Here is a 49,096-nt window from a genome sequence, read left to right on the forward strand (position 1 = left end):
AGAAGATCAAGTGGCTGACCAACAAGGCCGTCGAGGAAGTCCAGGGCGAGGGCAAGGTCGCCGGGCTGAAGCTGCGCGACACCGTCACCGGTGAGACCTCCGAGCTGGCCGTGAGCGGCATGTTCGTAGCCATCGGCCACGACCCGCGCAGCCAGCTGGTGCGCGGCCAGGTCGGTCTCGACGACGAGGGCTACGTGCAGGTGCAGCAGCCCAGCACGCACACCGGCGTGCCCGGCGTGTTCGCCTGCGGCGACCTGGTGGACCACACCTACCGGCAGGCCATCACCGCCGCCGGGTCCGGTTGCTCCGCCGCGACCGACGCCGAGCGCTGGCTCGCCGAGAACGAGATCCCGCAGGCCGAGATCGCCTCCGAGCTGGTCGGCGGCGGCTACGGGGCCTGAGCCGACACCCACGTTCGCTGAAACATCCCTGTGCCCTGACCCGCACGCACCGTCTCGTGCGGGTCAGGGCACAGGGATGTTTCAGCGAACGTGGCTGGAGAGCGAAAAACCGTGGCAAACGGTCGAAAGAACGATCACCACGGTCCATGGGGTAAAAGAGTCTCCGAGCGAGTTGCGCAGTAACCACACGGCTCCAGCTTCCCGAAACAGGCTGAAGCAGGGGGCTATTGCTGTCCCAGCGCGCACCGTCCCAAGACACCTTGGTGGGGCAGATAACCTTCGGCCGTGACCTGGTATGTCGTCCTGGTCGGGCGTTGGATGTCCCGCTCGAGTCACGGACGGCCGTGTGCGGGTTTCATCAGGAGCTGCTGGTTGGGACACGTGTGCCTGTCCTGTGGGCGCGCTTCTCGGGCGGCGGCTGTCGGCGTTTGGATGTGCGGTGGTTGCGAGGATGTCGCGGCGCCGTGCTGTTACGCCGGAGGCGGCGCGTCGTGCCGGTGGTACGGGGCGCCGCACGAACGCGCAGAGTGGGCGGAGTCGAACGCGCCCGCACATGCCGCGTTGATGGACGAGGCGACATTTCGGACAGTGCAGCGGCCTGTGCCAGCGAACGTTCTCTCTCCGCGCCTTGCGGAACATATTGTTGCCAGTAGTGCGCGAAATTATTCGCCTCGAAAGTCTTCCTCAAATAGTTCGGGCTGGGTTCCGTATAAGTCGTTGAGGATTGCGACATATGATACCTAGCATTGGCGGAATTGCCCAATTCTTTCGAGATCTCCGCGAGACTTTTCCCTATCTCCATCTTCTCAAATTTGTAATCCTGGCCATGGCTCAAGCCAGTGCATAAGCCGAAAGCCAGGCTAAAAAGATATCCAGCTTCGTGGAGCAGGCCCATCTTCCGAAAGAATCGTGCCGCACCATCCGCATGCAATGGGATAGCCGTCAGCTGGACCGCCGGGTCGGTCTCCTCGTCTCGGTATGCCACTCGAAGCAGCTCCATGCATGAATGTGCATAGGCACTGACGTCAGGGCTGTTGCTAACGGCTAGGCGGCTTATGTCACGGACGACTGGGTGCAACGCGAATCCGCGAATTGGCTTGGACAAAAAAGACCGTTCCATTGGTTCAATGAGTCCAACCTTTCGCAGGGATTCTAGTGTTGCAAGAAATTGTTTGGCGGTTAGTCCATCGATGAGCCGCCCTGCAATAATCCTAACGCGCAGCAACTCATAGGGTATTACTGCGTACTCAAGGCATGAGAAAAGCTGCAGCAACGTTCTAGCCTCGGGGAAGCCTTGCCGTTCCAATAAATCTAACGAAAGCCCCCATGTCTTACTCAGTAATTGCCTGTCCGGCAAACCATGATTTGGAATCCCCTCGTCTGTGAGGTCAACTAGTCGTCCATTCAATTCGGGAGTATAGCTCGCAAAATCTCTTGGCATGTCTAGTTCCGCAACCGGCGGTGCAGTTGCGGAAAATGCTAGATAGGATCCTGCTAAGTGTAACGCCAGGGGAAGTCCGCCGAGTCGTTCGGCGAGTTCTCCAGCTTCCTGTTCCGAGCCTGCCATTGGTGCGCGATCAAGTAACATGCGCGCACCGTCCTGTGGACTTAATGCACTTACCGGGTGCATAGCTGCGTGCGGTCCCCAGAGCTGTGGGCTGGAATCGCGACTCGTTGCCAGTACACTTCCATAGTCGGATTTTGGTGTGCGGAGCCATCCTGTTGAGTCGCCGACCTGAGCTTGAGGTGCTTCCAGTGCCCTCGGGTCATCGGCGTTGTCGAACACCAGCAACCAGGGGTGTTTAAGCTTGTTGAGCTGGTTCCAGAGCACTTCTGGTGCGGTCCGACCTCCCTTCCAAGCAAGCTGCACATCATGTCTCTTTGCGCCTGCTTGTAGAGCAACTTCACGCAATGCATCTGATAACGTCGTTTCGGACGACGCATCGACCCACCATACTAGTGTGTCGGCCTCAACCGCCTGTGCTACTCGAAGTGCTGCCGTCGTTTTTCCGAAGCCTCCGGCGCCGTGGAGAACGAGCAATCGAACTTGAGGGCTACGTATCGCCTCAATGACGTTCCGTACGAGTTGGGGCCTTCCATGAACGCCGTGTTTCAGTCGCGAGAACGGGGGAGCTACAGGCGTCAAGCCAGGACCTCGATCTCTACCTCCGTTTATATTTACGTCACCAGTAATCGATCCGGCTTGTACGACCGGACCAGGGTTCGGTCCGTGATTCTCGTTGTGGGTCATTGAATTTTCCAAGAAAAAGATTTTCGGTGTGTGTTCGGAAGCGCCCGAATCGTACATGCGCAGGCATCGTCGACGGCTTGACTCCAGTTGGCGCCTCCATCGCTCAGATTGCATATCATAGCGGAATCCTTCTGGCGTGGTGCCGGGATTAGTCAACTCGAGCGCTCCGGTTCGGATATTGGCGCCGGAAGCTGGCGTAGCGGCGACTCGAAGTACAGGTTGCGGTCTTGACGCGGTGATTGTCGGGGAGTACAAGCGAGCCCGCCGCGGGAACCAATTCCGTGAGATCATGGCGGCTCGGCTCTGGCCAGCGGGCCATACAGCTGCGGTTACTGGAAGTGGGCTGCCCAGGGTCTTGCTTGAGACCGTGATCACCGCCTGTCGCCATGAGCCGACGGACATCCGTGATCGCAGCATCGACCTCTTCGAGCGCCTGCGCGTGTAACCGGGTTCGGCGTGCTCTGTGCCGGCATGTCGGCCCGTGGTACTGGGCAGGGCGGCCCCGGGGTGAGGAAGGCGGAAGTGGTTCGCCGCAGCCCAGACAGGTGGACGCCCGCATTCTCGTCATCTCCGTAGGTAATTCCCGCAGCTAGAGCCGCTTGAGGTCTTTCAACACGGCTCGTAGGACGCCGAGCGGAGGTCTCGTCGTTTCCGAGGTTTCGTCGCGAAGTGGTGCGTCGATGCGGAGCAAGCGTTGAGTCGGCAGGTCCGGATTGAGGTCGCCGGCCCAGGCGGTTCGGTAACCGTGCTCGGCGCACCACTTCTCGACGATCACAGCGAAGGGTGGCTTCGGGGCTGCTCGACTGCGGCTTCGGCGCTGAGGCCTGCTCGCGGATCAACCCGGCGAGATGGTCGAGCGTGGAGGCGAGCGCGTCGCGTTCCCGCTGGTTGCAAGTCCTCTGTGGCACGTAATGGGCGGCGTCGTCGAGCAACCACTGGGCTTTCCGGAGCATGATATGGAAGAGGAGCTTTTCGGCCGGGCCGACGTCGACAACACCGTGGAGGGCGTTTGCGCAGCGGCCCCGCTGCATCCAGGACGCATGTCTGAGCCGATGCGCTGGCTCTTGGCGGACCCGTCTCGGGTACGCATGGAGTGCACGGGATTCGCCTGATCTCGTAAGTGGAAACTACGAGTTCGTGTCCCCTGGTCATCGAGGACGACGAGTTCTGGACCCTCTATGGAGGAGAGATTGAGACGAACTGGGAAGCGTCAGAGTTGCGTTTGTACTCGAGCCTTGATCAGCAACTTGTCAACGATCTGGTACCTGATGAATCATGGAGTAAATGAAAGCATCTTCGGGTTCTCGCAGGGCGTTCGTCGACTTAGCGAAAGCAATGACGTGTGGACGAGGCTGAACGTCCTTCAGGTCGACACTACAGGATGATTCGAGGCTAAGTGACGCTCTGCGTGGCCATCGGCCAGGCGCTGGAAATGCGCGTGAGCACGTCAGCGAGGATCGCCACGATGGCGATTTCGGTGTGCAGCCCGTCGAGTATTCGGAGCATTGCGGCGACACGTGGTGGGCTTACCTGGCTGTGGCTTGAGTTAGGGGCCGGAAGATCAACCACTGGGCCAAGCGAGTGAACATCGTGCAAGTCGGGCACCAAAGATCGACACCCTGTTAACTTCTGGATATGCGCTCAATACCAACGAGATTAGCTCGGATGCTGTCGGTTGCGGTCTTCGCGTTCGCCCTTCTTCTGCCCGGGTGGACAGCTGCTGCGGCGGACCCTGGCGAGTCCAATGACGTGCATGTAATGGTCCCGCCGGGAGATGCCTACAATATGCTTGAGTACCTGAAGGGGCACAACTGGACACCGCCTCCTGGGATCAAGGGGGGAGCTGTTTACCAGAATTCGGACGGCAGGCTTCCCGACTGTGCTGGAGCTGGCGGCCTTTGGCGAGAATACGACATCTACCCTCCAGGGCCTGCCGGGCGAGGTCCGGAGCGTATTCTTAGTTGCCACGGTGGAACCTTGGTCGTTAGGGACTGGTATACTCCTGACCACTACGTGACATTCGATCCATTTATCTGGGGATATAACCGACCTTAAAGGAAAATCGCTTGGCATTTTCATGGGATAAGATGCGTTCCCCCGAGCATTCCGTCCAGGGGAACGCCTCTCCTGATTCCTGGGCGCGGGTCATGCGTTGCTCCAAGGTCGCCCTCAGCGCTGCAGCCGATTCGCTCCGGTCCGACTACGTTGAGGGTGGCGGCCACGTTGTGGTGGTCAACGGGGCGACTTGTCGGACTGCGGAGCAACTTTTTTCTGTCTTTGCGGCGACACTTTCGTTTCCAGATTACTTTGGTCACAATTGGGACGCGTTTGATGAGTGCCTTTCAGATCTGCTGATAACCGATGATGGTGGACTCGGGGCGGAATTCGGGGATCGTGACGGTGTGCCAGCGCGGCATCTTGTAATCATCATTGCTGATGCCGACCGATTGCTTGATATGGATCAACATAGCGGTGTGCAACGATGCCAGTTTGTGAAAAGTTTGAGATTTGCTGCATCAGGCAGAGGTGGCGATGACCTTCAAAGGGGGGTATCGCTTGCGAGTATGACGGTGGTTTTTCACAGCCTCCCCGAGGCTGCTGGTGTACTGGCTGACTGGTTGAATGATGCAAGTGTGTCTCATTTGTCGCTTCTTGAGTTCGGCGACTAGTGCAAGGATAGGTTATTTCCTAGCTAAACTGAGGGCTCGATAGTCTCTAATGTCTGACAATTATTTCGGGATAGATGGCCAGCGCACGGTGATGACCACCGCGTCTGTGATGGCTTCCCAGGAGTGGTCGATGCCGGGGCCCCAGACCGCGTAGTCGCTTGCTTGGCGAGGTCGACTGTGCCCTCCGTAAGGTACAAGCGGAAATGGCCCTCGACCAGTAGCAGCATCGTGGTGCGTTGGTCGTCGGTGGTCCATTCGGCGTTTATCGCCGGCGGGGTGTACGCCCCATTTGACTTCGAGGTCCTTGGTGGAGAGGATGACGCCTTCGGTGGGGTCGATGAAGTGGCCGAGTACCCAGGCGGGTTTCGCTGCCGTCTTCTGCAGCGTTTCCATGGTGCCAGTTGCGGCAGCTGTTCGCCCCGGAGAACGTCGACAGAACGGTCAAAGCTCTGGTCGGGTCGGGTCGCAGACTGATTCTTCTCGGACCACGAATTCACGCGAAGGCGCGAAGCAGCGATTGGCCGATGCGCGGACTCAGGTGAGGCGGCTCCAGGAAGCCATCGAGGCCGGTGCCGATCCTGCGGCGCTGGTCGAGGCGATCAACGAGGCGCAAGCGACTCGCGCCGCTGCGCAGGCTGAACTGGACAGCAGTCCGGACCCAGCAGCCATCGGCGAGGCCGAGGTCTACGCGATGGTGGATTCGTTCGGGGACGTCGGCTCAGTGCTCAAGGAGGCCAAGCCGGAGAGCCTCGGTCGGCTCTACGAGAACTTGAGCATCGGCCTCAAATACGAACCACACGCAAGGACCGTAGAAGCTACGATCGCGCCGCGTGTGGTTAGCGTGCGTGTCCGAGGGGCGACTTGCGCACTAACCACACGGCTTCAGCTTCCCGAAACAGCCTGAAGCAGAGGGCTTTTTGCTGTCCCGGGTGTCCCAGCTCTAGTCCATCTGGGACACCCGGACGGGACAGGTCGTCGGGTCTTCTGAACTGCAGGAACAGGGGTTGGGTGCGTGGTGGGACGGGTGTTGCTGGGTGTCCCGATGTGTCCCTGAACCGGCTGCACGATCTCAATCGGTGCACTGGTGCCGGCGGCCATGCCGTGGCCGCGCGTCTACAGCCGAAGAAGATCCCAGCCGGTTGCTCCGTACGGGTCGTGGACGACGACAATGCGGCCGCCGATAGCGACGGTGGGGCGGGTGGCCAACCATCCGTCGCTGTAACGTTCGTAGCGGGTTTGCATTTCGGGCATGATGTCTGCGGTCTCCGAGGGCCTGAGCTGCTCGTTGAGCACTCCCAGGAATAGCCTTCCCGGTCCGCGGCGAAACAGGTCAGTGGGCACCCAGCCTCCCCGTAGGTCCCGCCCCGCAAACCCGACCGAGTCTTCCTCTTCGGCTGAGTGGAAGAGCTCGGATTCAAGCCGGTGTAGCTCCTGAGCCGCCATGGTGAAGGTGCCCTCCGGTCCGCTGTTACGATGACGGACTTCGTTCGACTCCTCCGGCCACCACGGTGTGAGGAACGATGACAGGCTGTTCACGTTGGGATTCGTTGTTCCCGACCACGTCTCGGATGTGAACGGCGTGAAGGCGCGCCCTCCCGGATCACGTGGCACGAAGAGATCGACAACGGTTTCATTGTCGGTGAAATATGCCCAGGTCATCAACAGCGGGGTGCCGGTGCTTGCGCTCCAGGGCAGCAAGCTTTCGAGTCGTTGGTACTGCTTCGAGGTGACCAAGCGATGCGGGTTGTTCGATCGGCCCCGTGCTTCGCCCGCGAGCATGCGTTTCAAGCCGAAGTCGAACAGCAGGTCTGGCCGCGATCCGTTCCCGCTCCTGTACTGCTTTGCCAGCGCTCCATTGATCACGTCGACGTTGTGGACGGGGCCGTGTCCCGTACTCCAATTCCAGCATGCTTGGACTACTGCGGTGAGCACGCCAAGCCCGCCGGACTCGCTGACGAAACGTTGGATGTGGTGTGCGCTCGAACTGAACTCGGTCCTGCGGAGTCTGATCGCGTTGGCCTCGTCCGCAAGGAACGAGGTCAACAGTTGAAGCTCGCTTCGCCTTGTCCGGTAGTCGAGTTTGGCGCTCTTCAGCGGGGTGGCCAGGGCGTTTGTCTTGATCACTGAGGCGAGGTTCACCGGGATCAGGAAATCTTTGCCGACCTGTGTAGGAGTCCCCTTCAACTTCGGGGACCGACTGCCGGTCGCCTCGTACTCGAACACACGTAACCTGGCTGATCCCATGCTCGCCTTGATCTCCCTCGTGCTGGTGTCAGATGTTTCGATCAGGCGGCCGCGGCGACGCCACCTGTGCGCGAGCGCCTCACCGCCACTCGTGAGCGGGGAGCGATGCCGCGAGCCGATCGAAGAAGCGGAGATCCTCCCAGAGCTGTCGATTGCCGACGACGTAAAACCGTCGTTTGGCCCTGGAGACCGCTACGTTGAGCAGGTTCGGGCGTTCGGCCGCCCACTGCCGCGCGCCGGAACTCTTCGGGGCGCTCCCCAGCACGAGGACGATGACGTCGGATTCCTTGCCCTGCACGGTGTGCACGGTCCCCACGTTGCGCTTCGCGAACTCAGAGCCGACGTGCGCGCTGAGCCGGCTCTTGGCTCCTCTGACGACGTCGCGGAACGGGCTGATCACCCGGACGTCATCCAGGTTGACTTCCTGCGCCACCAGTTGCTCGAAGAGAGCGGTAAGCGCGTTTCCCTCATCGCCAACCCAATGGCCGGTGGAGATCTGACTTCGGACATCGATCCAGCGGTTCTCGTCCGGGAACTGGCCAGTGTGCTGGGTTCCGTAGACCATGAGCGTTCCACCGTAGGCGATGTCGTTTGACACTTCGAACATCGGCCGGTCGCAACGTCGGTGGACGCGCAGCGGAGCGCCTACCCAGACCTGCTCGTCGCTGTCCTGGAGCTGCAGCGCGGTCCCGTGACGGGTGAGCCTGTCGGCCACGCCCTGAGCCGAGGTCGTCTCCGGAGTCCATTGCTCGTCGACCTGGTGATGACGGCGCAGCGCGTGTTGTGCTGAGGTCGGCAGTGTCACGATCGGCTCCAGCTGCTGCGGATCTCCCACCACGACCGCCCGTTGGCAGCGCCACAGACCGCCGACCACCTGCTGGGGGTGGCCTGGCCTGCTTCGTCGACGAGGAGCCAGCCAGGCTCTCGCGGCCGAGGCCGGTGAACAAGCGAGGCAGTGAGGCGAACGTCGTCGAGATCATCGGCACGACCAGGAACAAGGACTGCCAGGCGGCCAACCTCGCGGCTGAGGAGGGCTTGGCGTTGCCCTGCAGGATCTCGGTCATGACGCTCAGGTTGCTGCGGATCCGGTTGCTGGAGTGCAAGATGAAGGCGCGGTGCAATCGCAACGCCTTCAGGAACAGCCGGTTTCGGGCCGTGACGTACTCCTCGTCGGACCACGGCGCGCACTTCTGGAACTCGTCGTCGTCAGAGAAATTATCGGGGATCGGCACACGACCCGGCCATCGGTCACGCGCCTGAGTCACCTGGCCCTGAGCCAGGTCGAGCTCGTACGAGACCGCGGCGCGTGCGTCCTCCGCCTTCTGCAGCTCGGTCAGTTTCGCGCTCAGCCGCTGCTGGAGTTCTTCCTGCGTCCCTTCGGTGTCGCGGAGCTTCTTCTTGGCTGCATCCCGCGCCTCCTCGAGACGCTCGTGCTTGGCCTGCCACTCACGCGGTGCCCGGAACCACGTGGCCAACGCGACCCACAATCCCGGCCGGTGGCGGAGGTGGCTCTCGTAGTCGTCGTCGGCGTCGCGGAACACCCGGTCGGCACGCCTCACCTCGGCGTCGCTGGTGGCCAAGTCCTTTCTCACGAGGGCGCACAACGCGTCGGCGTCGGCGAACGCCCTCTTGGCCTCATCCCAGCGCCGACGGCACTTGCTTTCCGCGGTGATCGCGTCAGCGGCGTGCTGCCGCGTCTCGGCGAGGCGCTCCACTTCCTCGCGGGCACGGCGAAACTCGGCGACTGCGGTGTCCCAGTCATCGACCGCGTCGGGATCGTGGGCGGCTTCCTTGAGCAGCTGATACATGCCCACGGCGCCCGATGGGTCGGCGTCCTGGGAATCCTCGTTCTGCGAGGTCCTGTAGTTGCCCCACCAGAAGCGCTTGGCGAAGGTGTTGCGGTACTTGAGATTGCCGAGCGTTGCCGCGACCAACCCCCACGCCTCGGCGTCGAGGACGTGCGAGGCCAGGTCGGTGAAGTAGTCGGCGTCGAGAGCTTCGTCGGTGTATCCGCGCACGGCGTCGATCCCGGGCACCTCAGCGGTCACGTTCCTCGCCGCGTCGTTGGTGGCAGTGGCGAGGACGATCTCGAAGCCGCTCAACGCGCAGGACACGCCGTGGACCGGCGTGGGGATCTTCTTCGGCCCGACCGGAACGAGTTCGAGCCGCTCGGTGAAACCCTCCGACGGGGACGCGAGTTCGGCGAGCCGGTCCGCCCGCTCGAGGACGATCGCGGAGAGCACGTCGCGCAGCAACGTGGTCTTGCCCGTGCCCGGCGGACCGTTCACCGAGAACAGCCCTGCGTCGTCCTTGAGCTCGCGGACGACGCGGTTGACGGCGAACTGCTGACTGAGCACGAGCGGCTTGCCTGGGTCGCCGGGCCACCGCGCGGCCGGGACGTGCTGAGGTTCGACACCGGCGATCACCGCGTCCGGGTGCGCCCGGACGTCGACCCGGCGCGCGGTGTCGAGCGCGCTCTCGTCGGTCAGGTAGTTCCGCAAAGCGGCGCCCACGTCGTCCCTGGCCACCGCGTCCGCGACGTGGCTGAGGTCGTTGGCGATGTGGCTGTTGAGGAAGTTCTGATCGGCGGAGTCGTCGCGGATCGGTATTGCACGGCACCGGACGCGCACCCCGGTGGCGTTGAGAGAGTCGCGCACGCCTAGCGCCGCGGCCATCTCGGCGACGAAATCGTGCAGTGCCGAGGCGGTGACGACAAGGCGAGGTGCGCTCGGTTGCGCGGTGGTGGTCTCGGAAGCAGTATCGTCGTTTTCAGCGTCGCTCGGGCCGAGCACGCTCTCGGTGAAGGCCCCCGCAGCGGCACCGGCGACACCGCCGAGAACCGGGCCCACCGCGGTCTCCGTCGCTGTTTTGACAGCCGTGCCGGCAGCTTCGGCTCCGGCGCTCCACGCATCGATGCCCGCGGACTTCAAGCGGTCGCCGAAGGCGCGCACGACTCGATCGAACGGGCCGGAAGTCCTCGTGCCGTTCTGTTCCTCGTCGGTGGAGGAGCGACGTTCCGGCGGCACCAGCTTGTCCATCGCCTCGGCGAATGCCCGCTCCTCCTCGTCGAACCCGTCGAGGGTGTTGGGATCCAGCCTGGAGGAGGTCAGCTTCCCCAGTGTCCAAGCGCAGGCCGACAGGGTCGCGCCGTTCTCGATCAGGCACCCATCGGCGTCGATCGTGAGCGCGAACAGGGCGGTGCGCCCGTCGCTCGGTCGTTCCTCCCTCGTGTCCTGCCCGAACGCCTCCACCAGCGCCTCGGCAACGGCCGATCGGGAGTACAGGCCGCCGTAGACGGTGAACTGCCACGTGTACCGAGGCGGGATCGGTTCGTCGAGGAGCGGGTGCCCCGACTCCCAAGGGGCGAGTTCCCCCGCGTCCAGGTCGAAGATCTGCTCGTGGGCACCGCGGCGGTAGGGTTTCTTCTTCGGCACGTCTTGCGGACTGAGCATCTCGACGCTTCGCCAGAACCGGACGATGTTCGCAGACCGGTTGTCACTCACAGAATTCCCCCAGTGCCGTCGCGCAGTGTGTTCATGTGATTACCGCTCGGAGCAAGGGGCACTGTAGAACATGATCGGCTTCCCGTGGGCTGCAAGCGCGAGATCTCGTCGTCCGCCGTCACCACACGGGGCGTGGGAGGTCCTCCGGTAGAAAACCTGCCCGGAGAATTGCGCTTCGCTGATGGTGCTGGCCGGCGAGTCCGGGCCTGATGGGCAACGAGCGGGAACGCTACGGGTGCTGTGCTCTCAGCGCCGAAGGCCGCGCTGCTGTCGCTGGCCCGCACCCTCGCTGCCGATCTCGGCCCCGATGGGGTCTGACTCGCGAGGGCGCGAGCCAACCGGGATTCGTGGCGACGGAAACTGGAGGGTGTCGTGCGGCGTGATCGGGACACCGACGCCGAGCTGACTTCTGCCGGTTGGCTGGTGGTCAGAGTGTGGGGGCACGAGGAACCGGTGGCTGCGGCGGGACCGGATCACCGAGCTTGCTCGCGACCGACGCTGAAGATGATGGTCGGCGAATCCTGATCGGGTTGGTTTCCATCCGCGTCGCTCTGCTGGTGTGCGTTGAGGGAGACTCGTTCCTACTAGGCGCCGTCGTGGGGTTTGATGAAGGTGTGCCGGCGGTGCCAGTCGAAGTAGGGCTCGCGCTGCGGGGTCCACCAGGTGGTGGTGCGGCCGTCGAGCCGGTCCTTGACGAACTGCTCGACGGCCGGGGTGGCGTTGACGGTGTCGCTGATGATGATCGTGCCGTCGTTGTCGACTGCGATGAAGCCGTGTTCGAAGAGGCTGTCGCAGCCGAGGACGCAGGCGAGCATGCCGACGTTGTCGAAGTCCTTGCGCTCGTCCTCGCTGCACATGGCGCGTTTCTTGATGTGGGCTCCGACGAGGAACGCGGGCGGTAGGTGGTTGCCGCAGAGCGCGCAGCTGCCGTCGGACAGTTCGACGAGACGTTGCTTGAACGCGGTGTGTTCGCGGCGCCAGCTGCTCGTTCGGGTTCCGTCGGTCGGGCCGTCGGGGGCGGTGTTCGACCGCGTGGTCTCGTCGCTCTGGGCGGCGGGGGTGGTCAGCGCGTCGAGGTTGACCAGTTCGGCGAGCCTGTCGGCTTTGTCGCCGTCGTAGACGGTGAAGCCTTGGACGAAGGCGTTGTCGTTCCAGTCCAGCGCGCTGCGGACCTCTTCGATGGGGACGGAGATGTGGCGGAGGTTGGTGAGGGCGAACATGAGTTCCCAGGTCAGTTCATCCTGGTTCCGGCCCCATAGGCGGTCGGCCAGGGCGGCGTTGCGGAAGGTGAGGACGATGTGGCCCGCGAGGTAGAGGTGCTTCTTGCCGTAGAAGAAGACGGCGTCGCCCGGCTCGAGACGTTGCCACTTGGAGACGTTCGCGTCGCCGCGGCCTGGTGTCGCTCCCCAGAACTGGGCAGTGTGCAGGGGGAACTGGGATTCCAGGGTGGTGAGAACGCGCGGTGAGACGACGTCGACGTGTTGGGAGAAGTGAACCCTGTTGTCGATGGTGTCGCGGTAGTGCTGGGCGACGTCGCGATCGTTTTGCGCTGCCGGCTGGAGCGCGATTCTCACGGGTCCTCCTGTCCGAGCTGGTCGTACTTGCGCGCGGTGCCCTTGGCCAGCTCCACCGGGTACTTGGCTGCGTTCAAGGTCATCTTCTCATCGAGTGCGGCCATGAGGTCGATTTCGAGCACATCGGCCAACCGGAGCAGGTAGGCCAGCACGTCGGCCAGCTCGTGGCGCACGTTCTCGCCGGTGGACGGATCGTGCGTTACCTGGGCTGACTGCTCGGGGGTGAGCCATTGGAAGAGCTCGAGAAGCTCACCTGCCTCGCTAGACAGGGCCATGGCGAGGTTCTTGGGCGTGTGGAACTGATGCCAGTCGCGTTCGTCAGCGAAGTCCCGCAGGCGTCGCTGGAAGTCCTCGAGTGTCATGCCGATCAACCTTACGAGGATCTTCATGGTCCTGGGTGTAGCAGCGTCCGCGCGGCGGTGGTGAAGCACCCCGTGACAAGGCGGTGGTCGTTGTCCGCGTGATCTCGACCGTGCGTTGCACGGCCGCGGCTCAGGAGGTCGGTGAGTCCAGGCGCTTTGCGAGATGCGCCAGGTGGTGCGATGTGGCGATCGAAATCCACTTCGTCGACTTCCCCAGTCGCATCGCTGGCTTTGACTTGCAGGAATGCAGAATTCGGTCGCCCCAGGAGAACTTGGGGCCGACGAACTCAGGACGGCGGACGAGCTCGTCGGCTACCTCGAGGAAGTAGCGTTCGGACGATCCGGGTGGTGGTGGTCCTTTGCGCCCCGGGATCTGACGAGCGATCGAGAGCGTTGAACCCGGAACCGTGTAGTGGATGTAGGGGTTCGTCCGAAGATCGGGCCCTTGGGTGTTGGCGGGATCGGGTGGACGACGCCGTAGTCGCCGTAGCCAAGTTCGTGGTCGCAGGTCTGTCGGAGCGCTTTCCACAGCTGCACTTCAGCTCGCGGGCGGATGTGGGTCTCGTAATTCGTTCGCTTCGGCGGTGTTGATCCTGATAGCAGGCTGACCGCGGTGAATCCGGCGGTGAGGACTTTGTTGATGTTCAGGGCGAGTGCGTTGACGCGGTGTTGCTCGACTGCTTCGACGTAGCCCTCGTCGAAGACAATGCGAAAGGCCTCGGGCTCCCGGTGGAGAGCAGTGGCGATGCGCTCGATCTCCTGCGGAAGAGCCGGGGCTATCGAGGAGGGGCCTTGAGCGCGGATGACCACAGGTCGGTCTTGGTGTTCGAGCAGCATGTGAATGGCGTGGAGGTGCTGCTGGTCAGCCCGAGATGAGATAACAGGGATCAGGCATGGCTTGTTAAAGTCGCCGAGCGTGTCCGTGATCGTGTGCTCGATGTCTTGGTCGAAGTGCTCGAGCGCTGCCTGTGGTGAGGTGCCGAAGGCGCTGTCGGCTGTGAGTCAGGTCGTGTCCACCCAGAGGGGGTTGCCCGTTAGGGCCGCTTCCACGCCGGCTCCGACGAGCTTCTGGGAGATTGATCCGCCAGGTGCCGTGCTGTTGAGCAGTTCAACCATGACTGAAACAGGGCTGTCCGTTCCTCGTGTGTGTTTGAGGGCGTCGAGTTCGCCTTCCTTGCTCTTGATCGCGAGAAGGGGCATGCCTCCAGCCACCGACATGCGCGGCACCTCCCAACGATTCCGGGGCTTTTCGGCCCGGCCGACATGATATCGACTTCGTGGCGCGTCGCTGGAACGTGAAACGGCGTCCATGATCGTCGCAGGTGACGGCCTCGTGGGCCAACGGCCGAACGAGTGGACGGCGGCGGGCCGGAATCCTGGACCGAGCGCGAGCCACGTACGCGCCACGGAAGGCGAGCGCGAAGGTTGATCCCGCGGGTAGTACGGCCATCTGGGTGTATGTGGGCGGATCCGCGTCAGGTGGTCGGGCCATGCGCGTTCCGCTATCGACCGGAGGCGATGTGGAGGCGCGTGACGTGGCGGGTGCGGCTGAGATCGGACTGGGCGCGGAGTCTGGTTCTTCTGGAGTTGAGGTGCGGTTTGCGTTGTACGGGCGGATGTCGACCAAGGAAATTCAGGATCGAGAGACGTCCTTGCAGTGGCAGAGGGAGGTGGCCGAGGAGACGATCGCGGGGCGTGGGGCGATCACGGGGGAGTTCTTCGATGAGGGGTGTTCGCGTCGGTTGTCGTGGTGGCAGCGGCCGGCTGCTGCGGCGTTGCTGGCTTCGATCACCAGCGGTGCACGGGAGTTCGACGCGGTGGTGGTCGGGGAGTACGAGCGGGCGTTTTGCGGTGAGCAGTTCCGGTCGGTGATGGCCTTTCTCCGGGACCGGGGAGTGGAGTTGTGGTTACCCGAGGTGGGTGGGCCGGTTGAGGCGGAGGATCCGACCCACCAGGCGTTGATGATGTTGCTGGGGGCGCAGTCGCGGCGTGAGGTGGTGCGTGCTCGGCATCGGGTGTTGGCGGCGATGCGGGTCCAGGCGGGGGAGCAGGGCCGGTTCCTGGGTGGGCGTCCGCCGTACGGGTTTCGGCTGGTCGAGGCCGGGCCGCATCCGAACCGTGCGCATGCGCGGTGGGGTCGTCGTCGGCGTCGTCTGGATCCGGATCCGGACACGGCGCCGTGGGTGAGGTGGATTTTCGAGCAGCGGGCGAGCGGGCGGAGCGTGGCGGGATTGGCGCGGGAGCTCAACGAACGTGGGGTGCGGTGTCCGTCGGGTGCTGATCGGGTTCGGAATCCGCACCGGCCCGGCCGGGAGTGGATGGTGCGGACGGTGACCGGGATTCTGGAGAACCCGCGGTACACGGGGCGGGAGGTGTGGAACCGCCACAGCACCGAGGGCCGTGGTGGCGACCATGCTCGCCGGGCCGGGGGAGCGGCCCGGCGGACGTAGGCGAAGGACTGGGTGTTGTCGGACCGCCAGGTTCATCCTGCCTTGGTCTCGGACGAGCTGTTCTTGGCGGTGCAGGGCATGCGAACGGCACGGAGAACGCAGGGCGGGGATACCCGACGCTATGCGTTGGCGGGTTTGCTGGTGTGTGACGTGTGCGGGCGTCGGTTGGATTCGCATTGGGTCAACGGTCGCGCTGGATACCGCTGCAGGCACGGTTACACCAGCGCCCGTGGCCGACCGCAGCATGCGGCCAAGAATGTCTACGTCCGGGAGGACAAGCTGCTCGTCGAACTCCGCGAGCGGCTGCTCGCGAGACCTGGATGCGAGCCGACGGAGATGGCAGATCTCCTCCGGCGACGGGGGCAGGTGATCGTGTGCACGGGAAGCAGCTGGACGCTCGAAGACGCCGCGGGTTTGCCTGGCAGGATCACACCCGGCTTCGGCGGCATGCAGCTGCTACTGCCCGTGGAATGATCCTGGTGCGGAGAAGCAAGAAACCGTGGCAAGCGCTCGACCGAACGTTCACCACGGTCCATGGGGTAAATGCGTGTCCGAGCACTATTCACCCGCATTCGGCTTCCCGAGACCGATTGAAGCAGGGTGCTTTCTGCTGTCCCATGTGTCCCGGTGCGAGCCCAATTGGGACACCTGCTGGGACAGGTCGGGGCGCATTGTGAGCTGTGAAAACGTGGAGTGGCGGTAGGTGGGGACGCGTTGTGTGGGGTGTCCCGGCGTGTCCCGAGTCGGCCCCTGCACGGGGATTCGACGGTTGTTGGCCTGACGGGTAGGTGTCCCCGACGTGTCGGTTCCCTATGGCCGTTGAGATCGTTGATGGCTTCAGTTGTGGATGAATTCAAGAGGGCACAGGCGCCTCAGGGGTCAGCTCTTGCGTATGGTGATCTCGTCGGTGAGCTGCGGCGAGACCGTCTTACCGGTCTGGCGGACCTGGAACTGGTGCGGGTACCCGAGTCCACCGCGGCACGCGAGGCACCCACACGGCGCCGAGCGTGTCGGGCCAGCTTCTCGACGACCTCGAACTGCTCAGCCGAACCGTCATTGCGACCACCGGAGACGACGATGCTGGCCTCGGCGGACTCGGCCGCGTAGACCTTCGCCGCACCGTAGGAACCCAGCGCCTCGGACAGCTTGCCCGCCGTGCCCGGCTCGCCGACGACGACCGCCGACGGCTCACCGATGCGACGAGCCGCGGTCAGCAGCTCGTACGTGACCTTCTTGACCTCCCCGTCCACGTGATCGACGAGGACCAGAACCTTAGCCATGAAATAATGCCTCCTCGAAAACCGTGAACGACTACGGCGATCGACCGGATGGCCAAAGGCGGGCTAGTAGCTGATCGCCGAGCACGACATCGATTAGGTACTCATCCGGCTCGAGTCGATTTACCGCCACGCATCGCGCGCGACGACCCCGCCGACTGCCCGAGTGAGCATCACTCACCGGCTGGGTCCGGGTGGAGGTCTGTCCGGTCGTAGGAGTTGGCGACGTCTCCGGGGAGCTGGACGGGTTTGGGCAGCGGGCCCGGGCGCCACCAGCCCCAGCGAACCTGGCCACGCACGTGCATCGCGGCGGCCGCTGGTAGGGCGTGTGGCTCGTAGGGGTGTACGGCGTACAGCGATCCCCAGTCGCGGTTGATGTCGTTGATTAGGTAGGTCGGCAGTTCGACCATGCTCGTGGCCACGTTGAGGTAGCCGAAGGGCCCTCCGCTGTCCGGTGAGGACCAGCCTTGGCCGATGTCTCGGACCTCGCCGCCGCCTGAAACGCGGAAGCGCGGTAGTTCGGCGATGCCGTGATGGATGCTGGTGATTTGCAGGCAGGGGTGGGCCAGTGCGGCGGTCCATTCCACGAACGTTGGTGCTTCGCCGACGAAATCGGTCATGCTGGTCAGGTGCGGAGCGCGTGGTGCGCTGACTGCCAGCCAGCCGTCCTTGCCGAGCGTGCGGTCGTGTGCCGTGATTCGCGCCTTGGTCGCGCCGCGCGCTGCGCCGTCGACGCCGATCCGGTGATCGCGCCAGCTCGGGTCGGGTCCCTGCGCCACGCGGGCCCGGTGTACGACCTCGAATCCCTGCGGGGTGTCCCGGCCGAACTCAACCACCAACGAGTTGGGTGCGGTGGTGGTGCCGGCCGCGCTGACCACGAGAGGAGTCTCGCCCGCAGCGGCCGATCGCGGGAGGTCGTACCAGGAAGTTCGGAGCTCGGCGACGCCGGCCGGCGCGCCATGGCTGCCCCACACCGGTGCGCGGTCGGAACCGAACCGGTGTGGCGGTGTCCAGTTCGCCGTACCGGAGGCGTTGGTGGTCGAGGGCAATCCGTCCCGGCGGAATCCCGAGTTCAGCTCCCCGGTGACATCGGTCGGCTGGTGTGCGGAGATCGTGAGAACTGAGGCGAGTGGATCGCGTTCGACGTCGATGTAGTCGGAGAGTCCGCAGCTGAGGCCGAAGAGCTGCCGCACGTTGTCGGTGGCCATGTTGTAGGTGTGCCACCGTTCGGGGATGACCTTTGCCAGCGAGGCGAGCTCGGCGAGCATCAGCAGTGCGCACACCAGCGACAGCGGCGCGGTCCCGAGGCGCAGCGCCCGCGACCGGTCGGACTCGGCGGGCTTGGGTGTGCGGTCGGGGTCGAAACGCAGGTGTTCGATCAGTGCGACCACGGCCGCCCCTGCCGCGATCAGTAGTGCGACGCTGCTGGCGGCGTAGCCGTTGATCGAGGGGGGTTTGTCGAACCACGGCACGCCCCACCCGGAGACGTACCACCAGGAGTTGTTGCCGGTGAAGCAGAAGGCGAGCACGACCATCAGGCCCGCGAAGAACCCGGCGCGGTTGCGCCGCGATCGAAGGACCGTCCCACCGGTGGCCAGCGCGGCCAGGGCCGCGACGGCGCCACCGACGGCGGCGAGCACGCCGAAGTGGTGGGTGTGCTTGGTCGGGGTGAGCGCGAGCGCCACGAAGTACAGTCCCGTGACGGCGAGCAGCCGCCGGCTCGGCCCGAGCGCTGCGCCGCGAATCCGTCCCCTCCGCAGGAGCACGACCGCACACGTGGCCGCGCACAGCATGAGTAGCAGCACCGCGAATCGGCGCGTGAGGGAGCCGTCGGCGGTCTGGCCGAACAGCAACGTGTAGCGGCTCAGCTCCTGGTACCAGCTCTGCGACGGGCCGATGTCAGTGCGCACCGCGGTGGCATCAGCGACCGAACCCAAAGTCTGGTCGCCGAAGGCCGCCGCAAGTACCACCAGTCCGGGCGCCGCGATGGTGGCCAGCACCGCTGGCCACCCGAACTGCTCGGCCCGTGGGCCCACCAGTTGCAGCAGCGGTTTCGCACCGGCCAGGAACGGAAGAGCCGCCACCGTCCCGTGCGGGTTGACCGCCACCGAGAACGCAGCCACGATCAACCCGAAGGCCAGCGGGGTGAGGCGGCGGGTTGCAATGGCGCTCTCGGCCGCACATAGGGCCAGCAACGCCAGTACCACCACGATGGACTCCGGGCGCAGCCCGTTGTCGTAGGGCAACCAACAGGCGAGGAACACCGCCGCGGCAGCCCACCCGGCTGCGCCGCTGCGCCGCACCTGGCCTCCGAGGCGTGGGAGCACGCCCCGGCTGATGAGCGCCCAACTGGCCACGCCCATCGCCAGAGCCGGCACCCGCACCCACGGCGTGGCTGTCGAGATCGATACCCACCACGCCTGAAGCTCCACGAACCAGCCCAACGGGGCGACGGTGCCGGAGAACCACCGGTAGAAGTCATTGACGTAGCCGAGGTCGTCCCGGGTGCGGGCCATGGTCAGGAAGTAGCCGTCGTCGGCGGTCATCGCACCGATCAGCCACCACGCCACCAGGGCCGCGGTGACGACCACGTCCCGAGCGGTAGGTCGCCACCGCGCGCGGGTCAGTGCCCGGGGACGGTGGGCCGAGGTAACGTCGATGCGGCGGAGGGCGATCAGGGACCCGGCGCAGCCCAGCAACGCCAGTGCGATGACACCGACCTTGAGCCCGGTAGGGCTGGTGTCGTAGCGGTTGTCGACCTCGGCGGTGAACGCGACTCCCCGCACATCGTCGACTGCGGAGTCCAGCTGTGAGTAGATGCCGGTCATCTGCGGGCGGGAGTCGCCCGTGACATCAGCGATCCGCTCGTTGCCGACGACGGCGCTGGTCCCGTTGCCGTCTGAGCGCACGGCGATCGTGCAGTCCCCCGGGGGCAGGTTGCCCGCACCGAGCTGCTGACCGCGCACGATCAGGCGCAGCTGCCCATCGTGCACGTCCAGTCGGAGGCCGGTCAGATCGCCGTAGGGCGATTCCGGAGGGTTGGTGCTCAGCAGCGCGTCCGGGCCTGCGCTGCGGGCGTCGAGTCCGCGCGCGGTCGCGCACGGAACACGGAGGTCGAGGCTCAGCGGAGAATAGGCGACCAGAGGAGCCGATACCGCACGAGTCCCCTGCGCGGTCGGCCATTCCAGCGTCGTGCTCTGGTGCTCGACCGGCATGAAGGGGACGGCCAGCGCGGCCACCGAGCCCAGGAGCCCGAACAGGATCGCCCACCCGCGGGCGCTTCTGAACAACCGCACGGTCAGTTGCCCGGACGAGGCCGCACGGCCGAGGCGGTGGCGGCAGCGCAGCAGGCGAGCGCAACCACGACAATCATCGCCCGCTGCAGGCCGAAGTGCTCCCCGAGAAAGCCCAGCAACGGCGGCCCCACCAAGAAAGCGATGTAACCCGCGGTCGCCACAGCGCTGACGCGCATGGCGGCGTCACCGCCACCGTCACCGGCCGCGGAGATCGCCAGCGGGAAGCCGAGGGAACCGCCCAGTCCCCACAGCACCACGCCGGCTACCGCGATGGCGGGTTGGGAAGTCGAGATCACCAGCACGATGCCCAGCGCGGTGCACAGCGCGCTGGTGCGCACCACGGGGGTGCGCCCGAATCGGGAAACGAACTTGCCGCCCAGGAAGCGTCCTGCGGTCATGGACGCGGCGAAGACGGTGAAGATCAGCGACCCGGCGGTGGGCGAGTAACCGTGTGCGTCGACGACCAGCAGCGCGAGCCAATCGTTGGCCGCGCCTTCGGCGAGCGCCATACCCAGCACGACACACCCGATGAGAACGACCCGACGCTCCGACCACACCACGAACTGCTGACGCGTCGCGTCCCCGAAACCACGCCTCGGCCCCCTGTGTTCGACACCGAAACCACCGGGGATCGACGGCAAGACCAGCACCGTCGCGATAACCGCGGCCACGGTGACCCCCAGCAGGTGCCACATGACTCCAACCCCGATGTGGGTTAACCCCAGCCCGAGAAGCGATCCGACGACCGTTCCGGCGCTGAAGGTCCCGTGCAGCAACGGCAGTAGCGGTCGGTTTTCGGCGCGCTCGACGTCGGCCCCATCCACGTTGATCGCGATCTCCGAACACCCCATGCCGAGGCCGAACAGCATGAGACCGGCGAACGCCGACCACGTCGAACCGATCGTGGTCGCCACTCCGAGGACGGAGATCCCGGCGATGACGAGCGCGGTGCTCATGGCTATCACGCTCTTGGTGCCAAACCGGCGCACGAGCAGCCCCGACGCGAGGATCCCGGTCATCGAGCCGATGGAGAGCCCGAACAACACCAACCCCATGCGTCCGGTGGATGCGGACAGCGCGTCGCGAATTGCGGGTGTGCGCACGACCCAGGACGCCATCGAGGCTCCGAGAAGGAAGAAGATCACTTGCAGGGCTCGTCGACGCCCATTGGTGGCGCGTCGGTCGAGGAACGGAGAGGTGGTGTGCGTGGTTCCGGAGTGTGCAGGCATGGCTTCCGTCGTAGCTAAGCAGTCGATTGGAGCGATGTGTACGACCGTACATTAGATGCGTACGATCGTACGCATTAGGAAGCTCTGGGAGATCAGGCCGGGTTGGCACTGCTGTGCCCGGCAGGGCAAGAGGTGCTGCCAGGTAGGGTGTGTGGGCTTAATCAGGGCTCGTCAGCCAGGTTGCGTTTCGCGCTGGCCTAACGCGGCGTGACGGGACGCCGCGATGGAGGTGTGGGGACATGTCGGGGAGCCGTCGCTTCGACCCCGAGCGGCGGACGCGAATCATCGATGCGGCGCTGGCGTTGATCGCCGAGGAAGGCGTGTCCGGAACCTCGCACCGCAAGGTCGCCATGCGCGCTGACGTCCCGCTGGGATCGATGACCTACCACTTCGCCAGCATGGACGAGTTGCTGCGAGAGGCGTTCAGTCGCTTCACGTACGCGGTCATCGCCAAGTTCGAACGACGACTCGCTGCGGCGCGTGACCTGGAGGAAGCTCGCGAGGCGGTGGCCGACATCGTTCACGAAGACTTGTTCGCCACCCATCACGACCTGGTACTCACCCACGAGCTGTACGCCCTCGCGGCTCGCGAACCGGCCTACCGAGAACTGATCACCGAGTGGATGCAGCGCAGCCAAGGGGCCCTGGCGCGCCACTTCGCCCCAGAAACGGCCCGTGAGCTCGATGCGCTCATCGAAGGGCTGACGATCCACCGTGCCCTCGGAACCGGTGCGCATGACCGCCAACTGACCCTCGACGCCATCCAGCGCCTCACTTCCTTCCCCGAGAGGACGTAGCGTCCTGGCATTCTCCTGCTCCCATCGTGCGCGACAGCAACTCGTTTCGTTCGTCCACAAGCGAGAGGTCGGTATCCTGGATCGGTGAGGCTGGGAATTTCCGGATAGTTGTCCTCTCTGGACAAAGAGGTGCCGGGTAGGTGAGTGCCCTCGCGGTGTTCTCGCGAAGCAGGAGCTCATCCCCCCGGATCGCGTCCGCGATGGGTGGCCTCGAGGTAGCTGAACCCCGACTCCCGCAGCCGGATTGCGGTTGATCCAGCACGTGATCTTGGCACCGTCGCGAGCGCCGAGATGTCCGAGCGCTCGGACCGCAGGTTGTCGCCGTCAAATTTGCATCCCGCGGGTGGCGCTGAGTGGACGTCGCAGCATGGACACCGACAGTGTTGACCACAATGTTTCCCCTCGTCGGCCGCCATGCGTAACAGGCTGACACGACCTGCGCAAACCTTCCGTATAGGTCGAACCATCGCGCGGGTGAGGTCACTGAGCGTGATAAGTACGCAGTAATAAGTTGTTTACGGAAGATTGTTTACAATCAGCGAACTGCCGGTGTAACGTACGCCACTCGTTAGCGCAGTAGCGCAGCCAGGTGGAGGCGGCGGGAAGTGCCCAGCGCTTCGCACTCACCCCTCTGGCTCGTTCTGCGAGGCCCGGGAGGGCTGTGAGAGCAGAAATTGGCCGATGGGTGGCACGACGGCAGTCGGCAGTGCCGGTCCGATTCCGGTCGGAGAGCGAGCTGGAAGCGCGATCAGCCTCAGGGCGAGCTCCCTCGTCTCCGCCGGTCGCGATGAGCCCGTGCTATCCGGACAAGAGGAGACTGCACATGTCGGATGTAGAGACGCGTGAGAACATGGAGCCATCTGGCCGCCCATCGCGTTCGGTTGATGAGCCTGGTGCCGTGAGTGGGCTCAGGGGACGCATGGGCACTGCGGAACTCGTTCTCGCCGTCCTGGCGTTCGCCGCGCCGCTGGCAACGGTATCCGGAGTATTTCCCATCGTGATCATGTACGGAGGTGCTGGAGCTCCGGTCAGCTACGCGGTCGCGACCACCATGCTGTTGCTCTTTGCGATTGCGCTGGGTGCCATGGCTCGAAAGGTGCCCAATGCCGGTGGATTCTACGCCTACATCACCGCCGGCCTCGGACGTCGACTCGGTCTCGGCGGCGGAATGCTGGCGATCTTCTCCTACTGGCTGATCGCGGTCGCTTGTTACGTGTTTCTCGGTTCAGCGATCTCGCGCATGGTCGTCGAGCTCGGCGGTCCCGAGGTCCCCTGGTACGTGTGCCAGTGGGTGGCTCTGGTGATCATTGGCGTGTTCGGTTACCTCAACATCGAGCTGTCGGCGAAGGTGCTGTCGACCGTGATGGTGCTCGAGGTGCTCATCGTGGTGGTTTTCGACCTGGTGGTCGGTGCCAGCGGAGGTGCAGAGGGGTTCTCCCTGGCACCCCTCGGGGTGAACGCCTTCCTTAGCGGAAATGTCGGGGTCGGAGTCCTGTTCGCCGCATTCTGCTTCCTCGGATTCGAATCGACCGCGATCTACCGCGAGGAGGCCCGGAACCCGGAGAAGACCATCCCGCGCGCGATGTGGGTATCCGTCCTGTCGATCGGGATCTTCTACGTCGTGAGTGCGCTGATGCTGGTCTTGGCCTTCGGGCAGGAGAAGGCGGTGTCGATCGCGAACGAGGATCCGTCCGCAATGTTCACCGCGGCGGTGGCCTCGAACCTCGGGCCGGTAGCCGTTGACATCGTGGGAATCCTGCTGGCCACCTCCGTCTTCGCTTCGATGCTCGCCGTGCAGAACATGCTGTCGCGCTACCTCTACTCTTTCGGCCAGGACGGTGTGCTGCCTAAGCGGCTCGGATCGACGCATCCCCGGCACCGTTCACCTGCCGTGGCCTCGGTGATCGTGACGGTGGCGATCCTGATCGGCTCTGTGCCCTTCGCTTTCGCAGAAGGGGACGAGATGATGGTCTACGCCCACATCTCAGGGGTCGGCATCTACGCGATCACGGTGCTGATGCTGATGGCCAGCATCGCGGTCGTCGCCTACTTCCGTCGCCAGGGCGCGCAGGGAATGTCGGTATGGCAAACGGCTGTCATTCCGGTTATCGCGACACTCGGCCTGGGTGCTGTTGTTGTTCTGGCGACGTTGAACTTTGAGCACATGACCGAGCTCACGGGTGTGTTGAGCATCCTGCTCGTCCTGCTGACCTTTGCCGTCGTGGTAGCGGGAGTCCTGCTGGCGACCGTCCTTCGCAGCCAGCGGCCGCAGGCGTATCAGCGGATCGGACGTCAGCAAGGCTGAGGTGAAGGCCGAGCACGTCACACCGTCTGGAGAGGAAGTAGAGCCATGTCCGTTCCAGACAAGTGCGTGTCCGTCATCGGTTGCGGGAACATGGGCTCGAAGATCGCGCGAGTCCTGGCCGGCTCCCGCTTCACCTGGGCTTGGAATCGGAATGCAGCACGGGTCGACCGATTGGCTCCGTTCGGCGTCCACCGCGCCGGCAGTGCCGGGTCGGCCGTAGCTGTCAGCCGGACGGTCCTCCTCGTGCTTGCCGACTACGAAGCCGCCGAGGCCGTTCTGGCCGAGGTGCCGGCTTCGGCCTTCGAGGGAACGACCTTCGTCAATCTGATCACCGGCACGGTGACCGAGGCGACCAGATTCGCGCAGTTTATCAACCAGAGGGGAGGGGACTACCTCGAGGGAAGTATCTGGGCCACGCCTTCGATGATCGGCGATCCCGGAACCGTGATCGCGTGCAGCGGCCGCGAGTCGGTCTACCTCGAGTCGCGATCGGTTCTGCGGACTCTCGGTGGGGCTAGTTGTTTCCTCGGCGCCGAAGTCGGGCTCGCCAATGTGATGGAAGCCGGCTTTCCCGGCGCCTTCTGCATGGCTGCGCACGCTGCTTTCGCGCAACTGGCGCGCACTGCTGCCGACTCCGGAGCGAGCTGGGACGCCATCGCGGCAGCCGTCGAACCCGCGGTCGACCTCCTCGCGAAGAGCCTGCACGAGTCGGTTGCCCGTCTATCGAAAGGAGCGCATGAGACGGATCAAGCGTCCATCGATGTCTATCTCGCAGCGGCGCTGAAGTACGACCAGACGCTCCGGGACGGAAGGGGAAATGCCTCCTCTCCGTTCATCGGGGCCCTGATCAGCGTGCTCCGGAAGGCATCCGGTGACGGGTTCGGAGAACTAGGTCCATCGGCGCTCGGCGTTGATCGAGCGTTCCGATCTCAGCCGAACACGTGAACCCGCACTTGGGTGAGCGTTGTTCTAATCGCCGATCAAGGAGGTGTTGACGACCGGTGCGGGCGGTCCGCGACGTGGGAAGACCACGCCGCGGGTCGCCCGCACCGACGTGGTTGGCGACCGCGTGGTGGACGGTTCGTGCGTGCCGGGAGTGCTTCGGCGAACGATCTAGTTGGAGGGTGGGACATCGTGGAACGACGCGGCGTCGTGGTCACAGGAGCAGGTTCGGGAATCGGCCACGCAATCGCGCGGCGGTTCGCGCGGGCAACCGACGTGGTCTTCCTGGCGGACATCTCAGGGAAGCGGTTGACCGAGGTTGGTGACGAACTTGCCGGGTTCGCTTGCTCGGTCTTCCTCAGGGAGATCGATACGGCTGATGCCGAGTCTGTCGACGGACTGGCTCAGGAAGTGGTCGACACCGTTGGCCACCTGGACGTTTTCGTGAGCAATGCAGGCATCTTCGACGGCTATGCGGGAATCGAGGAGACGACCTCGCAACTCTGGCGAAAGGTGATCGACGTCAACCTCACCGGGTGCTTCAACGGTGCTCGCTCAGCGGCCAAGCGCATGATCCCTCAAGGTTCGGGACGGATCATCAACATCGGTTCCATCGCCGGACAACGAGGTGCCGCCGACGGGTTGGCCTATGCGGCTTCCAAAGCGGGGATCGAAGGGATGACACGGAGATTGGCGATCGACGTCGGCTCGCACGGCGTGACCGCCAATGTGGTCGCACCGGGCTTGACGCAGACCAATCTCCGGGAGAACTCCCGTGAAGTGCTCGGTCCCGAAGTTGACCAGAACCGCGGCATGGGTGTGGCCCGGCAGGAGATCAAAGACTTCCTCGTTCCGGCGAGACGTACCGCCGATCCTGATGAGATCGCGTCCGTGGTGGAGTTCCTGGCCGGCGAGGGCGCGTCGTACGTCAACGGGCAGGTCCTTGCCGTGGACGGTGGATGGACGGCTACCTGATTTCGCTTCGTTGCCAATGGTGTCGGCCCCGCCCAGTCGCTCTGGGCGGGGCCGAACATCGTCTGCCGCTCGTGGTCAGCCACGTGGCCGCAGACGCGGCAGCATCGGTGCCGCCGGCTCTGGCGAATCGTCTGAGCCGCAAACGAAATAGACGTAGATCGTCGACGGATTATTGTTGACAATCTACTCTCGCATGCCTAGGTTGCTTTGATATGAGAGTTGATTCACTTCCTTCAGCGTCTCCGCTCGTGGACGGCACGCTGCACGTCCTCGGCGGGACGGTCTCGCACAACGGGCGAATCAGCTGGGTGCCACGAGGCTCGGCGGGGTTTGCTGCGCTGAACGCCTTCGTGATCGTCGATGGCAATCACGGGTTGGTCATCGACACGACTCTGCCGGTGTTCGGCGAAGCGCTGGTCCAGCAGCTGAAATCGCTCGGCGTCGAGCAGGTGACGATCCTGCTGACGCGCCCGGTGGAGTTCGACAGCATGGGCAACGCCGAGTTGCTCGTTCGGAACTTCACGGTCAAGCGCGTCTACTCGGAGCTGATGTTCCCGCCGCAGGACTGGGTGGCCTTCCGCGACGAGACCCCGCTTCCGGAGTTCGAGGCGCTCGTCTACCGGAAGGGCAGTGAACTGGAGGTCATCCCCGGTCACACGCTGTCGCTGATCGATGCTCGGCTCAAGCTGCTCGCCTGCGTGTGGGTTTTCGACTCGGCCACGAAGACGTTGTTCACCTCGGACTCGTTCTCGCACGTTCTCGCGCCGAAGCCGGGTATGCAGATCGTGACCGAGGAGAGCGACCGCACGACGCCCGACGAGGTCATGAACCACTTCATGGAGAAGTTCGATTGGTTGCAGGGGGCCAACACCGCCCCGCTGCGGAGCTTCCTCCGCGACGTGTTCACGACCTACGACGTGGAGGCGATCGCTCCGACCGTCGGCTGCGTCATCAAGGGTCGGAATCTGGTCAAGCGCCACTACGACATGGTCGATGACGCGCTGCGCCAGCTCGGAGAGAAGGAGAACGTCGCATGACGGCCAGTTACGCCATTGATGTCCAGGACCCGGAGAACACGGCTGGGCGCGTCCTGCCGCGTGAGATCGCATCGGGCGTGTACTGGCTCGGTGATTGCATGCTCTGGCCGGCGCCGCAGAAGCTGGAACACTCCTACACCGCGACGTTCCTGGTCGCGGGGACGCAGGGCAGCGTCCTCATCGACACCGGGCACCCGAAGGACTGGGACGTCGAGCGGGCGCAACTCGACAAGTTGTTCGAGCAGGGCGTTGCTCCGCTGCGCTGGGTCTTCCCGACGCACCCGGAGGTGACGCACTGCGGGAATCTCGGTCGCCTGTTGGACCGCTACCCGGACGCTGAAGCGATCGGTGACATGCGGGACCTGCACCTGATCTTCCCGCAGCACGTGGACCGCATGGTTGAGACGACAGTCGGGGACTCGATCGACCTCGGTGACCGCAGGTTCGTGTTCGTCGACGCCGTCTTTCGGGACCTCCCCAACTCGTTGTGGGGTTACGACACGCAGGAGCAGGTCCTGTTCTCCGGCGACGGCATGGGATTCGGTCACTACCACGGTGAGGAGCACTGCGGTCGGTTCGTCGAGGAGATCGATGAGTTGCCGATCGGTGAGCTCAGCGGGCAGTTCCTCGAGTACGCGCTCTACTGGTCCAGGATGAAGACTCTGGAACCGAAGATCGAGCAGCTGAACCGGCTCATCGAGGTCGACTACCCGACGCGCCTCATCGCCGGTGCGCACGGCAGCCCGGTCTCCGATCCCGAAGGGACCATGCCGCGAGTCAAGGACGGGATGCGGCAGCTCGCCGAGAAGTTCCGCCTTCGCTGAGGCAGTGCCTCAGGAGAGGTGCCTCGGTTCGTGGTGCACTTCTAGGAGCAAACACCACACGTCAATTCCCCCGGCGGGTGTTTCGCCCGTCCTGGGGTTCGGTGGGGCAGAGCGGTCGCGCTCCTCGCGTTTCGAGCGCGGGGAGCGCGACCGCTGACCTTTGTGTCAAGCCAGAGTGGCACCAACACCGCAAGCGCCGCGCAATTAGTGTTCGATGACTGATTCTTCCGTTGTGGATCCACATCGGGCGGTCTTAAGACGGCCTCTGGTGTCACCTCGGAGCTTGGGCCGATTCGTGCACTCGCTCGTTTCGTTCGCTCACTTCTCATGTAGGGGCTTACCCCGATGTCGAACGCTGTCCAAGAAGATCGCGAGGATCGGATCGCGCGACGAGTCACCGCACGGATCATGCCGTTGCTGTGCGCTGCGGTATTCGTCTCGTTCCTCGATCGCGCCAATATCGGTGTCGTCGCGGAATCCTTGCAAGCAGACCTGCATCTCAGCGCGGAGGCATTTGGCTTCGCAGTAGGAATCTTCTACCTCGGTTACGTGTTCCTGCAGGTGCCGAGCAATGTCGCCTTGCACCGGTTCGGCGGGCGCACGTGGATCGCCAGGATCGTGATCAGCTTCGGGCTGGTGTCGATCCTGTCTGCATTCGTGCAGGAAGCGTGGCACTTCTACGTCGCCCGAGCAATCCTCGGAGCCGCGGAGGCCGGGCTCATCCCCGGCGTCCTCCTCTACATCACCTACTGGTACCCGCGGCGCGTCCGCTCGCGTCCGTACTCGGTCTACCAGCTGACCGAGCCCGTGGCGCTGGGCGTCGGTTCGATCGTCACGGCGTTGCTGCTGGCGGGATTCAACAGCGTCGGCACCGAGTCGAGTTGGCGGTGGGTGTTCGTCGCCGAGGGACTGCTGGCCGTCGCCGTGGGCGTCGCGATCATCGCCGCACTGCCTGATCGGCCCGCGAAGGCGCGCTGGTTGAGCGAAGGCGACCGCGCCTACCTGGCGGGTCGTGTGGAGCTGGACCTGGCCGAGCCGGACGAGGAGGTCGCGTCGCTCGGGGAAGGCCGAAAACTGCTCAAGGCGTTGACCAGCGGCAGTGCGTGGTACCTGTCACTGATGTTCTTCTGCGTGATCGTCGGGTTCTGGACGATTACCTACTACCTGCCGCAGATCGTCGCCGATGACTTCGGCAGCGGCGAGGTCGCGAGCGGGTTGATCTCGGCGATCCCGTGGACGGTCAGCCTCGGCGCCATCCTCGCGGTGGGCCGGTCCACCCGCGTGTTCGGGCACCGGCGAGCGCATCTCGTCGGGTGCTTGTTCGCGGCGGCCCTCGGGCTCTGCACCGCGGCGAGCGCCGACAACGGGTGGATCGCCTTGCTCGCTGTCTGCGTGAGCTGCGCGGGTCTGGAGGCCGCGTTTCCGCTGTTCTACCAGTACCAGACGGAGATGTTCTTCGGCATCATGGCCGCGGCGGTGCTCGCGCTGGTCAACTCGGTGGGCAACATCGGCGGATTCTTCGGCCCGTACGTCTACGGCGCGCTCACCGATGTGACCGGAGATGGCCGTGCGGGACTGCTGCTGATGGGTTCTCTGTTGGTGATCGCAGCAGGGATGGCGTTGTTCATCGAGCGGTTGCCGGCCTTCCGCAGCACTTCGGCAACCGGGCGGGCGGAGCCGGTCGTCCGCGAGAAGCTGCCGCCAGCGCGTGGCAGTTGTCGGTCGTGACGGCCGAGCAGGTGGTCGTGCTTCCTGCGGTCGGGGCGATAATAATCGGAGGCCGGATCATGACGTGCTTGGTTTGGGTGAAGTCCTCGATGGACATCGCCGACAGGGTCTTTCCGTAGCCCGACATTCCGAATCCTCCGAAGGGCATCTCCGGCACGGTGACCTGGTGCTGGTTGACCCAGGCGGTGCCGAACTGCAGCGAGTTGGCCAGGTGGTGGGCGCGCTCGAGGTCGCGCGTCCAGACGCTGGCGGCCAGCCCGTAGTCGACATCGTTGCCCATGCGGAGCAGGTCGTCGTCGGTGGCGGCTCGTTGGATCGTGACGACCGGGCCGAAGACCTCGCGCTGCACGATCTCGGAGTCCTGGGCGACGTTGGTCAGCACGGTGGGCGCGTAGAACCAGCCGGGCCGGTCCAGCCGCTCGCCGCCGCGCAGGACCGCGGCTCCGTCCTCGCGGGCGCGCTGCACCATGTCGGTCACGCGCTGGAGCTGCTTCTCCGAGACCAGCGGTCCCATCGTGGTGGCCGCATCAGCGGGGTCGCCGACGATCAGTTCGGTGGTGCGCTTGACGTAGGCCTCGACGAACGCGTCGGCGATCCGGTCGCTGACGATCACTCGGCACGCAGCGGTGCAGTCCTGGCCGGTGTTGCTGAAACCGGCGCCCACCAGGGCGTCGACCGCCGCGTCGAGGTCGGCGTCGGCGCAGACCAGCGCCGGGGCCTTGCCCCCGAGTTCGAGGTGGACGCGCTTGAGCCGAGTCGATGCTCCAGCAGCGACTTTGACGCCCGTGGAGGTGTCACCGGTGAGCGAGACCAGTCCGACGCCGGGGTGGGCGACCAGCTCCGCGCCGATCCGCCCGTCGCCCACCACGATGTTCAGCACGCCGGGAGGCAGGACTTCCGCGGCCAGTTCGGCGAAGCGCAGGGTGGTCAGGGGAGTGAGCTCGGAAGGTTTGAGCACGACGGTGTTGCCCGCGGCGAGGGCGGGCGCGAGCTTGAAAATGCCTTCCAACAGCGGGAAGTTCCACGGGCAGATCAGTCCGACCACACCCACCGGTTCCCTGCGGAGGTAGGACAACGACCCGGGGGCGTATTCGCCGGCGGCCGGGCCGTGAGGGTTTCGCGCCGCTCCGGCGGAGTAGCGCAAGGCGTCGGCGGTGGGTTCGATCTCCTCGAGCGCGGCGCTGATCGGCTTGCCGACGTTGCGGGATTCGAGCGTGAACAGTTCGGTCCCGTGCTTCTCGATGAGATCGGCGAGGGCTTCCACGTATTGCCCTCGTGCCTGCGGTGTCAGGCCGCCCCAGGTGGGCAGCGCGGCGGTGGCCGCGGCCACGGCGTCGTCGACTCCGACCGAGGAGGGCACCTCCTGGAGCAGAGTTCCGTCGGCGGGGTTGATGACCCGCAGGACCTCCGAGCTCGTGACCGTGCTGGTGGAAGTGGATGAGGCGGGCGACGTCATGGATGAGGCTCCCTGTCGACGGCTTTCCGGTGCGTGGATCCGCACCTCTGCCGACGATGCCGACCGAGGTTCCGCACCGCGAAAGAGAAGTGCAGATCGTAGGTTGTTGACAACCTACGAGACGGCACCGCTTTCCGCAAGGGCTTTGAGCTGCTCAGATGGCGATCCGCGGTTCATGCTGCCGCCAGCAGGAAGCAAGTTGTAAGTCGAAGATTGTTTACAATCTGCCAAGTCGCCTGTAAGTTGCATCACGCGTCAGCGGGACGCGTCTCGGTCTGCGTGCACGGACTGGTGACCGCGCACCCCGCTGATAGCTCTGCCCGACTTACCGGCTCCCCACGGGGAATCCGAGCAGAGGAGATGGCCCGATGTCTGGTCTGGAAGCGAGGAACGAGGTTCTGCCGAGATCCTCGCGGGCCCCGGAGGGTGAGCGGCGGCCTGCGCGCGACAGTCTCACGGGGAGAATGGGAACAGCGGAACTGGTGTTCACCGTTCTGGCTTTCGCGGCGCCCTTGGCCACGGTTTCCGGCCTCGTGCCGTTGGTGATCAGCTTCAACGGATCGGGCGCTCCGGGAGCATTCGTGGCGGCGACCCTGTTGCTGCTGTTCTTCGCCGCGGGTCTGGCTGCGATGTCGAAGCAGATCCAGAACCCGGGGGCGTTCTACGCCTACGTCACCGCTGGTCTCGGGCGGCCTCTCGGGTTGGGGAGTGCTTTGCTCGCGATCTACTCGTACTGGTTGATCGCCGTCGCGAGCTTCGCGTTCCTGGGCTCGGCATCGTCGCGCCTGGTTGCCGAGCTCGGCGGCCCCAGCATCCCTTGGTATGCCTTCGAGTTCGTCGGCATTCTGCTGTGCGGCGTGCTGGGCTACCTCAACATCGAGCTGTCGGCGAAGGTGCTCGTCGTCGTGATGGTGCTCGAGGTCGTCATCGTCGTGATCCTCGACGTCGCGATCGCCGGCCACGGTGGTGCCGAGGGGCTTTCGCTCGAACCGCTCAGCTTGTCGGCGTTCTCCAGCGGTTCGGTTGGGGTGGCGATCCTGTTCGGCGTCCTGTCCTTCCTCGGTTTCGAGTCGACTGCGATCTACCGCGAGGAGGCTCGGAATCCAGAGCGGACGATCCCGCGGGCCATGTACCTCTCGGTCGGGTTGATCGGCGTCTTCTACACGGTCTCAACGCTGATGATCATGCTCGCCTACGGGGCCGACCGGGCGGTGGCAATCGCCGGCGACGACCCGGCTGCACTGCTCACCGGGGCCCTCCGCCAGTACCTCGGTGATGTGTTCGTAGACGTCGGGGCGGTCCTGCTGACCACCTCGGTACTGGCGTCGATGGTCGCCGTGCAGAACATGCTCTCGCGCTACCTCTACTCGCTCGGGCATGACGCGGTCCTGCCCGCGAGGTTCGGTTCGACCCATCCCCGACACCGTTCGCCGCACGTCGCCTCGATGGCCGTCACGGGCGCACTGCTCGCCGGAGCCATCCCGTCGGCCCTCAGCGGGATGGATCCGATGAGCCTGTACGGCTACGTGGCGGGAGTGGGGAGCTACTCCATCCTCGTCCTGATGTTCTTGGCGGTCGTCGCCGTGGTCGTCTACTTCCGGCGGCACTCGGCCACCGGTGTCTCGATCTGGCAGACCGCGGTGTTGCCGACCGTCGCGGCTCTCGGCCTCGCCACCGTGGTCTACCTGGCGACCGTCAACTTCGAGACCCTGAGCGGTGTCACCGGGGGTCTGGCGGCGGGACTCATCGTGTTGACCTTCCTCGTGGTGGTCGCCGGTGTCCTTGCAGCTCTGCGGCTGCGCAGTCGCGGCCCTGAGGTGTACCGCAGGATCGGCTGCCAGGAGCTCTGATCAGCTTGCCGGCCCTGGGGCCGGAGAACCCCGGTCTGTCACTCGGATCCGCGAAACTGGAAGAGATTCATGAAAAAGCGCAAGTACGACTACATCATCGTCGGTGGCGGTTCGGCCGGTTGCGTTCTCGCCAACCGCCTGTCAGCCGATGAGCGAGCCTCGGTCCTGGTAGTCGAGGCCGGGCACCGCAGCTCCCGGTTCGACTACCCGGTCCGGGTACCCGCGGCGTTCCTGTTCGTCCTGGGCAACCGGTTCTACGACTGGGGCTACCAGTCCGAGCCCGAGCCGTGGCTCGGCAACCGCAGGATCGAGCACTACCGCGGCAAGCTGATGGGCGGCTCCAGCTCGATCAACGGCATGTTCTACCAGCGTGCCAACCCGCTCAACTACGACGAGTGGGCTGTTGATCCGGGCATGCACACCTGGGATTACGCGCACTGCCTGCCCTATTTCAAGCGCCTCGAGCGCCACCAGAGCGCGGATCCGGACGACCCGTTCCGCGGTCGGTCGGGACCGACTCCGATCGAGCGCAGCCCTGCCAGCAATCCGCTGTTCGGTGCCCTGTTCGAAGCGGCGAGCCAGGCGGGCTACCACCTCACCGACGACTTCAACGGCTACCGGCAGGAGGGTTTCGGGCCGTTCGAGCGCAACATCTCAGGAGGGGAGCGCTACTCTGCGGCGCGCGCCTATGTCGACCCGATCCGCCACCGCCGCAATCTTGACGTGGTCACAGGTGCGCTGGTGACCCGGGTCGTCTTCCAGGGCACGCGTGCGATCGGCATCGAGATGGCTTCGCGCCGCGACGGTCGACGCTTGGTGGAAGCCGATGAGGTGATCCTGGCGGGCGGTGCGTTCAACTCGCCGCAGCTGCTGATGCTGTCCGGGATCGGAGACTCGGCCGAGCTGTCCCGGTTGGGCATCCCGGTGACCCATCACCTGCCTGGGGTCGGGCAGAACATGCAGGATCACCTCGAGGCCTTCGTGATGTACTCCTGCAGCCAGCCGGTGTCGATCCTGCCGAAGCTCAAGCGCAGGGCGTTCCCGAAGATCGCGGCTGATTGGCTGCTGCATCGCTCGGGGACCGCCTCGACCAACCATTTCGAGGCCGGTGGTTTCGTCCGCTCCAACGATGAAGTGTCGATGCCCAACCTGCAGATGACGATGTTGCCGCTGGGTGTTCGCAACGACGGGACCCCCGCACCGACCGACCACGCTTACCAGATCAACCTGGCTCCCCAAACTCCGCAGGCGCGCGGGCATCTCGCGTTGAAGTCGGCGGATCCGACGGCGGCTCCGGCCTTGACCTTCAACTACCTGTCGACCGAGCAGGACCGTCGGGAGTGGATCGACGGCGTTCGTCTGACCAGGGAGCTGCTCAACCAGCCGGCGTTCGCGCCGTTCAACGGCGGCGAGATCCAGCCGGGACCGAACGTGCGCACTGACGAGGAGATCCTCGACTACGTCGCGCGCGACGCTGAAACCTCCTACCACCCGTGTGGGACGGCGAAGATGGGCATCGGTGAGGACGCGGTGGTGGACCCGCACGGGCTGCGCGTGCACGGTGTCGAGGGTTTGCGCGTGGTCGACGCCTCGGTCTTCCCGATCATCCCGAACGCCAATCTCTACGCCCCGGTGCTGATGACGGCGGAGAAGGCGGCCGACGACATCCTCGGACGAACTCCCATGAAACCCGAACACGTCGAGTTCTACCGCCACGAGTCGACGAGGACCGCAGAGACAGCGGACGCCCCGCAGGTTGACTGAGCGATCCAAAAATGTCGAATGTCACCGGTAAGTTGTCAACAATCTGCGATATGCTCAGTGTCGTTGCGCCCGCAGGGTGCGATCCGGACGCACTGAGGGAGGTTTGCCTTGAGAGTCGACGATTTCCTGGATGAGGTCGCTGCCGAGACCGGAATCGCCGGTAGTGAGGAGCCGATCCAGGTCTCGGTCGTGTCGGACGTGCTCGGACGCGACTACGGTTTGTCCGGGGGCCTGATCCCGATCGCGACCGAGAAGGACGACACCTTCCGACTGGAGGCAGGGGGACGGCCGTACCTGGTGAAGGTCTCGCCCTCGTCTGAGGCGGCCGACATCGTCGACCTGCAGACCTCGGCGTTGTTGCACCTCGAAGAGGTCGCACCCGAACTGCCGGTGCAGCGGCTGGTGCGGACGCGCGCTGGAGGAGTGGCGGTCGAGCTGGAGACGGACCAGGCGCCGTCGCGGACGTTGCGCGTTTTCGACTTCGTCCCCGGCACGCTGCTGGCCGATGCTCAGCCCTCCGCAGCGCAGCTCGGCGACGCCGGAGCTATGCTCGCCAAGATCGGCAGCACCCTAGCGGAGTTCGACCACCCGCGCGAGGAGCGGCTGCTGCTGTGGGATCTCGCGCACTTCCACCGGCTCCGGCGGCTGCTCGACAGCGTCCGCGATCCGGGCCATCGCTCGCTGGCCGAGCGCGTGATGGACGAGTTCGAGCAGGAAGTGGTCCCCGTGCTCGGCACGCTGCGCCGCCAGGTCGTGCACGGCGACTACAGCCCGTACAACGTCGTTGTCGAGCCGGGCGCGTCCCCCTTCATCACGGGTGTGATCGACTTCGGCGACACCGTCCGGACCACCACGGTGTTCGACATCGCGGTCATGACGGCCAACCAGATCGGCCGCGATGAACACGATCCATGGGCCGCGGCAGCGGCGTTCATCCGCGGCTACCGCGCCGAGCGTGCCCTCGACGACACCGAACTCGCAACGTTGCGCATCGCCGGCCTGGCCCGGCTCGCCCTGCGCGCTCTCGTCGCGGAATGGCGTGCGGAGCAGTCACCGGACCGCCAGGAGTACGTGATGTCCCACGCGAGCCACGACTGGATCCACCTTGCGGTGGCTGCCTCGACAGATCGGCGCGACGTGGCGCGCCTGCTGTCCGCCCACACCTGCTAAGCCGTTCGACGAATCAGGGAGATCACCCACATGACTGCCCGTCAGACGATGCACAACGCGTTCGATCCCGCCTCGCTCTCCGAGATGCCCGCCGAACTGCGCTCGAAGATCGAGCGTCGGGAGAACGTCCTCGGACCCGGCTACCGCCTGTTCTACCGCGATCCGCTGGAGATCGTCAGCGGGCGCGGGGCCCACCTGTTCGGCCCTGACGGCACCGACTACCTCGACGCCTACAACAACGTGCCGTCGGTGGGCCACTGCCACCCGCACGTGGTCGAGGCGGTGCACCGGCAGATGCAGACGCTCAACACCAACACCCGCTACGTGCAGGACTCCCTCGTCAGTTACGCGGAGCGGCTGACCGCGACCTTCCCCGACGAGCTCAAGGAGGTCACGTTCACCTGCAGCGGGTCGGAGGCGAACGACCTGGCCGTCCGGCTCGCCCGCCGAGTCACCGGCAACACCGGCATGATCGTGACCGAAACCGCCTACCACGGCCTGACCATCGCGGTGTCGGAGTTCTCGCCCAGCCTCGGTACCGCATCGCCGCTGGGCGAGCACGTGCGGACCATTCCCGCCCCCGACAGGCTCCGGCACATCGCTGATGGTGACCTCGGGGCGTTCCTGGCCGAGCAGGTCCGGGCCGCGGCGGAGGACCTGAAGGAACACGGCTACGGGGTCGCTGCCTTCATCGCCGACAGCATCTTCTCCAGCGACGGCGTTTTCGCCGACCCGGCGGGATTCCTGCAGCCGGTGGTCGAGGCGGTGCACCGGGCAGGCGGGCTCTACATCGCCGACGAGGTGCAGCCCGGGTTCGGTCGGACCGGCGCGGACTGGTGGGGCTTCCGCAGGCACGGAATCGTCCCGGACATCGTCACCATCGGAAAACCGATGGGCAACGGCATCCCCATCGCGGGCGCGGTGTTCCAACCGGAACTGACCGAGGAGTTCGGCAGGGAGGTCCGGTACTTCAACACCTTCGGCGGTAACTCCGTGTCGATCGCCGCAGGCGCGGCCGTCATGGACGTCGTCGAGACGGAGGACCTCATCGGCAACGCGCGCAAGCAGGGGGAGCGGCTGGTCGACGAGCTGCGCAAGATCACAGCCGACCAGGACGACGTGCTCGAGGTGCGCGGAGCCGGCCTGTTCATCGGAGTCGACTTCGTCACCGACCGCGAAAGCGGCCGACCCGACGGTGCTCGCGCAGCCGCGGTGGTCAACGGGATGCGTGAGCGCAACGTTCTTATTTCCGCGGCGGGCAAGTACGGCAACGTCCTGAAGATCCGGCCGCCGCTGGTCTTCGACGACGCCGATGTCGACCGGTTCCTGGAAGCCTTCGCCGACGCCACGAAGTCCTGATGAGACGCCCCCTCCCAACGACAGAGGCAGCATGAGCATGTCACCTTCCGTGATCGTCGTGGCCAACCCCGGCGAAGAACTACCGTCCGAACTCTCCCTCATCGATGCCGTCGCGGACGTGACGGTCGTCGACAACGAGGAAGACCTGAAAGTTGCCCATAAGTCCGCCACCGTCGCCTTCCAGTGGGGTTTCGGCAACCCCTTGCTGCGGACCGTGGGCATGGGCGGCATCCAGTGGGTCCACGCCAACAGCGTCGGTGTGGACGCCATCGTCACCCCCGAACTCGCGACCACGTCCACGGTCGTCACCAACACCCGCGGTGTTTTCGAGCCGCCGATGGCCGAGTACGTCCTGGCGATGCTGCTGTACTTCGCCAAGGACCTCGGCGGAACCGTGGACGCGCAGCGCGCGGCCCGGTGGGACAAGCGCCCGACCGAGTCGCTGCGGTCGCGACGGGTGCTTCTGGTCGGTCCGGGAGCGGTCGGCCGCGAAATCGCGTCATTGCTGCGGGGGGCCGGCATCACCGTCGACGTTGTCGGACGGACCTCGCGCACAGACGAGGTACTCGGCGAGGTGCGCGGGATCGGTGAGCTGAACGCGCTTCTGCCCCAGGCCGACGACCTGGTGGTCGCGCTGCCGCTCACTGCTGATACGCGGGGCATCATCGACGCCGACGTCCTCGGGCGGCTCCGACCCGGAGCTCGAGTCATCAACGTCGGACGCGGCCCCCTGATCGACGAGGACGCCTTCATCGCCGAGCTGCGGGCGGGCAGGCTCGGCGGGGCTGCGCTCGACGTGTTCGACCAGGAGCCGCTGCCCGCGGATCACCCTTTCTGGGCGATGGACAACGTCATGGTCTCGCCGCACATGGCCGGAGACGCCGTGGGTTGGGAGCGACGGTCGATCGAGTTGTTCGTCACGAACCTCGAACGCTGGTCCGCCGGACAGCCCCTGCTCAACATCGTTGACAAATCGGCGTTCGCCGCGCGCTGACCGACCGACTGCGAGAGAGACATGAAGGACAAGATTCCCGCCAGCGGGACGGTTTACTGGCTCGAACAGGCCATGGAGGCCGATGATCAGCCGGCCTGCCCACCTCTGAGCGGCAACATCACCGCGGACGTGGTCATCGTCGGCGGCGGCTACCTCGGGCTGTGGACCGCGATCGACATCCTCGAGAATGCACCGGAAACCAGGGTCGTCCTGCTCGAAGCCCAGTCGTGCGGGTTCGGCGCGAGCGGACGCAACGGCGGCTGGGCAACCGGATGGCACGACGAGCTCGACGTGCTCGTGCGCCGCTTCGGGGTCGAGGAGGCGTGCCGGCTGGCCGAGCGCTCCGCGTGGGCCATCGACCGGATCGGCGAGGTGTGCGACACCTACGGCATCGAGTGCGACCTGCGTCGGCAGGGGGCGACCAAAGCCGCCACCACCGACGTCCAGATGGGCAAGTGGCAGTCCGCGCTCGACGCGTGCCAACAGCTGGGGCGGTCGAAGTACTACGTCGAGGTCGACGGCCAAGAACTGCGGCGCCGCACCGGGTCTCCCCTTCCGCTGGCGGGGGTTTCCCAGACCGACGGCGCCACCCTGCAGCCCGCGTTACTCGCCCGCGGACTGCGGCGCGTCGCCCTCAAGTTGGGGGCCACGATCTACGAGGGCACGCCGATGATCTCGCTGGATCGCGGCTACCCGGCGCGCGTCGGGACCCCAGCGGGGTCGGTACTCGCTGAACGGGTTGTGCTCGCGACGGGGGCGTGGATGGCCAGCATCCCCGAGCTGCGCCGAGCCATCGTGCCGATCGGCAGCTCGATCGTGGTGACCGAGCCGTTGGGGGAACGGCTGCTCTCACGTCCCTTCGGCAACGGCGAAGGCATTGGCGATCTGCGGATGTCGGTCCACTACATGCAGGTCACCCCGGATGGTCGGCTGCTGTTCGGCCGAGGCGGGGGGCCCCTCGGGCGCGCGGGGCAGGTGCAGCCTGCGCTGTGGCACGACCCGCGGACGCTGCGGTCCATCGAACGCGACCTGCGGCGGTGGTTCCCGGATCTGGCCGACGCCCGCATCACGCACGGCTGGAGCGGGCCGGTCGACCGTTCGCCCGGCCACTTCCCGTTCATCGGCAAGCTCGGCGACCACGGAACCGTGCACTACGCCACCGGCCTGTCCGGCAGCGGTGTGGCGCAGTCCGCCCTGCTGGGCCGCACTCTTGCCCACATCGTGCTGGGCATCGAAGACGACGACACCCGCTCGCCGATCACCCGCGGGCCTGTCGAGTACCTGCCGCCCGAACCGTTCCGGTCGGTCGGTGGTCTCGCGGTCCGCGCCGCGGTCGAGTACGTCGAGGAGGCTCAGGAGCGCGGCAAGCGACTCAATGTCAACGGAGTGCTGCGGAAACTCATCGCTACCACCACACCCCGCCTGCTCGAACCCCGTCTCCGGGGAAGCGGCAAGTAGAACGACCTTACTTCTCCTGAGAAGACGCCCCATGCTGAGATCGGAGACGAGACGCCGTGTCCTCCCCTTTCACCGAACGCGCACCCGCGATCACCACCGACGCCACGCGCACGATCACCACAGTCAACCCGACGACCGGCATCAAGCTGGCCGACTACCCCTCCTGGAGCACCGAGGAGGTGGAGTCGGCTCTGACTCGGGTGTCCGCAGCGGCGCAGACCTGGGCTGACGTGCCGCTGCCCGCGCGGGTCGAGCGAGTCAGGCGCCTGGCCCAGGTGCTCCGCGACCGCGCGGGTGCGCTCGCCGAGCGGATCACCTCGGAGATGGGCAAGCCCACCGCCGAGGCGATCGCCGAGGTCGAGAAGTCCGCCGTGACGGCGGAGTGGTACGCCGACAACGCCGAGCGCATCCTCGCCGACGAACACGTCGAGGTCGAGGGCGCCACAGCGTGGATCGCCCACGAACCGGTCGGGGTCATCCTCGCGGTCATGCCGTGGAACTTCCCGGTGTGGCAGGTCATGCGCCACGTCGCACCCAACCTTGCCGCGGGTAACGCGATCCTGCTCAAGCACTCGCCGAACGTGACCGGGTCCGCCCTCCTGCTGGAGGAGGTGCTCGCCGAAGCAGGGTTCCCGCACGGGCTGCTGACAGTGGCGGTGGTCGCCGAACCGGAGGTCCCGCAGACCATCGCCGACATCATCGCCGACGACCGCATCGCCGCAGTCACCCTGACCGGCAGCAACCGGGCAGGCGCGGCCGTCGGTGCGGCTGCCGGGCGAGCGTCGAAGAAGTCGGTGCTCGAACTCGGCGGATCAGACGCCTTCGTGGTGCTCTCCGACGCCGATGTCGAGAAGGCGGCCGCCGCTGCGGTGAAAGCCCGCTTCATGAACTCCGGTCAGAGCTGCGTGTGCGCCAAGCGCTTCCTCGTCGCGGCCGATGTGGCCGAGCAGTTCTGCTCGCTGTTCCAGTCCGGAGTGGAGTCGCTGGTCGTCGGTGACCCCGCAGAACCGGGCACGAACGTCGGTCCGGTGGCGCGTGAGGACTTGCGCGCGCAGTTGCACGATCAGGTGCAGCGGTCCGTCACGGCCGGCGCCACCGTGGTGACCGGTGGCCACGCGCTCGAGCAGCCCGGGTACTTCTACGCGCCGACCCTGGTCGTCGGTGCGCGTCCCGGTATCCCGGTCTTCGACGAAGAGACGTTCGGCCCGGTCGCCGCGCTCACCGTCGCCGAGGACGATGACGAACTGGTGCGGTTGGCGAACGCCAGCCGCTTCGGACTCGGACTGAGCATCTGGAGCCGCGACGAGGCGCGCGCGACCCGGGTTGCCCGCCGGATCACTTCCGGCCAGGTATTCATCAATTCCATCGTCGCCTCCGACCCCAGGGTGCCCTTCGGAGGCACCAAGCAGAGCGGGTACGGGCGCGAGCTGTCCATTGACGGGATCCGAGAGTTCACCAACACGCGCACCTACTGGGTGGCCCGCTGAGGGGCATCAACGTAGCCCTGAAATCCCAACCACGACAGGAGGAGGCTCATGCCCAGCTATGCAGTGACCAATCCGATGACCGGCGAGGTCCTCCAGAAGTACCCGCGCATCACCGATTCCGAGCTCGGCGACGCGCTCGACCGCGCTGGCCGCGCACACGATGTCCTCAGCAGGCAGACCAGTCTCGCCGACCGCATCGCGATCATCCGGCGCGTCGCGCAGCTCTACCGCGAGCGGGCCGACGAGCTGGGACGGATCCTGTCGCGCGAGATGGGAAAGCCGCTGCGTTCGGCCATCGGCGAAGCCAACTTCTCCGGCGAGATCTACGACTACTTCGCCGACCACGCTGAGGAGGCGCTGGCCGATCGCCCGATCGCCCTGTCCGGGGGCACCGGATCGGCGTTCATCCGGCGCAACTCCATCGGTGTGCTCCTGGGCGTCATGCCGTGGAACTACCCCTACTACCAGGTGACGCGTTTCGCGGGACCGAATCTGCTCATCGGTAACCCGATCCTGCTCAAGCCGTCGGTGCAGTGCCCCGAGTCGGCGCTGGCCATGGTCGAGATCTTCCAAGCCGCAGGCCTTCCCGAAGGTGCTTTCCAGTCGGTCTTCGTCGGTCACGAGCAGGTCTCCACCGTCGTCGCCGACCCGCGCGTGCAGGGCGTCTCGGTCACCGGATCGGAACGAGCGGGCTCGGTGATCGCCGAGCAGGCGGGACGCCATCTGAAGAAGGTCGTGCTCGAACTCGGCGGTTCGGACCCGTTCATCGTGCTGTCGACCGACGACCTCGATGCCGTCGTCACCCATGCCGTGGGCGCGCGGGCCGGCAACACTGGTCAGGCGTGCAACGGGGCGAAGCGCTTCATCGTCATCGACGAGCTCTACGACGCCTTCGTCGAGAAGTTCAGTGCCGAGTTCGCGGCGTTGCCTGCAGGCGATCCCACCGATGTGAACAACAAGCTCGGTCCCCTCTCGTCTCCGGCCGCCGCCGATGGGTTGGAGGAGCAGGTGAAGCGGGCGGTCGACCAGGGAGCCACCGTGGTCACCGGTGGCACGCGTGTCGGCAACATGTTCGCCCCGACCGTGCTGACCGGTGTGGAGCCCGGCAACGACGCCTACGGTGAGGAGTTCTTCGGACCGGTGGCCCAGATCTTCCGGGTCTCGTCCGAAGAGGAGGCCGTGCGCCTGGCCAACGACACCGAGTTCGGGCTCGGGTCGTACCTGTTCACCACCGATCCGGAGCAGGCCGACCGGGTGGCTGACCGGATCGAGGCCGGCATGGTCTTCGTCAACGGCACCGACCTCGAAGCAGCCGAACTGCCCTTCGGCGGGGTGAAGAAGTCGGGCTTCGGGCGTGAGCTCGGTCCGCTGGCCTTCGACGAGTTCGTCAACAACAAGCTCGTCCGCATCGCGCGGTGAGCCTGGGGCCGGGCGGAGTCGCTTTCGCCCGGCCCCGATGTCCAACAACAGCATCGCCTGATGTGCGATCTACTTGGGAGGGACACCTTGAGTACCGACAGCGCTAGGTCCCGGAAGGTCGAGAGCGACCTGCGGGCGGCGATCGGTGGCGAGGTCCGGTTCGACGCGGCGAGCCGTGCGATGTGGTCGGCGGATGCGTCGAATTACCGGGGTGTCCCGATCGGGGTGGTCGCGCCGCGGGATGCGGGCGAGGTCGAGGCGGCGATGGCGGTGTGCCGCGAGCACGACGTGCCGGTGATGCCGGTGGGCTCGCGGACATCGATCGCGGGTCAGGCGGTCAACACGGCGGTCGCGTTCGACCTGCGTACGCACATGAACACGATCCTGGACGTCGATCCGGAGGTACGGTCCGCGCGGGTGCAGCCGGGGGTGGTGTGCGATGCGATTCGCGACGCGGGCAAGCCGCACGGGTTGACGTTCGGACCGGATCCCTCGACGCACAACCGCTGCACCATCGGCGGGATGATCGGCAACAACGCCTGCGGGTCCCACTCGGTGGCCTGGGGCAAGACGGTCGACAACGTGCGCTCGCTCGAAGTGGTGACCTACCGGGGCGAGCGGCTCGCCCTAGGCCTCCGCGGTGACGAACGGGGACCGATCCCGGACCAACTCCGAGCCCTGGGACAGCGGATGGCCCCGGAGATCGAGCGTCACGTGCCGGAGCTGACCCGCAGGGTGTCCGGGTACAACCTCGACCAGCTGGTCCCCGGGAACGTGAACCTGGCAAAAGCGCTGGTCGGTACCGAAGGCACGTGCGCGACGATCCTGGAAGCCACCGTCGACCTGGTCGAATCGCCGCCCGCGCGGGCGCTGGCGATCCTCGGTTTCCCCGACGCCTACACCGCGGCCGATCACGTCATGGTCGTGCGTGAGCAGTCCCCGCTCACGATCGAGGGCATGGACGCCGGTTTGATCGCCGCGCTGCGTGCGCTGCGGCCGCACGAGACCACCAGCCGCATGCTGCCGGAGGGCAACGGCTGGCTCTACGTCGAAACAGGTGGTGAGAACCGCGCCGCGGCCGAAGCCGCCGCTCAGGCCGTGGCCATCGCGATGAAGCCCTACACCACCGGTGCGGTCGTGGTTGCCGAACCGGCCCAGATGGCCGCGCTGTGGCGGGTCCGCGAGGAGGGCGCGGGACTGCTCACCCGCTCGCCCGATGGCGGCGAGGCCTGGCCGGGCTGGGAGGACGCGGCGGTCCCGCCGGAGCGCTTCGGCGCCTACCTACGCGAGTTCGACGAGGTTCTGGCCCGGCACGGCCGCAAGGGCATCTACTACGGGCACTTCGGCGACGGCTGCCTGCACGTACGCATCGACTTCGACCTGGCGACCAAGCCGGGCATCACGAACTTCCGGGCGTTCATGACCGACGCCGCCGATCTGGTCGTCGCCCACGGCGGGTCGCTGTCCGGCGAGCACGGCGACGGCCAAGCCCGCGCCGAGCTGCTGCCCCGGATGTACCCGCCGCAGATCATCGACGGTTTCGAGCGGTTCAAGGAGATCTGGGACCCCGATGACCGGATGAACCCCGGCCGCATCGTCCGGCCGGCGACGATGGACGAGAACCTGCGCGTGTTCGTCGGGATGCCGACCATCTCCGACCAGCCGCAACTCGCCTTCACCCACGACCAGGGCTCCTTCACCCGCGCCACCCGCCGCTGCCTGGGGGTGGGCAAGTGCGCGGTGGACACCGGCAGCGGCGTGATGTGCCCGAGCTGGAACGTCACCCAGGAGGAGAAGCACTCCACCCGAGGACGTGCCCGGCTGCTGTTCGAGATGGCCAACGGCGAGGTCATCACCGACGGGTGGCAGTCCGAGGAGGTCGCCGAGTCGCTAGATCTGTGCCTGTCCTGCAAGGGCTGCAAGTCCGACTGCCCGGTCGGGGTCGACATGGCCGCCTACAAGACCGAGTTCCTCGCCCAGCGTTACCAGGGCAAGCTCCGCCCACGCTCGCACTACTCGATGGGCGCCCTCCCGCGCTGGCTGCGCGCCGCGGCTGCGCTCCCGGCACCGCTCGTCGACGCGCTCAACCGGCTCGCGCAGGTCCCGGCGCTGGCGCGGGTCGCGAAGAAGGCCGGCGGCATCGACCAGCGTCGCGCGATCCCACCGCTGGCCCGCGAGACCTACACCTTCCGCGCCGCACGCGGACTGCAGTCCACTTCCGTACCAGACCTGGGAATCGAGCCCGGTAGCCGCGGACCGCTGATGCTGTGGACCGACACCTTCACCAACCACTTCGACCCGGACATCGCCGCCGACGCCGTCGCCGTGCTCACCGCGCTCGGCTACGACGTCCAGACACCCCCGCGCACGGTGTGCTGCGGACTGACCTGGACCTCCACCGGCCAGGTCACCGCCGCCCGCAAGGTGCTGGCCCGCAGCCTGAACGCGATCGGCGCGGCGCTGGATGAGGGGGTCCCGGTCGTCGGCCTGGAACCCTCCTGCACCGCGGCACTGCGCTCCGACGCCGCAGAACTGCTCCCGGACGACCCCCGAGCCCAGCGCCTGGCCACCCAGGTGTTCACCTTCGCCGAACTGCTCGCCCGCCACACCGACGAACTCACAGCCGCCGCTGGTGGCCCGGCGCAGGAAGTGCTCGTGCAGGTGCACTGCCACCAGCACGCCGAACTCGGCAGCGAACCCGACCGCGCGGTGCTCGACGCGCTCGGGGTGACCGCGACCGTGCTGGACTCCGGTTGCTGCGGGCTGGCGGGCAACTTCGGCTTCGAAGACGGCCACTACGACGTCTCCATGGCCTGCGCCGAACGCGCTCTGCTCCCGGCGGTCAGGGCAGCAGAGCCCGCCGTGGACCTGCTCGCCGACGGCTACTCCTGCCGCACCCAAGTCCGCCAAGCCGGCGAGCGCGAACCCATCCACCTCGCCCAGGTCGCCGTACGGGCGCTGCGGAGTGGGGGAGGCGGGTGATGTACCGCCTCGACCCACTTGGTCGTTTGTCAACAACTTACGATATGCTTAAGGCTGCGTCGTACGAGATGCCGCACCGTGGCTCGTCGAAGTGCGACCGAAAATGGAACTCGAGGCAGGTGCTCGAAGACGAGGAGAACACCTCCGAGCGCTGGCCTGTGAGTCAGGAGTTGCGGAGGGTCGCACGTGGCATTTGAAGGGTTCAAGTCGATCAGTCTGTCGACTGCATCGACGAACATCGTTCAGCAGATCCGCGCGTCGATCCTCGATGGCGCGCTCCCGCCCGGTACGCAGCTGAACGAGAAGCAGCTCGCCGATCAGTTCGCCATCAGTCGCGGGCCGGTCCGGGAGGCCATGCAGCGCCTTATCCAGGAAGGTCTCCTGCGGTCGGAGCCCCACCGCGGGACGTTCGTCGTGCAGCTCGATGCCGGCGACGTCGCTGACATATACCTGGGCCGCCGCGCAGTCGAGCACACTGCGGTGATGCGACTCCTGCGGTGGGAGGGCACCGATGTGGACAAGACGATCGAGGAACTCGAAGCCAGCCTCGACGAGATGAACGCGGCCGTCGAATCCGGTGACGACCGGGGTGCCGTCGCCGCGGACATGCGATTTCACACGATTCTCGTCGATGCCGCCCGCAGCCAGCGGCTGAGCAGGATGTACCACACCCTCGTGGCGGAGGCAGTTCTCAGCATGGCCTCGTTGGCCGACAAATACCCTGACTGGCGCGCGACCGTGGTGCGTGAGCACAGGGAAATACTGGACGCACTGCGTCAGCGGGACGAAAACGAGACGCTGCGCATCCTCGACGAACACTTCGTCCTCGACGATTGTCTGTCGTACCGAGGCGTCATGTCGCATTACCTCGACCCGACCCGCAGCAGTCTGGGGGCCGCTGAGGCATCCGTGCGATCCGAATGACGCCGGCTCAAATGCGCTCAGCTGGAGTGCGAACTCCCGTCTGTTCTATGAGTGAAGCCGCCGACCTAGTGTGGGTCGGCGGCTTCACTCATAGAGACGTCGGAATTGCTCAGCCGATGGCCTCGCTCAGCCGGTGAGCCGACGAACGCGACAGCTCGGCGACGAACTCACGGATGTCGGCGACGTACTCCTCGGGTGCTTCGATGCCGGGGTAGTGCCCGCCGTGCGAGATGTGCGTGTAGCGGACCACGTTGTGGGAGCGTTCGATGAATTCCCGCGGCGGAACCGGGAAGGCCGGGTCCGGAAACGCCGAGACCGATACCGGCACCTCAACACGCTCGCCGGGGTTGAGCTCGGTCAGCACCGCGTCGCCGCAGCCGGTGTAGAGCCACGTCGCGGTGACGAAGCGGTCGGGCAGGATGTAGACGAGCACCTCGGTCAGCAGACGATCCGGGCTGAACACTTGTAAGAAGGTTTCAGGGTCGACATCGGCCCAGGCGTACCACTTCTCGACGAGCCAAGCGGCTGCGCCGACCGGGCTGTCGGTCATGGCGAAGGCCAAGGACTGCGGACGCGTCAGCTGTTGATGGCAATACGCGCCTTCGCGTCCCCAGAGCTCGGTTTCACGCTCGATGAAGTCGACCTCGGCTGCCGTCGCGTCATCCGCGCCGGTCTGCCCGGTGCCGATGTTGGAGCCGGCATGCCGAACCTCGGAGTGGTCGATGTGAATGGCGATGACGTTCTCGGGGAAGTCGTGGCCCATGAGGCTGGCGATGTGCGCTCCCCAGTCACCGCCGACGACGATGTAGCGGTCGTAGCCGAGTTCGGTCATCAACCGTTGCATCATGCTGGCGACCTCGCGCGGCGAGAGGATGCGGTCGCAGGGGGAGAAGGCGTATCCGGGCAGGCTCGGCAGGATCACGTCGAACGGCGCCGCTTCCGGTGCCCCGTGCGCTGCCGGATCGGTCATCGGGCCGACCAGGTCCAGGTAGGTGTGGAAGGAATTCGGCCAGCCGTGCAGGACTAGAACCGGTAGCCCACCGCTGCGGACGTGCACGGTGTGGATCTCTTGGCCGTCACCCACGCCAACCATGAACTGGGGGAAGGAATTGATGTGAGCTTCGTGCTCGCGCCAGTCGTATTCGTCCAGCCAGAAACGCGCGAGGTCCTTCATCGTTGCCAGATCGGCGCCGTAGTACCACGGGTCGTCACCTGTGAACTTCGGTTCGGACGGCCACCAGGTCTTCTCGACGCGTTCGCGGACTTCGGCGAGCCGTTCATCGGGGATGTGGATGCTGAACGGACGGACGTTCCCACCCGTCGCGTCAGTGCTATTCGTCATGATCGTGCCTTCTCCTCGATAGTGATTCCGCGAAGCTACGGGGATTCGCGTCGCCGACGCGGGAAGCCCTCAGGCGGATCGTCCTCTCACGACTTCGAGCGGGGGTAGGGGTCGAACCAGCCGCAGGCGCTGGATTTCCGCACACCGCGAACGAACCTTGAGCGCGCCATGTCGTGTTCTCGCTTATGCACGGGCGAGTGTCGTGAACCTGCCAGTGCGTGACTTAGGTCATGCTAGGATGGTAAAACGTCGATTGTCAACAACTTGCAACTTAAGGTGTGGGCGGTGTGCAAGACCGCTGTCTGAGTCGATGTCAGCGGCCGCTGCACCAAGTCGAAGCTTGCCCCACGCGTCCGGGAAGCGCGACCTGCAGCGATGGTCGCCGCCGGAGAGGAGTCCGCACATGCCTGCTGCGAGCGCGCCGCTGTTCCCCCGCACGGCTGTCAAGGCTGCCCGTCAGCCGGACCCATCGATTGTGGAGGCGACCGAGTCCGATCGTCCGCGCGCGGTTCGCCCTCGTCGTCGCATGAGCGTGGAGGTCGTCAAATGAGCGCGGGCAACTCCGGGGATCCGGGAGCGCGCCGGATCCACCTGACCCACTTCGGGGTGTTGGAGGCGGTGGCGACGGGAGGTGCTTTGCGCTCGGTGACTGGGTGGCGGAAGGATTCCGATCCGCGCGACATCATCCACAACGTGGCGTCAAGTCAGCACCACCCGGCTAGAGTGACCCGCCCGGCGATCCGGAGGGGTTGGCTGGAGGGCGGACCTGGTACGGGAGACCGCGGTGACGACCAGTTCGTCGAAGTCGAGTGGGACGAGGCGCTCGACCTGGTCTCGGCGGAGCTGGAACGGGTGTACTCGACCAGGGGTGCCGAAGCCGTCTACGGAGGTTCCTACGGATGGTCGAGTGCCGGACGTTTCCACCACGGGCAGAGTCAGCTGCACCGCTTCTTGAACACGCTTGGCGGATACGTCTCCGGTCTCGGTGACTACAGCTACGGCGCTTCGGGCGTGCTCCTGCAACACG

At 65.6% G+C, this 49,096-nt stretch carries 35 protein-coding genes and 2 pseudogenes; 24 read left to right on the plus strand and 13 right to left on the minus strand.

From position 1 onward, the window contains the following. Positions 1-401, plus strand: a 401-nt coding sequence (locus E1202_RS25310; protein WP_165943978.1) for an NAD(P)/FAD-dependent oxidoreductase, incomplete at its 5' end; no start/stop codon positions are given. Positions 402-759: 358 nt separating this feature from the next. On the opposite strand, the gene E1202_RS25315 is transcribed toward E1202_RS25310, so the two are convergent. Next, positions 760-3,069 (minus strand): NB-ARC domain-containing protein, encoded by a 2,310-nt coding sequence (locus E1202_RS25315; protein WP_132685641.1) that lies wholly within the window; start codon positions 3,067-3,069, stop codon positions 760-762. A 1,368-nt stretch (positions 3,070-4,437) separates the two neighbouring features. Between E1202_RS25315 and E1202_RS33035 the strand changes: the two genes are divergently transcribed. From E1202_RS33035 to E1202_RS25340, 3 genes are all read left to right on the plus strand, one after another. Continuing rightward, positions 4,438-4,707 carry a ribonuclease domain-containing protein gene (locus tag E1202_RS33035; RefSeq protein WP_408007313.1) on the plus strand — a complete coding sequence of 90 codons (270 nt, stop codon included), beginning with the start codon at positions 4,438-4,440 and terminating at the stop codon, positions 4,705-4,707. Between the two features lie 11 nt (positions 4,708-4,718). After that, a complete protein-coding gene (locus E1202_RS25330; protein ID WP_132685644.1) occupies positions 4,719-5,321 on the plus strand; it encodes a barstar family protein in 603 nt (200 codons plus the stop codon). 517 nt (positions 5,322-5,838) lie between these two features. Continuing rightward, complete coding sequence (locus E1202_RS25340; RefSeq protein WP_132685645.1) at positions 5,839-6,225, plus strand: hypothetical protein; 387 nt, start codon at positions 5,839-5,841, stop codon at positions 6,223-6,225. Positions 6,226-6,434: 209 nt separating this feature from the next. Here the strand turns inward: E1202_RS25340 and E1202_RS25345 are convergent, their stop codons facing one another. The 7 genes and pseudogenes from E1202_RS25345 to E1202_RS25375 form a co-directional block, all read right to left on the minus strand. Then, positions 6,435-7,544 carry a hypothetical protein gene (locus E1202_RS25345; RefSeq protein WP_132619798.1) on the minus strand — a complete coding sequence of 370 codons (1,110 nt, stop codon included), beginning with the start codon at positions 7,542-7,544 and terminating at the stop codon, positions 6,435-6,437. A gap of 100 nt (positions 7,545-7,644) precedes the next feature. Beyond that, positions 7,645-8,130 carry an AAA domain-containing protein gene (locus tag E1202_RS32390; RefSeq protein WP_235878996.1) on the minus strand — a complete coding sequence of 162 codons (486 nt, stop codon included), beginning with the start codon at positions 8,128-8,130 and terminating at the stop codon, positions 7,645-7,647. After that, positions 8,033-10,999, minus strand: coding sequence for a DNA helicase (locus E1202_RS25350; protein WP_235878997.1), 2,967 nt, complete (start codon positions 10,997-10,999; stop codon positions 8,033-8,035). Before E1202_RS25350 ends, E1202_RS32390 begins: the two co-directional genes overlap by 98 nt. Positions 11,000-11,652: 653 nt before the next feature. After that, positions 11,653-12,642, minus strand: a complete 990-nt coding sequence (locus tag E1202_RS25355; RefSeq protein WP_132685646.1) for a hypothetical protein — start codon at positions 12,640-12,642, stop codon at positions 11,653-11,655. Further along, the gene (locus E1202_RS25360; protein ID WP_132685667.1) at positions 12,639-13,004 is read right to left on the minus strand and encodes a nucleotide pyrophosphohydrolase; all 366 of its coding nucleotides are present in this window, start codon (positions 13,002-13,004) and stop codon (positions 12,639-12,641) included. Before E1202_RS25360 ends, E1202_RS25355 begins: the two co-directional genes overlap by 4 nt. A gap of 130 nt (positions 13,005-13,134) precedes the next feature. Continuing rightward, positions 13,135-13,943: pseudogene (locus tag E1202_RS25370) on the minus strand (beta family protein). A 63-nt stretch (positions 13,944-14,006) separates the two neighbouring features. Beyond that, positions 14,007-14,222, minus strand: a complete 216-nt coding sequence (locus E1202_RS25375) for a hypothetical protein (RefSeq protein ID WP_132685648.1) — start codon at positions 14,220-14,222, stop codon at positions 14,007-14,009. Positions 14,223-14,596: 374 nt separating this feature from the next. On the opposite strand from E1202_RS25375, the gene E1202_RS32395 reads away from it, so the two are divergent. Together E1202_RS32395 and E1202_RS32400 are read left to right on the plus strand one after the other, a co-directional pair. After that, positions 14,597-15,454 carry a recombinase family protein gene (locus E1202_RS32395; RefSeq protein ID WP_235878998.1) on the plus strand — a complete coding sequence of 286 codons (858 nt, stop codon included), beginning with the start codon at positions 14,597-14,599 and terminating at the stop codon, positions 15,452-15,454. Between the two features lie 15 nt (positions 15,455-15,469). Next, positions 15,470-15,928 carry a zinc ribbon domain-containing protein gene (locus E1202_RS32400; RefSeq protein WP_235878999.1) on the plus strand — a complete coding sequence of 153 codons (459 nt, stop codon included), beginning with the start codon at positions 15,470-15,472 and terminating at the stop codon, positions 15,926-15,928. Positions 15,929-16,363: 435 nt separating this feature from the next. Here the strand turns inward: E1202_RS32400 and E1202_RS25385 are convergent. From E1202_RS25385 to E1202_RS25395, 3 genes and pseudogenes are all read right to left on the minus strand, one after another. Continuing rightward, a pseudogene (locus tag E1202_RS25385) lies at positions 16,364-16,734 on the minus strand (FAD-binding protein); the annotation flags it as partial. Positions 16,735-16,904: 170 nt separating this feature from the next. Further along, positions 16,905-20,027 (minus strand): arabinosyltransferase domain-containing protein, encoded by a 3,123-nt coding sequence (locus E1202_RS25390; RefSeq protein WP_235879000.1) that lies wholly within the window; start codon positions 20,025-20,027, stop codon positions 16,905-16,907. A 2-nt stretch (positions 20,028-20,029) separates the two neighbouring features. Next, entirely contained in the window at positions 20,030-21,172 is a 1,143-nt protein-coding gene (locus tag E1202_RS25395; protein ID WP_207918910.1) for an MFS transporter, read from the minus strand. A gap of 323 nt (positions 21,173-21,495) precedes the next feature. Between E1202_RS25395 and E1202_RS25400 the strand changes: the two genes are divergently transcribed. From E1202_RS25400 to E1202_RS25430, 7 genes are all read left to right on the plus strand, one after another. After that, positions 21,496-22,053 (plus strand): TetR/AcrR family transcriptional regulator, encoded by a 558-nt coding sequence (locus tag E1202_RS25400; RefSeq protein WP_132685650.1) that lies wholly within the window; start codon positions 21,496-21,498, stop codon positions 22,051-22,053. 823 nt (positions 22,054-22,876) lie between these two features. Then, positions 22,877-24,358, plus strand: coding sequence for an APC family permease (locus E1202_RS25405; RefSeq protein ID WP_207918911.1), 1,482 nt, complete (start codon positions 22,877-22,879; stop codon positions 24,356-24,358). 45 nt (positions 24,359-24,403) lie between these two features. Then, positions 24,404-25,303: an NAD(P)-binding domain-containing protein gene (locus tag E1202_RS25410; RefSeq protein ID WP_132685652.1), complete on the plus strand. Its 900-nt coding sequence runs from the start codon at positions 24,404-24,406 to the stop codon at positions 25,301-25,303. 189 nt (positions 25,304-25,492) lie between these two features. Then, positions 25,493-26,275 carry an SDR family NAD(P)-dependent oxidoreductase gene (locus tag E1202_RS25415; protein WP_165943982.1) on the plus strand — a complete coding sequence of 261 codons (783 nt, stop codon included), beginning with the start codon at positions 25,493-25,495 and terminating at the stop codon, positions 26,273-26,275. 248 nt (positions 26,276-26,523) lie between these two features. Then, positions 26,524-27,312: an MBL fold metallo-hydrolase gene (locus E1202_RS25420; RefSeq protein WP_132685654.1), complete on the plus strand. Its 789-nt coding sequence runs from the start codon at positions 26,524-26,526 to the stop codon at positions 27,310-27,312. Beyond that, entirely contained in the window at positions 27,309-28,136 is an 828-nt protein-coding gene (locus E1202_RS25425) for an MBL fold metallo-hydrolase (RefSeq protein WP_132685655.1), read from the plus strand. The genes E1202_RS25420 and E1202_RS25425 overlap by 4 nt, the downstream gene beginning before the upstream one ends. A 408-nt stretch (positions 28,137-28,544) precedes the next feature. Next, positions 28,545-29,864: an MFS transporter gene (locus E1202_RS25430; protein ID WP_165943983.1), complete on the plus strand. Its 1,320-nt coding sequence runs from the start codon at positions 28,545-28,547 to the stop codon at positions 29,862-29,864. Here E1202_RS25430 and E1202_RS25435 read toward each other — a convergent pair. Beyond that, the gene (locus E1202_RS25435; RefSeq protein ID WP_132685657.1) at positions 29,761-31,320 is read right to left on the minus strand and encodes an aldehyde dehydrogenase family protein; all 1,560 of its coding nucleotides are present in this window, start codon (positions 31,318-31,320) and stop codon (positions 29,761-29,763) included. The two genes, E1202_RS25430 and E1202_RS25435, sit on opposite strands and share 104 nt — an antisense overlap. A gap of 464 nt (positions 31,321-31,784) precedes the next feature. Here E1202_RS25435 and E1202_RS25440 point away from each other — a divergent pair, with 464 nt between their 5' ends. The 10 genes from E1202_RS25440 (at position 31,785) to E1202_RS25485 (ending at position 46,727) form a co-directional block, all read left to right on the plus strand. Further along, entirely contained in the window at positions 31,785-33,170 is a 1,386-nt protein-coding gene (locus E1202_RS25440; RefSeq protein ID WP_165943984.1) for an APC family permease, read from the plus strand. Between the two features lie 69 nt (positions 33,171-33,239). Next, positions 33,240-34,934 carry a choline dehydrogenase gene (locus tag E1202_RS25445; RefSeq protein ID WP_132685659.1) on the plus strand — a complete coding sequence of 565 codons (1,695 nt, stop codon included), beginning with the start codon at positions 33,240-33,242 and terminating at the stop codon, positions 34,932-34,934. 108 nt (positions 34,935-35,042) lie between these two features. Then, complete coding sequence (locus E1202_RS25450) at positions 35,043-36,104, plus strand: phosphotransferase (protein ID WP_132685660.1); 1,062 nt, start codon at positions 35,043-35,045, stop codon at positions 36,102-36,104. A 30-nt stretch (positions 36,105-36,134) separates the two neighbouring features. Beyond that, on the plus strand, positions 36,135-37,463 hold the full coding sequence (locus tag E1202_RS25455) for an aspartate aminotransferase family protein (protein ID WP_132685661.1): 1,329 nt from the start codon (positions 36,135-36,137) through the stop codon (positions 37,461-37,463). 37 nt (positions 37,464-37,500) lie between these two features. Then, positions 37,501-38,457, plus strand: coding sequence for a D-2-hydroxyacid dehydrogenase (locus tag E1202_RS25460; RefSeq protein WP_207918912.1), 957 nt, complete (start codon positions 37,501-37,503; stop codon positions 38,455-38,457). A 21-nt stretch (positions 38,458-38,478) separates the two neighbouring features. After that, positions 38,479-39,915 carry an NAD(P)/FAD-dependent oxidoreductase gene (locus tag E1202_RS25465; RefSeq protein ID WP_132685662.1) on the plus strand — a complete coding sequence of 479 codons (1,437 nt, stop codon included), beginning with the start codon at positions 38,479-38,481 and terminating at the stop codon, positions 39,913-39,915. Between the two features lie 56 nt (positions 39,916-39,971). Further along, positions 39,972-41,402, plus strand: a complete 1,431-nt coding sequence (locus E1202_RS25470; protein ID WP_207918913.1) for an aldehyde dehydrogenase family protein — start codon at positions 39,972-39,974, stop codon at positions 41,400-41,402. A 48-nt stretch (positions 41,403-41,450) separates the two neighbouring features. Next, positions 41,451-42,821, plus strand: a complete 1,371-nt coding sequence (locus tag E1202_RS25475) for an NAD-dependent succinate-semialdehyde dehydrogenase (RefSeq protein WP_132685663.1) — start codon at positions 41,451-41,453, stop codon at positions 42,819-42,821. A 180-nt stretch (positions 42,822-43,001) separates the two neighbouring features. Beyond that, positions 43,002-45,803 carry an FAD-binding and (Fe-S)-binding domain-containing protein gene (locus E1202_RS25480; RefSeq protein WP_408007315.1) on the plus strand — a complete coding sequence of 934 codons (2,802 nt, stop codon included), beginning with the start codon at positions 43,002-43,004 and terminating at the stop codon, positions 45,801-45,803. Between the two features lie 186 nt (positions 45,804-45,989). Then, positions 45,990-46,727: a GntR family transcriptional regulator gene (locus E1202_RS25485; protein WP_132685665.1), complete on the plus strand. Its 738-nt coding sequence runs from the start codon at positions 45,990-45,992 to the stop codon at positions 46,725-46,727. A 109-nt stretch (positions 46,728-46,836) separates the two neighbouring features. Here E1202_RS25485 and E1202_RS25490 read toward each other — a convergent pair whose 3' ends face one another. Continuing rightward, positions 46,837-48,069 carry an epoxide hydrolase family protein gene (locus E1202_RS25490; RefSeq protein WP_132685666.1) on the minus strand — a complete coding sequence of 411 codons (1,233 nt, stop codon included), beginning with the start codon at positions 48,067-48,069 and terminating at the stop codon, positions 46,837-46,839. Positions 48,070-48,615: 546 nt separating this feature from the next. Here E1202_RS25490 and E1202_RS25495 point away from each other — a divergent pair. Continuing rightward, positions 48,616-49,096 (plus strand): molybdopterin-dependent oxidoreductase (locus tag E1202_RS25495; protein WP_165943986.1); only part of this gene is annotated, 481 nt, incomplete at its 3' end.

It is taken from the genome of Saccharopolyspora karakumensis, assembly GCF_004349225.1.
In the GTDB taxonomy this organism is placed as follows: domain Bacteria; phylum Actinomycetota; class Actinomycetes; order Mycobacteriales; family Pseudonocardiaceae; genus Saccharopolyspora; species Saccharopolyspora endophytica.

Bases quoted from the DNA above. Each gene is read 5' to 3' on its own strand.
- E1202_RS25430 (WP_165943983.1), top strand. From the start codon at position 28,545: ATGCCGTTGCTGTGCGCTGCGGTATTCGTCTCGTTCCTCGATCGCGCC.
- E1202_RS25475 (WP_132685663.1), top strand. From the start codon at position 41,451: ATGCCCAGCTATGCAGTGACCAATCCGATGACCGGCGAGGTCCTCCAG.
- E1202_RS25425 (WP_132685655.1), top strand. From the start codon at position 27,309: ATGACGGCCAGTTACGCCATTGATGTCCAGGACCCGGAGAACACGGCT.
- E1202_RS33035 (WP_408007313.1), top strand. From the start codon at position 4,438: ATGCTTGAGTACCTGAAGGGGCACAACTGGACACCGCCTCCTGGGATC.
- E1202_RS25410 (WP_132685652.1), top strand. From the start codon at position 24,404: ATGTCCGTTCCAGACAAGTGCGTGTCCGTCATCGGTTGCGGGAACATG.
- E1202_RS25400 (WP_132685650.1), top strand. From the start codon at position 21,496: ATGTCGGGGAGCCGTCGCTTCGACCCCGAGCGGCGGACGCGAATCATC.
- E1202_RS25315 (WP_132685641.1), bottom strand. From the start codon at position 3,069: ATGCTGCGATCACGGATGTCCGTCGGCTCATGGCGACAGGCGGTGATC.
- E1202_RS25460 (WP_207918912.1), top strand. From the start codon at position 37,501: ATGTCACCTTCCGTGATCGTCGTGGCCAACCCCGGCGAAGAACTACCG.
- E1202_RS25405 (WP_207918911.1), top strand. From the start codon at position 22,877: ATGTCGGATGTAGAGACGCGTGAGAACATGGAGCCATCTGGCCGCCCA.
- E1202_RS25480 (WP_408007315.1), top strand. From the start codon at position 43,002: ATGTGGTCGGCGGATGCGTCGAATTACCGGGGTGTCCCGATCGGGGTG.
- E1202_RS25360 (WP_132685667.1), bottom strand. From the start codon at position 13,004: ATGACACTCGAGGACTTCCAGCGACGCCTGCGGGACTTCGCTGACGAA.
- E1202_RS25445 (WP_132685659.1), top strand. From the start codon at position 33,240: ATGAAAAAGCGCAAGTACGACTACATCATCGTCGGTGGCGGTTCGGCC.
- E1202_RS25455 (WP_132685661.1), top strand. From the start codon at position 36,135: ATGACTGCCCGTCAGACGATGCACAACGCGTTCGATCCCGCCTCGCTC.
- E1202_RS25465 (WP_132685662.1), top strand. From the start codon at position 38,479: ATGAAGGACAAGATTCCCGCCAGCGGGACGGTTTACTGGCTCGAACAG.
- E1202_RS25435 (WP_132685657.1), bottom strand. From the start codon at position 31,320: ATGACGTCGCCCGCCTCATCCACTTCCACCAGCACGGTCACGAGCTCG.
- E1202_RS25440 (WP_165943984.1), top strand. From the start codon at position 31,785: ATGGGAACAGCGGAACTGGTGTTCACCGTTCTGGCTTTCGCGGCGCCC.
- E1202_RS25490 (WP_132685666.1), bottom strand. From the start codon at position 48,069: ATGACGAATAGCACTGACGCGACGGGTGGGAACGTCCGTCCGTTCAGC.
- E1202_RS32390 (WP_235878996.1), bottom strand. From the start codon at position 8,130: ATGGTCTACGGAACCCAGCACACTGGCCAGTTCCCGGACGAGAACCGC.
- E1202_RS25375 (WP_132685648.1), bottom strand. From the start codon at position 14,222: ATGTCGGTGGCTGGAGGCATGCCCCTTCTCGCGATCAAGAGCAAGGAA.